We start from the raw sequence: 53,875 nt of genomic DNA, 5'->3' as shown, positions 1-53,875 counted from the left end.
CTGTGGTCGTGCCCGCTGGCGGATTGAAAACGAGACCTTCAATACTCTGAAAAATCAAGGTTATAACCTTGGGCACAACTATGGCCTGGGCAAAAAGCACTTGAGCGCAGTTTTCATGCACCTGATGTTGCTTGCTTTTCTTGTTGATCAAGTGCAGCAATTCTGCTGCCCGCTGTTTCAAGCAGCCCGGGCAAAACTGAAAAGTAACAGGTCAATGTGGGAACGAATGCGCAACTACTTTCACACTTTTATAGCTCCTTCCATGGAGACAATTTTACGAATGATTGCCTATGGATTTGAGCATCCGCCTTGCCCGACATTTGATTAACGGATAACAGGTAACATACATTTTTTTGAAAGATCAGGAGCCTTCCGAAAAACGAATTCGGTAGGCCGGGTGGATAACTCTGCCCTGAAAACAAGCTTTTTCAGAAAGTTTGGTACAAAACAACAGCAGTGCTTCGGGATTTTTCCTCAGAATGGTGAAATTACCCCAGCAAGTACCGCCTCATGGCAAATTTATAAACGCAACCGGTTCAAAGCGGGCGTGGCTGAGACTCCGCGAGATTGGCAGAAAAAGCAATTATTCAAGATTCCCTAAAGCATTGTAGTGAAAGAAGGATATTTATGCCCTTATTACAACTCCCCAAGCTTACCCTTGCAGATTTGGCCAGGTCTGGTCACGTGACGCGCTGGCATAGTGTGCGCACCTCAAGAAATCAGACGTTGGCCGAACACCACTATATGGTGACCAGGATTTCAAATAAATTGGCAAAAGAGATCCTTGGCCCCGATTTGAAGGATTCCCATCTCCTTCAGATCATGGAATATGCCTCTCTGCACGATACTCCCGAACTGTTGATGGGGGACCTCCCAAGCCCTTTAAAACAGCATATAGAGCACATAACCGAGGGAGAGAACCCTATTGACGCCATTGAAGCGGAAATCGCCCCTTGGCTCGTTAGGATGAAACGAGAGATGCGCAAGGAGCACCTTTACATTGTCAAGCTTGCTGATATTATCGATGCTCTTGTTTTTATAACTATTGAGGGGCTAGGTGAACATGCCAAGCAGGTGATTCACATCCTGGAAGGTATGCTTGCAGAAAAACTGAGCCAGGCTCGTGCGCAGTTTCCCCGGTATCAATGGGGCTATACAACACACCTGCTCAACGAACTCCTCAACAATAAAGATGAAGCAAAAATCGCCTTTGAGTTCAATAGAGATGAAAAATAGATCTGAATCTTTCCCTTCTTGAAGATCTTTCCATCACTTCCCTGATATACCCTCTCTCTCCTTTTTGGGGAAGTTCCCGAATGAGGAGCCCACGGTTGGCAACATTTCTCAAAAGATCTGCGCTTCTGCCTGAGCAGATTTGTCCGAATTTATCTAGTTGAAATCTTTATAAAATATCAAAGGTCAGACCAAAAGAAGGCCAGGGGTGTCCTGGGGGGAATCTTTTGGATTTTTCGCTTATGTTTTTAAGTTGCTGATATTCTGTTTTTTAACGCAAAAAAACGCTGTGGCATGCATGTTGCTGTATATGACGAAAACGTAAGATGATTGTTTTTGCATCTTACGGTGTTGTTGTGTGGAACGTTAATGTCTGACCATTGTGACTCTGTCTGTGTTGCAGTGGAAGTGGTCTGAAAAAAAGGCACGGGTGTGCTGTAAATGAAATGCGATAAGAAACAAGAGTAAAAGGAGATTGCCCCCAATGAACAAAGTAATTGCCCTGTGGACTCACCCGAGATCTGTGTCTACTGCCTTTGAGCGGGTTATGATTGAGCGCAAGGATATGGAGATCCTCCATGAACCCTTTTCGTATCTCTATTATGTAAAGGGGGACGATGCCACCATCGAGCAGCAATTCATTGATCCGAACCACCCCACCGATTACCCCGGAATTTGTAACCATATAATTGGGGCGGCTGAAAACCGTTCGGTATTCTATAAGGATATGTGTGCGCACTGCTACGAGCATCTTGTTGCTGATGAGTCCTTTTTAAATCGCGTTACCCATACTTTTTTAATTCGTGACCCGGCTAAGGCTATAGCTTCTTATTATGCAATGAATCAGGATGTCACGCTTGAGGAGATAGGGCTTGCGCAGTTGTTTAAGGTGTATGAGGCTGTGAAGAAAATGGGACTGCCTACGGTAGTTGTCGATGCGGATGACCTTGAAGATGCGCCCGAGGATACTATCAAGGCTTACTGTGAGGCTTTGGGTATTGAATTTATCCCTGAGTCACTGATGTGGGAGGCTGGGCATCAGGATAAATGGGATATCTGGAAAGACTGGCATAAGGACGCGGCTGTCAGTACCGGCATTGTCAAGAATATGGAGCAGTTTGAAGTGACTATTGAAAATAGTGATCATCTGCGGAGTTACTATGACGACCAGCTTCCCTATTACCAAGCGATGTATGCTTCGCGGGTGTCCGGCAAGAAGTGTTCTTGTGGAAGCTGCGCGCAAAAAGCAGCTTGATTCGGCTTTTGCTCCTGGCTGAGAGTTTCTTGGGGCAGATGGTTACAGGGGCTTTGTGGGAAGATACCTGAATCCGTGACGGCGGGTGGTTACTGAACAACGCATCTTTTTAATAAGATGACGTGTTATTACAAATTCATGTATTGTTCAGTTGCACCCGCCGCCCTTTGGGGCATCCATTAGCACGCCACCTTCATTGCAACATACCGATAAAGTTTACTTTAATCGGCATGTCTCAAACAACGAAGCTGGCGTACTGATGAATGCTCACGGATTCAGAAGATATTTTGCCTGCGGTGCGACCTCTGCTCGATTGAACCTGGCGGTGTAGCAGTTCTTTCATGTTGATGGTGTTTGTTCTGCTGTAAGCTTCGGGTTTGCTTCTGTGCTCCCTTGCCTTGCATGGGGGGCGTTTGGATTTTATCCATTCTTGTGGTTCGTTGTCAGCGAAAGTAGGTCGGTTGTCGAGATGGGCTCCTTGTGGTCTCGATAACCGGCCTTTTTTTTGTGCTGATGGTTTGTGTGTGGGCGCTTTTGTCTACGTTTAATAATTTGAAATTATAGATAAAAATAATTTTTTTGTCTCAAGTGCGGACATGAGTGACTGGTTTGGTTCGCTCGGGTTGTGGCGGTGAAGAAGGGGTAACTCCCTTTTGTTTTGAGGTTTTGATTAAGCTTTCTAAGTAGGCATGCTTGTTGCAAAAATGATAACGAAAACGTAAGGTAAATTTTTTCAAGCGTAACGAAGTTGTGAGTAAATAACAGTTGTTGCATCGGTCGAGATGGTACAATTTTTTTAAACAAACCACAAACAACGAAACTGACGCACTGATGAATGCTCACGGATTCAAGTGCAAGTGCAAGTGTGTACGGCTGAGTTTAAAAAAATTGTGTCATCCTTTCCTGCTCCTTCCCTTCCTGCGCATCGGTAGAGCAAGCCGATGAATGGGTGGTTTCTCATCCTTCTACCTAATTTTTGTGCGAATATCGCTGGGCCACCGCGGTATTTCCACTGAAATCCTCGCTGAATAGGCTTTTTGAGCCACTCTTATTGTTTTCATACGCATTGCCAATGTGGAAAAGGGGGCGATTCTTTCGTGAAGTATACAGTGGCAAGACCACCTCTGATGGAAATCTTGAAAAATCTCATTATTCAAAATTCCCTGAAGAGCGTTGTGGGGCCATTTTCATGTCGCTGTTCCTGCAGGCGGATAAGTGCTGGAGGGGCGTGGAAAAGATTGGATGAATAGGTTGCCTGATCATTACTTGGTGAGATTGAAACGAGTAAGGGCTTGGCAGACGAGAACAAGGGTAGGCCGTTGTTGTCGACAGGGCACCGACCAGATAGAGGCAAAATATGTTGCAGGTTGAAGGTTTAACAAAAAGGTTTGGAGCGCTCATCGCGGTCAATGATTTGAGCTTCCATGTGGAAGCGGGGCAGGTTTTTGGTATCGCCGGTCCGAACGGGGCTGGAAAATCAACCCTCTATAATCTGATTACTGGCAATTACAGCTATGAAGGCAAAGTTGTGTTGGACGGGAGGGATATCAGTGGAATGCCTCCCCATAGAATAGCGCGTCGTGGAATATCTCGTACCTTTCAGATTCCGGAGATATTCCCAAGCCTGACAGTTGAAGAGACTGTGCATGTGGGGAGTCGATTTGGCTCTCGAGGCGGGGTTGATGTGCAACATGCATCCGAGATCATCGATGTTGTCGGTCTCGGGGAAGAGCTGTACCAGAAAACTGGCGCCCTCAACCTTCTGGGGAAAAAGAAGCTGATGATTGGTGCGGCATTGGCAACGAAGCCGAAAATTCTCATGCTTGATGAACCTATGGCCGGGTCAAACACCACGGAGATTTTAAGCCTCATGGAGCTGATAAAGAAGATTAACCAGGACCTTGGGGTCACAATCATCATAATCGAGCATTTCATGAAGGTGCTCACAGATTTAGCTCAGGTCCTCATGATCATCGAATCCGGAACCTTGGTTTGCAGTGGCAAGCCTGCTGAAGTGATTCAGGATGAGCGGGTGGTTAAATCATATCTGGGTGATTCATATGCTTGATATAACAGATTTAAATGCCTATTACGGTGAATCGCACGCTTTGAAGAATGTAAGAATGCGTGTTCCGAAAGGGGAGGTTGTGATCATCGTTGGCCCAAATGGTCACGGGAAGAGCACCCTGTTGAAATCAATCTGCGGTCTCGTTGATAAGGTGCAAGGGCAGGTGGCCTGGAATGGTGAGGATATAACCCATCTCGGAACGGCAAAAATCGTGAACATGGGCATCACCTATATAGCAGAGAACCGAGAGCTCTTTCCCTATATGAGCGTGCGGGACAATCTCAAGCTCGGAGCCTACTCCAGGCGTGCCAAAGCCAATGAAAAAAAGAATGAGGAGTGGGTGGCGGAACTGTTTCCCAAACTGGTTGAACGGCGCAATCAGCTTTCGTCTACCATGAGTGGTGGTGAGGCGAAGATGCTCGCGATTGCCAGAGGGCTGATGTCCGATGCGGATCTGCTCTGTATCGATGAACCGGCCCTTGGGCTGCAGCCTAGTTATCGAACGGATATCTTCCGAATCATCCAGGAGATCAGCAAACAGGGAAAAACCGTTTTGCTGGTCGAACAGAACATTCCTCAGCTTTTTGAAATGGCTGACCGTCTCTACATCATGGACGAGGGGTGTCTCTCTTTCAAAGGAGGCAAGGAAGATGCACTCAGTGATGATCAGCTCAAGGAGATCCTCTTTGGGATGTGAATTGTCAATGAGGATCACTGTGTGGAGGAATAATGTTTTTTGAAATAATCGATGTATTTATCAGCGGCTTGATCAATGGATCGGTCTATTCGCTCATGGCTGTTGGCCTGACGCTTGTCTACGGAGTAACGAAGGCCTTTAACTTTGCCTATGGCTCCTTTTACGTGCTTGGCGGCTACTTCGCTTGGTTGCTCCTGGTTCGCTATGGCGTCCCCGGCGGCTATTTAACCGTCATCGTGACTGCAGTTCCCTTTTTCTTTGTTATTGGATTTTTATCAGAGAAGATTCTCATCGCCCCGCTGAGACGATACGGTGACTGGGAAATGAAGGTCATGATGTTGACCCTGGGGTTGTCTCTTTTCATGGACTACTCTTTCCAGTCTGTATTTGGACCGCGCGTCAAATCTATCCCCAGTTTTACCGAAGATATTTTTGAATTCGGTGACTTTGTCATTCTCCATCAGGATATCGCCATCTTTACCGTCTCAATCTGCTGTATGCTTGGTCTGCGTTGGGTGCTGAATAACACCCGGATCGGTATGGCCGTCATGGCGACCGCCCAAAACCCGGTAGGCGCTCAGATTGTTGGAATACCGAAAGATTTCATTTATGCTGCAACCTTTGCCATCTCTACAATTCTTGCTGGAATGGGCGGCATTCTGCTTTGCCAAAAGAACCTTATCAATCCTATGGGTGGCTCAGACATCATGATTAAGGCCTGGGTCATCACAGCTTTCGGCGGCATGGGGTCTATTCGTGGCAGTCTCTATGCCGCTTTTATCTTGGGTATGCTTGAGGCCTTTGTCGGCTGGTATTTCGGCATGATGTATGTGCAGATCGCAACCCTCACTTTGCTGCTGGTTACTCTGGCGGTCAGGCCGAAAGGATTATTGGGGAGAGAGTAAGTTATGAGTTTGAAACGAATGATAGCCATTCTGGGGGCGTTTTATCTCGTCATGGGGGTTCTGCCTATATTTACAGGCAGTGCCGATCACTTAAACATACTCACCATGATATTGATATGGGCGGTTGTCGCTTCCTGTTGGGATGTCATCATGGGGTTTGCCGGGATTCTTTCCTTTGGCCAGGTCGCTTTTTATGTCATCGGGGCTTATGCTTCGGCGATACTTTCCGTTTCCCATGGAATATCACCACTTGTATCTATTCCGCTTGCAGGGTGCATAACCGGAGTCTTTGGCATCATTGTCGGGTTACCCTGTCTGAAACTTGCCGGACATTACGTTGCCCTGGTGACCTTTGCCCTGCATATGGTGCTGGTTCCCTTTCTTCGTGGCCCGCTGGGTCGTGCCATCGGCTCCGGAGGAGCGCAGGGTATTCTCACGGTCCCGCCGATTGAGTTATTTGGGTACGCGTTTAATGCGGATACGTTGGTGCCCTTTTTCTATCTCACCCTGGTGCTGACTATTATTTTCACCTTGGTTCTGGTTGCGGTCATTAAATCGCACTGGGGACAAGCATTTCTGGTCATTAAGGACTCCGAGCAGTTTGCCAGCAGTCTTGGCGTCTGCTCCTACAAGTACAAACTGATGGTTTTCGCGCTGACGTCATTTATTACCGGATTTTTTGGAGCTCTTTACGCCCATTACGTTGGCATGCTCTCCACCAAAATGCTGAGTATGGATGTTTTTACCCTCTTGATGATCATGATGGTTGTCGGCGGTATCGGAAAGTATCCAGGGGTTGTTATTGCTGCAGCGATAACCGTGACGATCAATCAGCTCCTGGCGCCTCTTGGAATGTATCGACCCCAGATCATGGGGGCGATTGTTATACTCCTGGTGCTGACTCTTCGCGGTGGCATCGTGGGCATTTTTGAAAAATTCCTTTCTTCCAGACCTGAAGGTGGCATCTCGTTGGGCAGGTAGAGCCTCTCCTCTATTGCTCGCCAGAAATACGATATGCTGTTTTGGGGGCACAGGTTGTGGAGCAGCCTTCTACACGGAAGCAAGATACAACATACAGACAGCGCATTGTGCTGTGAACACAGAGGGAAGTCGCCCCGATATCGGTCGGGTTGCAGGTTACAAATCATTTGAGAAAAGGAAGGGTGCAGTGAAAAAAGATCGAATGAGTATTTTACTTTCAGTGGTAACAACGGTGCTGGTGTTCATGCATTCAGCAGTCTTTGCAGCCGATGCCACCATTAAAATTGGTGTTCCGCTTGCCATGACCGGTGCGTATGCAGGGTCGGGAGATAACTACTGGAAAGGCATCACCATGGCTGTGGATGAGATCAATGAAAACGGTGGGTTGCTTGGCAAGCAGATAGAGATCGTCCGCTTTGATTCCCAGGAGTTTGCCCCGGAAACGGTTATGCAGGGTGCCAACTACCTCTGTGGTGAGAAAAAGGTCAGTGCCGTCCATGCGGGCTGGGCTGGCTGGGGGCAGGATGTGCGTGCCTACGGGAAATTCGACGTGCCGTTTTTCTGTGATGATGGCGCAGAGCCAGCGGTCAACGTCTACAAGAGCAATCCTGAGAAATATTCCAATATCTATTTCTTGACCGATACCGGCAAAAATCAGGGGAAAAGCATGTTTAATATGCTGAAGTCTCTGCCCTATGATTTCCCCAATAAAAAAATTGTCATCATTAATACCGATGATACCTGGGGCATGGAAGTCGGCGAAACTCTGGAAGATAATTTCAAAGAGATGGGCTGGCGCGTGGCCATGCACGAGACCGTGCCTTACGGCATTAACGAGTGGGGACCGATTCTCACCAAGATTCGGCGCATTCGTCCGGCAATCATCCATGTGGAGATTCCCAGCGCCCAGGAAGTGGTTACTTTTTTTAATCAATTCAGCAAACACCCGACCAAGTCCATCTTAAGCTATGGCTGGGGGATTACGCCTCTTGAGGTCCTCTCTAGCCTAGGGAAAGATGCAGACGGAATCATTGGTGAAATGCCTGCCGGTATGCCTGCATCTCCGGCTCCCAATGCAGCTTGCAAGGGGTGGTTGGATAAATACCATGCCCTGTATAAACATGATTTGCCCGCAGGCTCCTGGATTGCGTACACCGGTGTTATGCTCTGGGCTGATGCTGTCGCCAAAGTTGGTGATGAAAATAATTTTGCGGCCATCAACAAGCACATTCGCGAGGCAGGGTATGAAGGGCTGCAGGGAAAAGTCATGTTTGGCGAAAATAACACTCTCCACGGACAAAAAGGGGCGCCTATTGTCCACTATCAGGTACAGGATGGTCGTTTAAAAGCACTGGCAACTGATCCTCCCTTTGCTCCCTACGGGGGCAACACCTTTCAGGTTCCCCGCTGGATCAAGAAATAAGGATCTGCTCCGAGGGTATTTGCCATAATCAATTGCGGCAAGCGTTTACCTATCGATTGTTAAGGGGTTACTTCTCTCTGATGAGGGGTAACCCCTTTTTTGCGCTTGCTTTCCGGCTTATCATTAGCCAAAATCCGCGTTTCTGTAGCGGCCCTCACCGTTGTGTGTCGATGCAGGAAAGCTGTATCGTATGTTTCGTGAATTCCTGGTCCTTGCAATCCTTGTTTAAGGGAGAGGTGACGAGACCAGTGGTTATGGAGATCTTTCAGCTTATGGAAAATACAGTTATTAGTCTACTTGCAGGAATTGGCGGTATGGTCGGCTGGGGTATCTACGATTTTTTTGCAGGGGTCTATTCCAAAAAGATAGGGCCTTCGCAGACATTTTTCTGGTCCCAGCTATCCGGGCTGTTTTGTACCCTTGCTTTTTTCCTGTTGTTGAGCGGGACTGTGCATCTCACCGGCTTGGTCTGCCTGTATCTTGTTGTGGCGGCCCTTCTCTATATCGGTGGTTACCTCTTTTTCATGCGTGGCTTTGAACTTGGAAATATTTCAATCATTGCCGCAATTATGAATGTCTGGGCAGTGTTCACCATGCTTTTTGCCTATCTTTTTATGGGACAGCGGCTCTCAAGCATTCAGTTTATAGGGGTCTGTATGATTATTTCCGGAGCTATGCTTGCTTCGTTAAACTGGAAGGAAGTCCTCGATGGTGGAAAGTTCCAGCTGTCCAAAGGGGTGAAGGAGGCCGTTGTTGGTGCTTTCTTGTTTGGGCTTTTTTGGAATGTCAGCGAGGTGGTTACAGAGCGTATTGGTTGGCTGGCTACAACCATGTATGTTAAAGTGCTGATTATTTGTCTTTTTGTGTTACTTTCCTTGCTGACAAAACAGAAAATTGGAAGGCTGCACGCCTCGGGGCGGACGAAGGGGATGATCGTCTTCATCGGCATTGTTGAAGCGGGTGCCGTGGGGATTGTCAACTATGGCTTAACTGTTGGCGATGCCATTCTGATAACCCCCATAGCCTCAGCCCTGTCCATTGTGACCATTGTTATGGCGATAGTTCTTTTAAAAGAACGGGTTTCATGGCCGCAGGCGGCTGGAATGTTGATTGCCGTAAGCGGTATCATTATCACCGGATTGTGAATACTTTTTTGTTTTGTCCGATTTCTGCCCCTGTTCAGAATCGGTGTCGATGAATAACAGAGGCCAGGATGCATTCAACGGAGCTTGTCTGTTTATGAAAGAAATTACCTCGTATAGAATCGCTCTCGCGGCTGGCTACCTTGTTGCGTGCCTAGGGGCACCGGCCCTGGCCGATGTTCCCTTACGGGTTGATACCGTTGAGGTTTATAAATCTGCACGGAAAATGTCCCTCCTTGTCCAGGGGAAAGCGTTGCATACCTACCATATCGCCTTGGGGGCACAGCCCAAGGGGCACAAACAACAGGAAGGCGATGAAAGAACGCCAGAGGGGAAATATGTGCTGGACTACAAGCAGATGAAGAGTTCATTCTACAAATCGATCCATATCTCCTACCCAAACGCAAAAGATCGCGCCCGAGCTCAAGCTGCCGGTGTCCATCCTGGTGGCTCTATCATGATTCATGGGCAAGCCAATGGTTTCGGCTGGTTGGGGGGAGTTACTCAGCACTTCAACTGGACTGATGGCTGTATTGCCGTGACCAACGATGAGATGGAAGAAATTTGGAAATTGGTCCCATTGGGGACTTCTATAGAGATTTTTCCCTGATCAGCGTCAGGGGCCCGGGATAAGCGATTTGGCAAACGAAATACAAATGGAATTAAACTCTCTGTTTTTCCGTGAATAATTGCCGAGGCAATTGAGGTGGTGAAACCAGAGGCCAGGCTACCGGGAACCAGAAGCAGCTGAGAGGACTTTGCAGGCGATGTTATGGGGAAGAAGGCCACTGCAGAGGATTTTTTTTCACCTTAGAAGCAGACAAAGCTGTCTCCTTTTTAACAGATTGTTTTTATTTTAAAATTTTAGTTTTGTCCGGTTTTGGGACATGCTCTCCCCGGAGGGGGGTGACAGGGTGAAGGTGATTATCTTTCTTGTGTAATATTATTAGGTAGTTATGTGAATAAAATCAGGCTGGCAGAATACTTGCTACTAGTGAGTGTTTGTTTGCGGCAATTATAGATAACAGGAGAGATGACATGCCCTTAATGAATTCCCTGGAAGTGATATCCAGTGATCGATTTGAAGAGATACACCAGGCTTCGCTGAAAGTACTGAGCGAGACCGGTATTGAGTTCCATTGTGAAGAGGCGTTGGATATGTTTCGTCAGAATGGGGCTCAGGTTGAAGGAAAGAAGGTCTTTATAACAGAGAAGATGGTCTCTGACGCCCTGGCCACCTGTCCGGAAACCTTTACCTGGACTGCGCGCAACCCAGCTCATACTGTCACTGTGGGCGAAGGTTTTTTAGTGCAGCCAAATGTCGGGCCTGTCTTTATCCAGGATATGGAGAATGGGCGGAGAAAGGCAACCGTTGATGATTATGCCAATGTAATCCGGGTTTGTCAGGCGGCTGAGCATGTGCATATCAACGGCTCCATCCCCGTGGATCCCAGCGATGTTGATCAGGATAAAAAGCACTTGCACATGATGCGTGCAATTTTGAAAAACACGGATAAGCCCATTATCGGCTTCTGCTTTGATAAAAAAGCAGTCGAAGAAGACCTTACCATGGTTGAAATGGCTTTTGGCGGGGCAGACTTTCTGGAGCAGCATCATTGCATCGGCGTATTGGTCAATCCGCTCACTCCACTGGGCTTTGCCACCGAGACAGTCGAGACGATCATGGCCTATGCAAAGCGTAATCAGATCACCTTGCTTGCGCCCTGCATTATGGCGGGTATCTCCGGCCCGATTAATCTTTTTGGCACTTCCCTGTTGCAAAATATCGAACTGCTGGCAGGTATCGTTCTCGTGCAGATGACCCGTCCCGGTGCGCCGGTGGTCTATGCGACCGCCTCGACCACCGGCGATATGCAAAGCGGTGCGTTCTCTGCCGGTACTCCGGAGGCGATGTTGATCAACGCACCGGATATTCAACTTGCTAACCAGTACTACAAACTGCCCACACGAACCATGTGTGGTATCACCCATTCCAAAGAAATCGACTGTCAGGCTGGGTATGAAACCATGATGAGTCTGATGATGGGCGTGCTGAGCGGGGCCAATATTGGTGTGCAATGTGTGGGGACACTGGATGCATTGATGACGCTCTCCTTTGAGAAGATGATCATTGACCAGGAGATTCTCTCGCGCGTATTCCGCATTCAGAAAGGGGTGGAGCTCGAGTCCGATGACATCGATGCGCAAGTAGCGGTCATCCAGGAGATCGGCAGCCGCGGAACCTATCTGTCTCATCCTTCAACCTTTAAGGGCTGTCGGGATCTTTGGAGTCCATCAATCTCGGATTGGCAGTCATATGAGACCTGGGCGGCAGGTGACCAGGAGAGTATTGTGGTCCGGGCGAATAAAAAGTTTAAAGCGATTCTTGAAAACGCTCCTGCAAGTTTTCTTGATGCGGAGGTTGAGGCAGCTCTTGATACCTTTGTGGAGGAGCGCTGCTGACGATTTGAATTGCTTTCTTTTGTTGAGTACGCGCCAGTTCACTTAAAGGACTGGATAAGGCTTTTGCGGAATCACTCACTGGGCTGAGTTCAGGTTTTGGCTTCTTATAAAATTTCCGGGCATCTTGAATAATTGCTTTTTCTGCCAATCCCGGCGTCATGCTTAAAATTTTATCCTCGGAATATCAATTATATGCCTGCGGTAAAATTTTGCGCAATCCTTGGCCTTGATTGAAAAATCTAATTATTCAAGACACCCTTCCGTTTTTATTTAATTCTCCAAGGTGTTTGTACACTCCCTTTCTCTAGCCGTTATCAAATCACTCACCTGATAGGGGGGGAGTGGCAGCAAATGACCCGGTTTCATGGTTTGGCCATGGAATCGGGTTTTTTTTATGGGGAAAAATGAGGAAGAGGGGCGTCACGTTTGTCCGTTTTTTTTCTCTTGGCTCCCGAGTCATTTCACCCAAGCTCAGATGTTTTATTTTTTCGTAATGGCCAAGATTTTTAAAATTTCATTTGTGTAATATAATTTCAACTTCCTGTTTTTTCTTGTCTTGTGTTGACCGGCTAGTGTCGAGTTTGACCTAGGACAAGATTGTCTTTATCCTATCTATTCAAAATAATAGAATAAAAAAAGAAATGTCTCTAACTGGGACAAGGGTGGCTACGGGGGTGCCCGCGCTTTAAAGTGAGATGTATTTTTATCGATGTAATATCAATGACATGAATGTTTATTTATCGATTGGCAAAGCATTTGCTTATAACAGGCCATAGTGAGTTTGAATGGGCAGGAAAAATAGGGTAACCGCCTGCTCATGCCTGAAAAAAAGTACAGGGAACTCCTTGGTCGCAGACATACTTGGTCAATATTGACGCAAGACTCGGCTCAAGTGGTTTTCTCAAGCATGAAAAATGCTGGATTAAAATTGGTTAGGGGTTAGGAGGACAAGATTTTGCGTAGAAATATTCTGGCAGGCAGGAAATCCAACAGTGGTTTCAGCCTCAATAGCCTGACCGACGACGAGTGCTACGAGATCCATCTCGCCACTCTCGAGGTTCTGGGAAAAACCGGCATGTTCGTCGAAGATGAGCAAGCCCTGGAAGTCCTGGGAGACAACGGTGCTGATATCGATCGAGAGAAGAAGATCGCTAAATTCGCTCCCTACATGGTTGAGGAAGCGATTGCGAGCGCACCCTCCAAGGTTTACCTGGCGGGAAGAAACCCGAAGAATGACTTCGTTATGGAGAACTCTCGGGTTGGTTTTACCAACTTTGGTGAAGGTGTACAGATCATCGATCCTGAGACCGGTGAGTTGAGAAAAACCAATAAGCAGGACGTGGCCAACACCGCAAAGGTCGTTGATGCCCTCGATGAGATCGATGTGTATCTCCGCGCGGTTGGAGCCCACGAGGTGCCTCAGGATGTCGCCCCGTTGCATAATGCCGAGGCCTTCTTTCCGAATACCTCCAAGCACTGCTTCATTGGCCCGATAAACGGTTTTAACGTCAAAAAGCTGGTCGAAATGGCCAAAGTGGTAGCCGGTGGGGCGAAAAATCTAAAGGAGCGCCCACTGCTTTCCTTCAATACCTGCCCGGTCAGTCCTCTGAAACTCGTCCGCGACTGCTGCGAGATCATCATGGAAGGCGCCAAAAATAACATGGTGGTCAACGTGCTCTCCATGGCCATGGCCGGTGGCTCCACTCCGGTGAACATGGCAGGGACCCTGGTCAGCCATAACGCCGAGGTTTTAAGCGGCATCGTCCTTGGTCAGCTAACCCGCAAGGGAACCCCTATGGTTTACGGCAGCTCCACCACCGCCCTTGATCTTCGATTTGGAACCGCCTCTGTTGGCTCTGCCGAGTGTGGCATGATCAACGCTGTCGTTGCCCGTCTCGGCAACTACTACGGACTGCCGACCTGGGCGGCAGGTGGATAGGGCGACTCAAAAGTATGTGATGCTCAAAGCGGTCACGAAAAGACTCTGACCGGCCTTCTTGCAGCGTTAGCAGGGACTAACCTGATTTATGGGCCGGGCATGATCGAAAGTGGCATGACCTTTGACTATGGCCAGATGGTGATGGATGCTGAGTTTGTTCGCATGATCAAATTCGCTGTAGGCGGCGTACCCGTGAACGACGATACCCTTTCTGTGGATATCATCAAGGAGGTGGGACCCTTCAAGGATTTCCTCGCTCACGAAAACACCTACAAGCACATGCGTATGTATCCACAACCCAAAATGATGGATCGCAGAATGCGTGAAGACTGGGAAGCGGATGGCAGCCTGGATATGCATACCAAGGCGACCGCCTATGCCCGCCACATTTTAGAAAATCATCAACCTGATCCTCTTTCCGAGCATGTACAGAGTGAGCTGAGGACCATTGTTGAGGAAGCAGAAAAAGAGCTTGGACTCGACGGAAAGTAAGGAGAACAGAAATGGCAGATATCCACGATAAAATTCAGCAATTCGTCATCAGTGGTGATTCGAGCATGCTGAATACTGTTATGCAGATGGCTCTCGATGCCGGTGGCCAGGCTTCAGACCTGTTGAACAACGGCCTTTTGCCCGCCATGGACCTGGTCGGCCAGAAGATGAAAACAGGTGATATGTTTATCCCCGAGGTGCTTATGGCTGCAAGGACCATGCAGTCTGGCCTGGAACTGCTCACCCCACATATGGAGGGGGGAGATTCCATGAGTGCTGGTACCTGTGTTGTTGGAACAGTTGAAGGCGACTTGCATGACATTGGTAAAAACCTTGTCAGTATGATGCTCTCCGGTGCTGGTTTTAAAGTGATTGACCTGGGTGTTGATGTTAAAGCCCCGGACTTTGTTAAAGCGGTTCAGGAGAACGACGCGCAGATTATAGGAATGTCCTCCCTGTTGACCACCACCATGGTCAAAATGGAAGAGACCATCAAATGCGTTGCTGAGGCAGGCATGCGTGAGCGTGTCAAGGTGATCATCGGCGGTGCTCCGGTAACTCAGCAGTATGCCGATACAATCGGCGCAGATGGGTATGCTTTTAATGCTCCGGATGCGGTCCAGAAGGCAAAAGAACTTGTCGCAGCAGTTGCCGCCTAAGAACCAGGGCGACTAAGAAACAAATGGGGGGTCGATCGGATGTGATCATGCGGACTCTAAATCCGCACAGCCGGGTGCAACTCCCGGGCTCCTCGCCATTTTACAAGGTGCCTTGAATACATAACACTATCATGGCTGTTTGGCAGGCGATACCCGCATTTGCAGGTACACAGAGTATTCAAGGTGCCCTTTAAGGTTAGTTCCAGGACACAGGAGACAGAACAATGATTGAACAGGTAGTTATCGACTCGGCAAGCGAGTGCCTGATCAAAGGAAGCAAGGTTGATGCGTTGGCTCTGGCCAAAGAAGTCATTGACGGTGGCAACGACCCGGTAGATCTGATGACCTACGCCTTTATTCCCGCAATCAACAATATCGGTGACCTGTTTGCACGGGGTCAGATGTTTTTACCCGAGTTGATTGTCGCGGCAGACGCCATGGGCGCAGTGACCGACCTGGTGAATGAAGTCATCAGTGCGAACAAGACAACCAAAAAGTCAAAAGGCACCATTATCATGGCCACCGTTAAAGGTGATGTCCATGACATCGGGAAGTGTATCGTGACCTCGTTGTTGCAGGCAAATAACTTCACTGTCCATGATATTGGCCGTGACGTTGATACCTCTAAAATTGTTGAGGCAGCAGTTGAGTTTAACGCCGATCTCATCGGAACCAGCGCGCTTTTAACCACCACCATGCCCTGTCAGAAAGACCTTGAAGACATGCTCAAGGCTCAGGGGCTTCGTGATCGCTTCAAGACCATCGTCGGCGGCGCGCCGGTTACACCGCGCTGGGCAACGCGCATCGGTGCCGATGCCTACGCCGAGGATGCCCTTGAAGGCGTGAAAAAAGCAGAAGAACTTTTGGGAATCTGCGCTGCTGCTTAAAGCGCTACGATCCCTCTGTATGGGAATGTGACGATGTTTTTGTATTCAGAAACCCAACAACGAAGGCTCAAGGAACTTGGCGTAAGATCGGAAGAGTGCGCGTTGAGCTTCTCCACCCGGGAAGAGCGCGAGAAGCAATTTCAGATCACGGAGCGCTCACTCGTTAAAGCCGAGCGGAAACGACTGCAACACTTCTGCCAGGATGTTCGACGAAGCCGGGTCTCTAAGCTTGAGCGTGACCTTTCAGATGTTTTAGTCAATGAGGGGTTTGTCGAGGTGCGCAGTCCTCTGCTTATAAGCGGCTCTTCGTTGGCCAAGATGGGTATTGATCAAGAACACCCTCTCCATTCCCAGGTGTTCTGGGTGGATGGCAAAAAGTGTCTTCGCCCCATGTTGGCTCCGAATCTGTACTCGGTCGCCAGGGATCTTTTGCGCATAACGGATGGCGTGGTGCGCATCTTTGAGATCGGCTCCTGCTTCCGTAAGGAATCCCAGGGGGCTCGGCATGCAAATGAGTTCACCATGTGCAACATCGCTGAATTTGGTCTCCCTGAAGCTCAGCGGCATGCACGCCTGGAAGAGCTGGCCAAGCTGGTGCTTACTGCTGCCAAAACCACCGACTATACATTTGAGGTGGAAACCTCCGAGGTCTATGGCGATACCATTGACGTGGTTCACAAACCAACGGACCTTGAGCTAGCCTCCGGCGCCATGGGACCGCATCCGTTGGACTCCAAATGGCGGGTCAACTCGACCTGGGTCGGTGTTGGCTTTGGCCTGGAGCGGTTGGTCATGATTGGTGACAAAGAGTGTTCCATGGGCAGTTTGGGAAGAAGTTTGGGTTATATGGATGGGATTCGTCTCACCATTTAAAATAATGGGAATCTTGAATAATTGCTTTTTCTGCCAATCTCTCGGAGTCTGACGCTTACCTCGTCATGCTCAAAATTTTATCCTCGGAATATCAGCTATATGCCTGCGGTAAAATTTTTCACAATCCTTGACCTTGATTGAAAAATCTAATTATTCAAGACACCCCTAATTTTATAACGAATGAACGCATTGATGAAATAAGCGAAACGTGAAGTAGTGGAGAGGACGATGCAGCAAGCCGAGAAACCAAACAACCTGATGACGATTCTGGATAAGGCCATCCTGGGAAGGGCCCTGTCTTGCGAAGAGATCGGCTTTTTACTCTCCCTGGATGCCGAAGAGGATCTTGAGCGCTTATTTGCTGCCGCCGGCACTGTGCGCAGCCGCTGGTTTGGCAAAACCGTCTTTCTCTACGGGTTTCTTTACTTCAATACCGCGTGCAGCAATAACTGTCTTTTCTGCCAGTACCGAAAATCTAATTCCAAGGCGACCCGATACTCCAAGTCGACAGAGATGATCGACACCATTGTCAGGAAAATGGAAGCAAGTGGGGTGCATCTCATTGACCTGACCATGGGCGAATTTGCCGATGGCACAAAAGAAGCCGAATCCGAGTACGGCCGTCTGAGTTCTTTTATTCAAAAGATCAGAAAAGAAAGTGATATCCCCATCATGGTTTCGCCGGGTGTGGTTAACCGCAGTGTGCTCGCAGATCTGGCCGAGGCGGGAGCCGACTGGTACGCCTGCTACCAGGAAACCTACGCTCGACCTCTCTTTGCCAAGGTACGTCCGGGGCAGAACTTTGATACTCGCTACGGCGCCAAATTGACTGCCCGTGAAAAGGGAATGCATCTCGAAGAGGGCATGCTCATTGGCCTGGGTGAGTCCCTGGAAGACCGGGCCAACACCATCATCGGCATGCGCGAGCTTGATGCAGATCAGGTTCGCGTGATGAGCTTGGTTGCCCATCCGGACACTCCCATGGCGGATATGGCACCAACTCCGGAAATAGAGGAGTTAAAGGTGATCGCGGTTATGCGGCTGGTCATGCCCGATCGGTTGATCCCCGCCTCCCTGGATGTCGGAGGGCTCGCCGGACTCAAACGACGGCTTGAAGCCGGCGCCAATGTCGTCACCTCCATGATTATTCCGGGCATGGGCTTATCTGGAGTCGCCAACCAGGAACTTGATATTGAAGATGCCAGAAGAACGCCGGAGGCCATCGCACCCATTCTTCGCGAGTGCGGGCTCACTCCTGCCTCTGCGGATGAATTTCGCCCCTGGCTTGCGGCACGAAATCATACTCGCACAGGTGGAAGGAGCGGACTTTGATGGACAACAAGACCGAAAAAAAGCCGGCAATCCGCTATTACCGAACCAGAGCCGCTCTTTTTGATCTCATCTCGAAAATGAAATTTTGGCCCTCGCGGACAGGCATCTTGCATGGCATCCGTTCCATTGAAATTTTTGGTGATCAGGCTCGTATCACCACCCACTGTAACCGGGAATTTATCGTCAACAATTCACGCAAAAGTCGCGCTGCTCGGGCTCTGCGCAACAAGTGCACCAGTTCCTCGTGTCGTGAATGCCGTATCCCGGAGTGGAAACTCGCTAAATTTTCTTCAACCCGGTTCAGCCGCCATTTTGGTTCAACCCTGAGTGAAGAAGCAGGAAAGTAAAGAAGGTAAGAACAATGCGACTTGCAATCATCGGCGGCAAACTGCAGGGAGTCGAAGCCGCCTATCTCGCCCGGAAAGCGGGCTGGCAAACCCTGCTCATTGATAAGCGCGCCAATACACCTGCATCCGGTCTCTGTGATGAAACCATCCTGGCCGACGTCTGTCAGCCCGCAGTGATTCAGTCTGTGCTCACCAAGGTTGATTTGATTCTGCCGGCTCTGGAAAATCGGGAAGCCCTGGCAGCACTGAAAAAGGTCCAAAGAGAGCTCAATTGCCCTATTGCCTTTGACTTCGTTGCCAACGCACTTTCCTGCTCAAAAAGCCTGTCCTATGCGCTGTTCGGGAAACTGGGGTTGGATATGCCCAAACCCTTTCCTGAGTGTGGATTTCCGCTTCTGGTGAAACCCGATAGCTCAAGTGGCAGCCGTGGCGTGACCATTTTGGAAAACGAGGCAGACTACCGGCGATTTTTTGGGCAAACCGAGCAGACCGCGGAGAGTTGGGTAGGGCAGCAGTTTATCGCCGGTCCTTCTTACTCCCTTGAGGTGATTGGCCGGGATGGACACTACGATACGCCGCAAATCACCGAGATTCATATGGATCAGGGCAATGACTGCAAGGCGGTCACTGCACCGACCGCTATCAGCCAGGAGTTGGCTGAAAAACTGCGATGTATTTCCCTTCAGCTTGCGCATGCACTGAACCTTTGCGGCATCATGGACGTCGAGGTGATCGCCCAGGACGACAGACTCTATCTGCTGGAGATCGATGCCCGCCTACCCAGCCAGACTCCTATTGCCGTCTACTGGTCCCAAAAGACCAACATGCTCGAGCTGTTAGCCGATGTCTACCTGCCCGGGACCAATAACGTTGTCCTGAAGCAGGCAGCCCCCCAACATGTGCGTTTAGAGCACATTCAGGTCACAGATGGTGTGATGACCTTGGCAGGAGAACACCTCATGGGGACTGCGGGGCCCTTGGCAACGCAGGAAGGCTTTTTCGGGATCCAGGAAGCCATTACTGATTATGTACCAGGCAAAAAACACTGGTGTGCCACACTGATTCATACCGGAGTCACCGCCGAGGAGCTTGAAAATAGGCGCATGATTGGACTTGCCCAGATTAAGGCAAGCTGCGGTATTATCCAGGTTATCGATTCAAAACCCACTACCAGGGTGCACCAGGGGGAGGCCTGCCATGACACGGTTGAAATCTGCTGATGTAGAACACCTCGGGGGAGAGCTGTGTTGTTATCATAAACAGCTGCAACAGAACCTGGGAATGACTCTGGCCGAGCTGGCCTGCAGAGCTGCTGGCGTTGCCCCGGAGCTTGTTCCGCAAACCGCAAACTTTCGGGTGGCCGCAGTGCCGATTACCAGCGGGGAAGGGGTGATCACCCATTTCTCCGAGTCGCTTGCTGCCATCAGCACGTCTCTGGGATTTAGTGCCGAGGTGACCAAACAGACAGATATCGCAGGGTTGGCTGAGGCCTATCAGGGCAACTTTGATATTGTCCTCACCTCGGATGACGACCTCTTCTGTGCCATCAACCTGAAACAGGGCAGGGTGATTGACAACTCGATTGCCACTGCACGTGGTTTTGTCCATGGACTGGCGGCCCTTGCCGGAGGACTGAGAGAAAAACCTGTACTGGTCCTCGGGTGCGGGCCCGTTGGCCTGGCTGGCATTGAGGCGATTATCGAGTTGGGCGGCAAGGTCAGTGTGTTCGATCCCCGGCCAGAGCGATGTCAGGAGGCGGTGGCCAGATTTGCTGGTGCACATATCCAGGTGGCTGCAACTCGTGAAGAAGCACTTGGTTCACATTCCCTCATCTTTGAGGCGACCCCGGTGGCAAATACAGTGGACGTGGCCTCTATAACCAGCCAAACCTGTATGGCCGCCCCCGGCGTTCCCTGTGGAACGACCGAGGAGGCTGCTGCTGCCCTCGGCTCCCGGTTGCTCTGGGATCCATTACAGATTGGAGTTGCAACTATGCTTATGGCGGCGGCTTTTGCGCCGGAATCTGAGCATTGCGCATTGAAATAAGGTGCCTCGACCAAACTGCTGGTGTGTGAACATCGGTGGGGCGGTAAGGCTGAAAATACCAGGAAAAGGAGTAGTAGAAGGAGAAGTCTATGGGAAAAATTCTTACCCGATACGGTGACGGCTTCAAAGTCGAGCTATCCGAAGACGAGGTGAGAGAAGACATCATTGAAGGAACCAATGATGCAGCCTCTCGCGCCGGTGTCGATCCCCTGAAAGAGGACGAGATCGAACACCTCTTGGATATCTTCAAGAATCCGGACAAGGTTGTCAGTGTTGAGGACGGCAAGGAAGTCGTCATGACCTATGACGGTATGTCGTCCAAGATCAGACGTGCCCACATCACCATCGACCGTGTTCAGTCGCTCCAGGTTTTCGAACGCGCCATGGGCGCTGACACCCTGGAGCTGCAGCACATTGACTACAGCTACAAACCGTGTAAGCCCATTGTTGGTTTTGAGTTGCCTGATCTTGATCTGCTGCTCAACTCCACTGTGGCTCCGGTTTTCTACGGCGCAATGCCCAACCTTGGCTTGTACAGTCAGCCGGACGGTCCCTGTCCCAACCCCGCCGACCTCCTGCCCTTGGGCAAGATCGACGAGGCGCAGAAGGCCTACGAAGAGGCCGTTGAGCATGCAGTCAGCGATATCGTCTTTGTTGCCTCGGCCATGTATGAAGGTGGCGTAGACGGCATCAACATCGATACTGTCGGTGCCGCTGGCGATGCCGACTTCCTTGCAGCCCTGCGCGCAACTGAGATCCTGCGGGAGAAATACCCGGATCTGGGGATCGAGATGGGCATGGCCGGTGAGTTTGTGCTCGGTATGCACGGCGGTCTTGAGTGGCATGGGCAGCGGCTGGCGGGACTCTATCCCCAGGATCAGGTTCGTCTCGCTAAAGAGGCTGGCGCAACCATCTTTGGTCCGGCGATCAATATCGTCACCACTAACTCACTGCCCTGGAATATTGCCCGTTCGGTGACCTTCTGTAAGGCCTGTTCCGACGTGGCGGAGATTCCGGTACATGCCAACCTGGGTATGGGCGTTTGCGGTATCCCACTGACGCTGACCGTCCCGGTCGATGCCCTCTCCAGAGCAACCAAGGCGCATGTGGAAATCTGTCGCCTTGACGGGTTGTAGGTGGGGGTAGGCGATCCTCATGGTATGCATGCAGCGCATCCACTTGTTGCGGGAATGGGCGGAGTACGGACTGCCGGAGATCTGGTAGCCCGTATGCAACTGAACCGTGGCATGAGAAACGATGCAGCGAAACAGCATGTAGCCGAGAAACTTGGTATTCCGGTGTCTGACATCAACGACCCCATCGTTATGGGCGAGTTGCGCGAAGATCTGAAAATTTTTCGAATCTCCGAAGGACAGGGTACTGTGGATGGCATTGCAGCCAAATACAATATCAGCAAGCTGCTTGATCTGAAGATCAACTGTGTTGAGCGTTTCTTGAAGAATACCGGAATGGCGTAAGGGTGACAGGGATCACCTCACAAGCTCTTTCTTGGTAATCAATGAGAAAGTAAAACAGCTCTCTTGCTGTCTGTTCAGAAATGACGGGGCATGTGTGAGTAATCCGTACGTCTTGGTTCCGCGGTCTGTTTAGGGATGTATTGCGGGTCTATGAGGAATAGGCCAAGGATACCCCGATGGCATGACCAGGAAACGCAGGGCTGCCGAAGGTCACGTCACCCGATCTTTTTTGAAGAGGAATAACGTACAATTCATCACCCTCCGAGACTCTGTCCTCTCCTTGTCTGACTTGGTTGAGGAGGGTGAATTGTTTTTGCCCGAAAAGGAATATTGAGTATGAATTCGTATAAGCCAATTGTAACCGATTGGGACTATGAGGCGACCCTGGCACGGCGTCGTCGCTACATGTCTCCGTCGCTGGGTACCTTTGTCGCCTTCAATGAGCCGGTTATCCTTAAAAAAGGCGAGATGCAGTATGTCTTTGATGAGAAAGGGAAAAAGTATCTCGATTGCCTGGCGCAAAACCTCTGCGTGAGCGTTGGTCACAGCCATCCCTTTGTCAATGCGGAAGTCAAAAAGCAGATGGATCAGTTGTGTCATTCCACAACCACCTTTTTTAACGCTATTCCCGCCCATTTTGCCGAGGAGTTGACTGCGACTTTTCCGAAAGGTGAGGAGTGGGTCGCCCACTTTGTCAACAGTGGATCCGAGGCAAACGACCTGGCGCTGTTGATGGCCCGGCTCTACACCGGCAATAATGACATGCTGGCGCTACGCGACAGCTATCATGGCCTCCATTTTGGTGCCATGGGCCTGACCGGTACCCAAAGCTGCCGCCAGAAAGTGCCGCTTGGAGGCGGCGTTGTCCATGTGAGCAACCCCAACATCTACCGGGGGCTGCACGGCGATGCAACCGACAAGTATCTTGCCGAGATCGATGAGGCTATCGCCAGCTCTACCCCTGGTGAGATCGCGGGTATGATTATTGAGTCCATCCAAGGCTTTGGTGGTGTCTTCACCATGCCTGATGGCTACCTGGCCGGTGCGTTTGAACGTGTTCGTGCAGCCGGTGGTGTCTGCATCATCGATGAGGTTCAGACCGGTTTTGGCCGTACCGGTGCCAACATGTGGGAGTTCATGGCCCACGGCGTCACTCCGGATATCATTGTTATGGGTAAGGGCATTGGGAACGGCTTCCCGCTCTCAGCCGTTGTGGCCAGACGTGAAGTTGCCGAGGCCATGGCCGAGCGTAAGTTCTTCAACACCTACGGTTCCAACCCCATGTCCTGCAGCGCGGGGCGTGCAGTACTGCGCGTGATTGAAGATGACAATATTATGGCCAATGTCACCGAGGCCGGAGATCATCTTGCAACTGAGATGGTCGGCTTGATGGACAAATACGAGGTGATCGGTGATTTTCGCGGTAAAGGACTGATGCGTGCCATTGAGTTTGTCAAAGATCGCACCAGTAAAGAAGCGGCCACCGAACTGGCTTCCAAGGTACAGGAATCCTGCCGCGAGAGTGGCGTCATTGTTGGCCGCGGCGGCCGTGGTGGCAATATTCTGCGTATTAATCCGCCGCTCTGCGCCACCAAAGATGACATGCAGCTCTTGGCCGATTCGCTTGATAAGGCCTGCAGCCAGCTGTAAGTGCGGGGCATCCCTGGTCCTCTCGGAGAATTTTTTGAGGGCTGCTACAACACAGATGCAACCCAGGAGTAGTGGGCAGGAATCAGGTTTCCTGCCCCGTCTCTCCCTGAGATCTCCTGCCAGATTATTTCTCTCAACTGTTGATTGAGCATGACTGCCATCCCCGCACAAAATTCTGCCTTTCGAGCCTATTGCGGCTTACGCTGCGACCGATGCGAGGTGTATCTGGCCGGGCAGCATGGTGGAGAACAGGCGCGTACCACCGTCGCACGCAACTGGTCAGCGCGATACGGTTGGAATTTAACCGGAGCTGATATTCATTGCTCCGGCTGCCGGAATACCGGTGGGGAGCAATTTTTATTTTGTGGGAACTGCACAGTGCGCCAATGCGCCATTAAGCGTTCACCATCGGGGTGCGCAGCATGTTCCCAGGCTATCTGTGCATTGCTGACAGAGCTTATTGCTCTGGAGCCTGCTGTACAAAAAGAGCATGATCAGCTGCAAGCTGAGCTGAAAAACGGGGCGGTCCTCTCCGCTGTCGGAAAAAGTGAGGAAGAATGATGAGTAATTCATGTCGTCTGACAGTGCATCCTAGCAAAACAAGCGTGGTTGTCGAAGCCGGAACAACTGTTCTGCAGGCGGTGCAGCAAATCGGAGCCCTGGTGCGCAGCGACTGCGGTGGTGCCGGGGTCTGCGGTAAGTGCCTTGTTCGCGCAGAAGAAGGCAATGGCCTGTCGCCCTTAACCGAGGCGGAACGTCAGCTTCTTGGGGACGAACAGGTTACGGAAGGGGGACGCCTGGCCTGCCTGGCTACCCTCAGCGGAGAGGCAGCAGTCCATGTTGAACCGGCAGAAGATGCCGGTACCTCTCCTCGGGGTAAGGATATTCAAGCCCCTGAATGCTCCTGCGACCCCACTGTCCGCCGCGTTTTTATCAGCCCCGTCCAGTTGCCGGATGCTGTCTCTTCTGTTGAGCCGATTGTTGGCTTTCTGGCTGAGCAACTTGGTCATTGGCCCGATTTTTTGGAGTTCGATCTTGGGCAACAGTTGGAGCCGTTGCTGGAGAATAGTTCTTTTACAGAGGGAATAACCCTCATCTGTCATCGCCATCATGGGGTGAGTGCGGTTCTCCCCGGAAAACAGCTGGCAAGCCTCGGGCTTGCCGTTGATCTCGGCACCACTACCATTGCCGCCTATCTCTGCGATCTGCAGTCGGGAACCTTGTTGGCTTCGGCCGCTATGTTCAATCCGCAGCGAACCTTTGGCGACGATGTTATCAGCCGGATCAGCAGTGCGGTGGAGAGTGAGGCAAAACTTGCCCAAATGCAAGGCACTGTTGCCGCCGGATTGGAACAACTGGCCCGGAAGTGTCTCGCTGACAGTGGACGATCAGCTGGCGAGCTTGATGAGCTGGTTGTGGCTGGCAATACCACCATGCAGACCATCTTTGCTGGCGACTCGCCCGAATCGCTTGGCAGGGCACCCTATCAGCCCAACACCCATGAGGCTCGTAATATCTGGGCAGATGAGCTTAACATCTCCCTTGGTGTCAAGGCCAATGTCTACATTTATCCTGTTATCTCAGGATTTTTAGGAGGGGACAGCGTAGCCGCGGCGCTTGGCGGGCGGCTGCATCAGGTCGCCACTCCAACTTTGATTATCGATATCGGGACCAACGGCGAGTTGTTGCTGGGCTGTGGTGATCGCATTGTGGCAACCAGCTGTGCCACCGGACCCGCCCTTGAAGGGGCTGTCATCTCCTGCGGCATGCGGGCGGTTGCTGGCGCTATTGATGCAGTCTCTGTCGATACCCAAGCCAACTGCCTTCGTTATCACCATCTCGGTGTGGAAGAGGGCGCTCGCCCGCAGGGGCTCTGCGGTTCGGGGCTTATCGATGTTATCGCCTGCATGCGACAGCTCGGCATTATCGAAGAGTCCGGGCGGTTGAATGCGGATGCGCCGGGTGTTGTCTGCGACGATCAGGGCTTTGGCCATGCCTATACCATGATTCCGGCTGCAGACAGTGGAACCGGGAAGGATATCAGGCTGACGCTCATGGATATTCGAGCCTTCCAGCTGGCCAAATCCGCCCTTGTGGTGGGGATTGAAAAGCTGGTGGAACAGTATGGTCTGGACGAGGTTCCCCGGACCTGTATCACCGGTGCCTTTGGCGCTCACTTTAACTGGCATAACGGGCTGTTGGTCGATCTCCTCTCTCCCAAGGTGACCGCCGGGGAGATTTCAAGTGGGGCCAACCTTGCCGGTGCCGGTGCCATGCTTGTCCTCCTGAACCAGGAGAAGCGAAAAGAGGCCGAGCAACTGGCCGCTGCATGTACCGCTGTGGAGTTAGCCTCAGATCCGGAGTTTAATTTGCGTTTTGTCGAGCGGACCAGGTTTCCGGCTCTTCAAAACTAGGATCGATGCACAGCCTGCCGCAGATAGTCCCCAACCTGGAGATCAAGCTTGACCATCTGGCCATCACTCAGGCGATGTTTCCAGGGCGGGCCATGGATCCGGATTGGAGCGAAAGGGTTTTGGCCATTGTTGATGCGATCCAGCCAACGCTTACACCTGAGGCCGTCTGTCAATGGTTTGAACCCGCTGAGCTCGGAGAAAACGAGCTGGTTCTCCGCAGTCCCCAATCCCTCAGGACATCCACCCTGCGGATGGGCGAACACGCAAGGGAACTGGCAGCTGCGAGTATGGTCCTCTGCTGCGTCGCCACACTGGGAGAAGGATTTGATCGCTCCCTGCGGCAGTTGCAGGGATCCGGGGATATGCTTGCAGGCTATCTGGCCGACTGTGCAGGAATATATGGGCTGTTGCAGGTGAGTCGGGCGGTTTACCATGAGGTTGAGGCGGTAGCGGCTGAAAATAGTTGGGGGGTCGGGCGAGTCTTATGCCCCGGCGCCATTGAAGGGTGGTCGCTTGAGGAGCAGCACCAGCTTTGTTCTCTGCTGCCCATTGAGCAGTGTGGGGTCAGCCTCAACGAGTATGGTGTGCTTTCTCCCGGTAAATCGGTTTCTTTTGTACTGGGTATCGGTCCCGGGTACGAGGCCGAGCAGGTCGAGTCCCCGTGCGATATATGCACCAATACCGGCGAGTGCTGGTGTCACTGTTAGAGCAAGTCGGAAATTTTTCAGCAGGAAAAATGTTGCTGCACTTGAACCAATAGAGGGGTATAAACCGCTGTCTTGACCTGACTCAGGTTGATATTTCCCCTGCAAGAGAAAGAGCTACAAAATCTCTTTGCATTGTTCTAGCGTGCTGGCACATAATAGAGGAAATACAGTTTGTTGGAGATAAAAATTTTTCCTCAAAGACGTGCGCCTTTTCGCCGGAAGTCAAATGTGCATTCTCTCTTCCGTTTTGCTACAGGGCATGCTTGGACCACGTCTGAGAGAGCAGGGTTGTACTTGTGACGGAAAAGAAAATGTATGCTGCAGAGTTGAATAAAGATAGCGAGAGCGGTGAGACCATGCGGTTGCATCGCGAAAATGTCGAGTTGCGCCAGCGCCTGAACCTGGTTACCTCCCTGCTCGATAACCTCCCCGGCATGGCCTACCGCTGCCTGAACGACGAGAACTATACGTTTGAATATGCCAGCAAGGGAGCCAGGGATCTTTTTGGTTTTTCCGCCGAGCAGATCGTGAACGCCTACGCCTTCCGCCAGCTGGTCCCCGAAGAAGACCAACTCAAGAACTATGAAGTACTCCAGCAGTTGACGCCTGAAAACGATCGGTTCGTTCTCGTCTACCGAATGCGATCGGCCCAGGGGGAGTACCGCTGGATCCATGAGCGTGGCAAGGGTTTGTTTTCCCCCGAAGGGGTGCTGGTCGCCATGGATGGGCTGTTGACCGATATTACAGATCAAAAAAACGAAGAGATTGCCCTGCGCCAGGAAAACACCCGGCTTCGTTTTTCCGTGGATGAGCGGTACAAACTCGGCAAAATTATCGGCAAGAGCCAACCTATTTTAAAAGTCTATAAACGGATCGTCCAGGCCACCGGGACCAAAGCACCGGTCATCATTCACGGTGAGTCCGGGACTGGCAAGGAACTGGCCGCCCGCACCATCCACGATCTCAGCGACCGTAAAGACAAGCCCTATATCACGGTCAACTGCGGGGCTATTCCCGAAAGCCTCATGGAGAGCGAGTTCTTCGGTCATGTGCGCGGGGCCTTTACCGGCGCAAACACCGACCGGGAAGGCCATCTCATGGCCGCGAATAAAGGGACGCTTTTTCTTGATGAAATAGGGGAGATGCCGCTGACCCTTCAGGTGAAGTTGCTGCGTGTTCTTGACGGCGGCGGGTTCAGCCCGGTGGGATCAAGCAAGGTGCTCCATTCGGACTTCCGCCTGGTTTCCGCAACGAATCGGGATTTGAATCAGATGGTGTGCAACGGGGCCATGCGCGAAGATTTTTATTACCGTATCAACACCGTCCCCATTCTTATGCCACCGCTGCGTGATCGTCTTGATGACCTGCCGATTCTGGTCGATCATTTCATGCAGCTCTATGCAGAAGAAACCGGCGAGAAAACACAAATTCCGCCCCATGTCATTCAAAAATTCGAATCCCATGACTGGCCAGGCAACGTTCGAGAACTGATCAATGTCATTCGTCGTTACCTCACATTAAAAGAGGTGAGTTTCACTCCCTTCAATACCCCTGCACCTGCACAGGAGTATCCCGGAGCCAAGGCGGACATCTCCATTGTTCATTCAGATCTTGCCATGCCCGTGGTCGATGATCTGGCTCAGTTTGAAAAGAACATGATTTTAAAGGCGCTTAACCTGCACCAGTGGCACATGGGTAACACTGCCAAGGCACTGGGGATAAGCCGGAGAACCCTTCAGCGGCGGGTTAATAAGTACAAGATCAAATAACTCTCGGCCGAACTCACGCCAATGTAGCACCGGTCGTCACAAACCTCGCATCAGTTTGCCTTGCAAATTTTTGTATAAGCGGAGGCGTATGGGAAACGAGTACCGACTCGTTTCCCATACGCCCGCTCGTTTTTCCTTCCCAGCCCCCACCTCTCTCAAGGTTCCCTCCCAGGACTATCTCTCTTTTACTCCAAGGTTTTCGTCTCTTGTCTTGATTTGGGACAGATTTGTCTAGCCTGCGTGGGGCTACGTTTTGTTCACCTTCTCTATTGCACTGATTTTGCGCTATAAAAAATAGTTCTCTTCCTGGTATGGATGTTGTTTCCACAGATAGCGGGACAGGACTAGCGGGGCTATGGATATGGTTCGCCCCGAATGGCCTGCAAGAAAAAGGTCTGAGCTTGCCGCTGTTGTTGATGTGCGGCAAGAAGAGGAGCAAGGAAATGGCTTCTGTAAAGGTTGAGGCAAGGTTTTCAGATGCTGTAGGTGTCGAGACGATTCCCCGGCGACTGCAAAAGCACCTTGGAGACATCGACCCGATCACTACCTGGTGGACAGCTCTGATCACACTGGGTGTTATCGTTTTGGGGCTGGTGGCCCCATTACGGCTCGATCATCTGCTTTCTGTCGTGCAAACTGTGATCACCACCAATTTTAACTGGTACTTCTTACTTTCCGTTGCCATCTATTTGTCGGTCTGTCTGTTCATTGCGTTGAGTAAGTATGGTGATCTCAAGTTGGGAAAATCCGAGGATACACCGGAATACAGCTATTTTTCCTGGTTCACCATGCTTTTCAGTTGTGGGATAGGCGTGGGGTGTGCCTTTTGGGCCGTGGCAGAGCCCGTATTACATTATATGGATACACCCTACCTGGCTCAGTCGCAGACCCCCGAAGCCATGCCGATTGCCATTGGGATATCGGTCATGCACTGGGGATTGCATGCCTGGGCCATTTTTGCCCTGGTTGGGCTGGCCATCGCCTTTCCCGCTTATCGTCAGGGCAAGCCAATGGTCGTCTCCATCTCCTTATATGGACTCTTCGGTGAGCGGATTATTGGCAGTGGCCTGGGGCGTTTTGTCGAATTTTTAGCGGCGATTGCAACCATTGTCGGCGTTAGTACGGCCTTTGGACTGGGATTCATCAGCATCAACGCTGGCATCAAACATCTCTTCGGCTCCGGACTCAATACCCTCGGTGTGCTTCTCTTTCTGCTACTACTCGTGGGCTGTTATGTTCTCTCTGTTCTGGCTGGTATTGAAAGAGGCATGAAGACGTTGAGCATGATCAATGTTTATCTCGCGGGAATATTAGGAGGATTTATCCTCATCACCGGACCGACCAGTGATTTGCTCAATCTTATGGTTCAAACGACGGGGAGTTATATAACCCATTTCATCTACGCCACATTCTGGACCGATTTCCATGATAAATCGTCCTGGCTGAGCTGGTGGACTGTCTTTTACTGGATTTGGTGGATTTCCTGGGGGCCGTACTGCGGCGGGTTTGTGGCCCGTATTTCAAGAGGACGTACACTGCGTGAGTTTATCCTGGGGGTTGCTCTTGTGCCGACCCTGGTCGCCCTGATTTGGTTCAGCATTGTCGGCGGCTCTGCCCAGCTTGCTCAGATCAACGGCACCGCGCCAATGGCTGCAGCACTCAAGGCGGATATGGGGAGTGGTATTTTTGTCCTACTCTCCAGTTTGCCGCATGGGGGGCTCATGTGCTATTTGGTTTTTGTCTATTTACTTATATTTCTGATTACCTCCACGGATTCAGCTTCATTTTTCGTGGCCATGCAAACCGCTCGGGGCTCCATGCACCCGAGTAATTTTATGAAATTTGTCTGGGGGGCCAGTATTGGATCACTTGCCCTGGTGCTTCTTTCCAGCGGTGGGCTTCAGGCCCTGCAGAAGGCCTCAATTATTGCCGGCGCACCTTTCTCGGTTATTCTCTTTCTTATGATTTTCTCCCTTCTTCGTCTACTCAAGCAGGCCTACAGAGAAGAATTCGGAAGCTTAGATTCCTGACGCCTGTAACATCTTTTATGGCAGACGACCTCGTTTCCTTCCGGAAACGAGGTTTTTTTCGGTCTGCAGAAACCCTGGGTGCGGTTACTGCTCTTGACTTCATCAAAGGACAATGCGTCCGCTTGGTTTATTTTTGCGGGCGAGTCTCTGCCGTCCGGTTCTACTTTTGAGTTCTCACAGTCCTCTTCTCTCCATATCACTGCCGCTGCCTCATTTTATACATTATTGTTCGCTTTGATACCTGGTGAACGGTTTTTATTCTTTTGTACAAAATTGTACAGTTATCTACAATGGCCCCTTTTTTTAGGCAGTTATGTGCAGGGATGCAATATTGTCATAATTGTGACGATTATGGGTGAACGGTTAAATGGGGTGAGTATCATGAAAAAACAGGAAGTTAAACGGGGAGGAGATCTTCAGCGTCTGCATGTCCAATCAAGTGGCCAGTGTGACATTGGCGTGTGTCTGGATAACGGGAATGTAAGAGGCGATTATGATTTGAAAAGGAGGGTGCAGAGTATTTTTCTCTAAATTACATGCCCGGGGAATGTTGTCGGGGCGTTTTTGTCGCCCTATATCTTGATGAATTTTCACTTCTTTCTTTGCGTTGGTCCCGAATGGGGCCAGCTTTGACCGGTTCTCTTCTCCTTGATTTTTCGAGAATTCTCTTAACTTGCTATCCTTTCGTGGTTGTTGCTGTTTTTTGCAAAATGGCACGAGTGTTGCTTTTCTTGATTAACGAAAATGTAAATGAAATTTTATTTATAATGACGAATTGGTTAACGTGAAACGTATTTGTTGTTCGTGTTAGCCGGTGGAAAACATTCGAAAAACAAGTGGTCTCGCAGGCAGGGCAAACCTGTGGTGTTTGACACTTGATAAGAAAAAAGCACAGGCGCCTCGCAATCTTTTGGCGCCAGACAGGATTCATGCAGTGCCGCCAGATTGCGGTAAAAAAAGGGGTTAAGAGAATGGCATATTCAGAACATGTGGAAAAAATACCAAAATCCGCTGCGCTTCCGGCGACAGCAGGTTTTTGGAAAAAATATATCGGGGAAATGGATCCGGTCATTTTCTGGTCGACCGGGGCTGTCACCTTGGCTGCCGTCTTGTTTGGTCTGTTCAGTCCGGCCAAGTTCGATGGCTTTTTAACGCATCTCCAGAAGGCGATCACAACCAACCTGAATTGGTACTTTCTGCTTTCGGTGGCGATCTACCTCTTCATCTGTATGTATATTGCGTTCAGTAAGTACGGTGATCTCAAATTGGGAAAAGCGGAAGATAAACCGGAGTTCAGCTATTTTGCCTGGATTGCCATGCTCTTTAGCTGCGGTGTCGGGGTCGGCTACGCATTCTGGGCGGTCGGTGAACCGGTTATGCACTACATGAACACACCCTACCTGGCGCAGTCGCAGACGCCTGATGCAATGCCCGTGGCAATTGAAATTGGTGTCATGCACTGGGGGCTGCATGCCTGGGCTGTCTTTGCCCTGGTCGGCCTTGCCATTGCCTTTCCCGCTTATCGCCAGGGAAAACCGATGAACTTTTCCATCTCACTGTACGGTCTGTTTGGCGATAAAATTATTGGCAGTCCTTTTGGGCGCTTTGTTGAGTTCCTCGCAGCCTTTGCCACTATTGCAGGGGTTTCCACTGCATTGGGCCTGGGAATCATCAGCATCAACGCCGGTATTAAACATATTTTTGGTACAGGGCTTGATACCACCGGAATGACCGTCTTTATGGTTTTCCTTATAATCTGCTACATCATCTCTGCTGTTTCCGGCATCGAAAAAGGTATCAAAAACCTCAGTACCATCAATGTGTATGTAGCCTTTATCTGGGGTGGTTTTATCCTCGTCATGGGGCCAACCAGCGATCTGCTCAACCTCATGGTGCAGACCACCGGCACCTATGTCAATAACTTCCTTTACCAGACCTTTTGGACGGATTTTAGCGCTAAAACCCCCTGGCTCGGCTGGTGGACAGTGTTCTACTGGATCTGGTGGATCTCCTGGGGACCATTCTGTGGAGGCTTTGTAGCCCGTATCTCCAAAGGCCGCACCCTGCGTGAATTCATCCTTGGTGTTGCCTTGGTACCTACATTGGTGGCGCTGGTCTGGTTCAGTATTGTCGGCGGGGCAGCTCAGTTTGCCCAGATCAACGGAACGGCGCCAATGGCCGAAGCGCTGAAGGCGGATATGGGCAGCGGTATCTATGTCCTTCTGTCAAGCTTCCAGTTCGGTGACCTCATGGGTTATGTTGTCTTCATCAACTTGCTCATCTTTCTCATCACCTCTGCCGATTCAGCCTCCTTCTTCGTTGCCATGCAGATGGCTCGCGGCAGCATGAACCCCAGCACCATGATGAAGCTCATTTGGGGTGCTTTTATCGGCTCTTTGGCACTGGTCCTGCTCATCAGTGGTGGCCTGCAGGCATTACAAAAAGCAGCTATCATTGCGGGTGCCCCTTTTTCGGTGATCATTTTCATGATGATCTTCTCGCTCTTTAAGATGCTTAAGAAAGCCTACAAAGAGGAGTATACTCCCAAAAGCGTGTAAGACTGTAGGGTGGCAGGCCAGCCCTGAAACGGCTCGCCAGCCCGTAGCAGACTCGGTGGATGCAGCCAAGGTGAAAGCCTTTTTTCACGCAACCGGAAAAAGGGCTCGTCCCCCACATCGTTTGTTGTAGCCACCGTGCCCAGACCGAATCATATTCGGTCTGGGCTTTTCTTTTTTGTGGGGATGGGAGCTTTCTTCTCCCGCTCTCGACTTCTGACAAACGGGGAGGGTGCCATCTTTTTTTGAAATATCTGTCCTTATTCTTGCCTACTTTCGTGCAACTCGACCAGTACGGATGGCTCAACCACCTGCTGCCATTCCGGTACCTGCTCGATGATACCTTGCCTATGTAAAAAGTCTGCTGTCTCGTGCAAGCTGTGCACGATTGCCCCATCCAGTCGGAGCTGGAACTGATGGCGGGCCAGAGCTGCACAGGTGGCCTTCGGAGATAAAGAGGTCTGCCGGGCCATCAGGGTGACAACCTCCTGGGGATGGGTTTGCGCATACTGCTCCGCTCGGTGCAGAGCCATGACAAAACCTTTGAACTCCTCTGCATGCGTGCGCATAAAATCTTGCCGGGCCAGCATGAAGATGGGGTAGAGATTGCCCAGTCCTCCGAAGGTGCATAATCCTCTGGCTCCTCGCTCTTCGGCCAGTGACGGCGTGGGTTCGCTTGCGGCAAAGGCATCCACAGCCCCTGCCTCCAGGGCGGTGAGCATGGTTGCCGGAGCAATGTCAATAAGGTGTATGGCAGCAGGATTGACCTGTGCCTCTTTGAGGGCGGCCAGTAGTCCGCCATAGGTTGAGGTACCTTTCTTGACTGCCACCCGTTTGCCTTGGAGATCGGCAAGGCTGGCCTGTGCTGCTTCCGGCCGCACCATGAGCCGGTGGCGATGTTCTCCACTGGCATGACTGGCAAAGATGCGAAAACGGGGATTACGGGTAACGGTGATAATTGCGGTTGTATCCCCCATGGTGCTGATGTCGGCCGCCCCTGTGTAAAGCGCCTCGGCACAGGCCGGGCCGTTACTGAAATGAAGCGGCTTCACGCTAAGGCCCGCATCGCGAAAATAGCCCTTATGCACCGCAACAAGAGGGAGCAGGCTGCCGATGCGATCCTGAAAGGCAAATCTGATAGTATTGGTTGACCCGGCCCAGAGCAGGGCAGGGGAGAGCACGCCTAAAAGCGCGAAGAGAGCATAGCATTGCACGTGTCGGAGAGATGTCATTTTTATATCTTGGGAGTAAGAGGAATGTTGTTGTCAGGCATTAAAACCCTGCGCAATTGGTGCTGAAGCCGCAGGCATGATGCCCCGAGTCGATCTTTTGGCAGGGAGGCATCAACCCTGATGTCATGGCCAATGCTTCTGTGCTGCAGAATGATGATCCGATCTGCCAGATAAGCCGCTTCGGCAATTGAGTGGGTGACATAGAGAATTGTCTGCCCGTTTATTTTATGCAGTTGAAGGAGTTCGTCCTGGAGTCGCTCGCGCGTGAGGGGATCAAGGGCGCTGAAAGGTTCGTCCATGAGCATGAGCGGGGATTCCATGGCCAACACCCTGGCGATGCCCACCCGTTGTCGCATACCACCGGAGAGCGAGTTGGGATAGCAATCGCCACATTCGCTCAAACCCATCAGTTCAAGGTGACGGGTAACTATCTGCGCACGTTGCCTGCCACGTATTCCCTGTTGTTTCAGGGCAAAGCCGATGTTGCCTGAAACGGTGAGCCAGGGAAACAGCGTCGCGTCCTGAAAGACCATGCCACGTCTCGGGTCGGGCGCGAGGATTTCTTTATCGGCGAAAAGGATGCGTCCCCGGCTGGGGCGTAGAAAGCCAGCGGCCAGGTTGAGGAGGGTCGTCTTGCCACAGCCTGAGGCGCCAAGGATGCAGACAAATTCACCACGGCTAACTTGGAGATTAATCGACTCAAGGATTACATCCGTTGCTTCTCCATGCCCTCGACTATAGCTCAGCCCCACCTCCGCAAAGCGAATCATGACCGCTCCTTGGCAATATTCCAGCGGTGAATGGTTTTCGCTTCGACTATCCGCAGGAGAATTGCCTCGAGTGTGAGGCCGATCAGGCAGAGAAGAGCGATGCAGACAAAGGCCGCTGTATAGTCAAGCGTCCAGCGGGATTGCATAATGGCGTAGCCCAGACCGTGCCCCGTGCCGACCACCATCTCTGCAGCCACAAGTACACGCCAGGCCGTGCCCAGGCTCAGGCGAATTCCGGTCAGGAACGCTGGCAGTGCTGCCGGAAGCAGGACCTGAAAGAAAAGTGACCACCGGCCAGTGCCCATCATGCGCGCGGCACGGACAAGATACGGATCCACTCCCCGAAGTCCGTCCCTGACATTGATTGCCATGGGGGCAAAGGCGGCAACGGAGATCATGAAGAGAGTGGCCTTCTCGCCAATGCCAAAGAGGAGCAGGGCAACAGGAATCCAGGCCAAACCCGGAATCATGAGAAGAACCTGGGGGATAGCTCGTGTCGCCCTGGAGAACCAGGGAAAGGACCCCGCAAGCAATCCAAAGCTTATCCCCAGGAAGGCGGCGACGGAAAATCCACTGATCCAGCGGAGCATGCTGGCCTGCAGGTGGAGCAGCAGGGGGCTGCCAGCAACGGTGCTACCACCAAGTAGGGAATACAGACGCTTAGCCGTTTGCCATGGTGTGGGCATGTCGACACCGCGCAGGAAATGGACACTGAGGGACACGGCTGTCCAGATCAGGAGGATGACGGCACAGGGGAGAAGCCGTTCACCTGCTAGCCACAGGTGGTGCGGCAATCTCCATCTTTGGTGAGCGGTTTTTGCTGTTCGTCCCTCAGGTGAAGTGGGCAGTGTTTCAGGATGGGGTGACGACATGATCGTAGCGATAGGTTGGTTGGGGGCGTCCCGGACGTAAACTCTGCCATTCGATGACGGTTTGATTCAGTGCGGAACCACACAGTGTTTGCAGAGTCTGGCGGACAAGAGCTTCTAAGTCTGCGGGCGGCAATTCCGCACGTGCATTGAGCGTCAGGTAGGCTGCGGTAGAGACTCTTTGCGGCCCACGTACGTCAAGCGTCTCTTGGGGGCCGGTGAGGTTGGCGACGATGGCCGGTTCCGTCTCGGTTGCCAGAAAGAGCTTGATATGGCCGACATTCACTCCTGCGGCATCGAGTTGGTTTCCAAGCGATGACAGCGCAACTTTGGCAAAGTGGTTCCAGTCGGTGGCCGTTCCTTCAAGGGCCAGGGTGGCATTGAGCCAGCCTAACACCGCCTCGCCTTTGGCATACTTGTCGTAATCCACTTCCACAATATGGCCGCCGCAATCGTTAGAGGCACAGGCCGCGTCAAGCCAGTCTTGCACCCCTTCACCGGTCTTGGCGCTAAGGAAAAAACAGGTAGACCGGGGATGGGTGTCCTTGAGGTATTCCTGGAGAGTGGCACGTTGTTGAACATCGATGAGATCGATTTTGTTGACAACGATCATGTCTGCCTCTTCCAGCTGTTTACCAAGAATATAGGCAGCATCCGGATGCAGGTCCGTTGCGCGGTTATGGAAAAGATCGAGAAGCCTGCGTGTATCGATCACAACCGAAAGCGGACTGAGGGTAAACGATCGGTCCAATTGCTGCTTCAGGGGCTGAAAAATGGTCGCTGAGAGATCTGTGCAACTGCCGACCGGTTCAGCCAGAACAATGGTTGGTTTTATGGTGTGGTGAAGATGGTCGATCGCACTGATCAATCCGCTGAAATTGCAGCAAAAGCAACTGCCACTAACCTCGGCGACTTCTTGGTCGTTTTGGGCAAGAAAAAGGGTGTCGACTAAAGCAGGGGCCTGGTCATTGGTAATGAGACCAACCGTATGCCCCTGATTGCGCAACCGTTGCGAAATATTTTCCAGAAGCGTTGTCTTGCCTGCTCCGAGAAAGCCGCCAATAAAGAGAAGACGTGTGGTGTGCATTTTGATTCGATCCTTTGAGTTACATTCGCTTTGGACAACCACAGGGCGTGGATTGTTTGTTCATCAGTTTTTCAAGAAGCAGGATAAAGAGACCAGAGGCAGCTATGCCGCCCAGTACCGGGCCCAGGATATAGACATAAAAAAATCCGCCCTGTTGATCGGGGAAGGCTGCGCTGCCCCAGCCCATCATCCAGGCAACCAGCCGGGGGCTGAAATCCCGCGCCGGGTTTAATCCGGCCTGGGTCAGTGGCGCGATAAGACAGATGATGGAAGATACGCTCAGGCCGATAAACACAGGGGCCAGGGCCTCGTGTGGACGCCCGACATTACATCCTTCGGTCAGGGCAAAGATCATCAGCACCAGTAAAAAGGTGCCAAAGGCTTCGGCGGCAATGGCCAGGGGCAGGGAAACGACAGCCGAAGTTTCGGGGTGGATGTAATATTCACCAAACATGGCTGCGGTTTTCATCGAACCCGTTGTTCCCCTGATGATCCCGTGGCTGGCTTCGTAGGCCGCGATGGAAGGGGAAAAGAGGAGATAGAGCATCATGCCCGCGAGAAAGGCACCGCCAAACTGTGCCACCAGGTAGGTGGGCAGTTTGCGTGGCTGCATACGTCCGCCGATAACCATGGCGATGGAAACCGCCGGGTTGAGATGGGCACAACAGAGGTGGCGGGTGAGGTAAATAGCCAGAGTTACGGCGATGCCCCAGATCAGCGCAATCTGGAACAGACCTTGATGCGCCCCAAAGAGGATGGTCGAAGCCACTGAGCCACAGCCGAAAATGGTGAGGACAAAGGTACCCAAGGATTCGCCGCACAGTTCTCGAAAATACAACATATTCTTCTCTGCAATTGTTGATGGATAATTCAGCGACAGGAGCATTGCTCAGGAAAGCCCGGGCGTCCCGTCTGTATCTGCTCGGGAAAGAGGCGATCCGCCTGGTGAAGAAAGGCTTCGATTAAGGTCGCCTGCGTGCTCAGGGTTTCCATCCAGTTGTGCAGACAATCCTTGCCATCTTCTGTGAGGGTATAGGTTCGTCGGGCCGGACCTGTTCCTTCCGTGTCCCATTGCGAGACCAATACTCCTCGCTGCTCCAATGCTTTTAGGTGCCGGTAGAGTCCGGCCATGTTGACATGCATCCCCATGGCCTCGATTTGCTCACTGATAATGCGAGTCAGCTCATACCCGTGGAGCGAGGGGTGTTTGTAGAGTGTGAGCAAAAGCCAGGGGGCGGCCAGGTTGCTCACGCTTTTGCCGCTGCAGGGGCAGTTCGCAAGAAGATCGTTCATGGTAAACCTTTGACAAAGTGCAATATTCGACATTGTCGAATTGTTGGGCCCATGTTTATGAGGGTTGATTAGAGCTGAGGCCCTCAAGTGGTCGTTGAGCTTATAATCTGAGCAATACTTTCCTTAGAATCGTGAGGACGAAACGGGATTTCAGAAAACAGGAAGGCCGATGGGCTGTAACGGCTGCGAGGGAGGCTGCAAGCCAAAGGCGCTTTTCAGCTCGGCCTCGAGCCCGTGGTCATGGGTGATGACAACTAACCCATACTCATCGCAGGAGGAGTCCAGCACATCCAGATAGTCCAGTACCCCATCAAAATATCGTGGTCCCGAATCGGAGGTCGCAAGCGTCCCCTTGAGCCGATACCAGCGATTTTGAAACGGGCGCAGAATGCTTTCAATCTCACTTGAAGAGAGCATTTCAGGTGTAAGGGTAAAGGTCACTGGTCGACCAAGTTCACCCCATCCAGCGTGTTTGGAGGCGTCAACCTGAGCAAAGGCCTTGCGTTTTCCCTTGAGCAGCGCTACCAGGTCGAGTTCGACCGTATCTTTGGGAATCGAGAGTATGATTTTCTCTGGATACTGCTCTTCCAGATGATCTTGAAGCTGCTGCCCTTTTTGTGGCTCCATCTGGTCTGTTTTGCTGATCAGGAGAAGGTCACTGGCCTCGATCTGTTCGGTCACAACCATAAGGCTCTGCTCAAGAACTTCGTGGCGTGTGCCATCAATCAGAGAGACCATACCGGCATATGCAAAGCAATCCGGAGCCTTCTTGTTGATCACCGCAACAATGTCGGAGAGGGTGGCCGGTTTGGCAAGGCCGGAGCATTCAACCAGCAGCAGGTCGGGTTGAATGGATTCGTAGGCGAGCACTGAATCGACAAACTGACCGGACAGGCAGGAACAAAAAATCTGGCCTGCGCGCAGCTCCAGGATTTCACCGGTGACGCCTTTCTTGTCGATGAGCATGTTGTCAACGGCGAGTTCGCCAAAATCATTGACGATTACACCAATTTTCAGGTGAGCGTACCGTTTGAGCAGGTTGTTGAGCAGCGTTGTCTTTCCTGCACCCAGGAAACCGCTGATAAAAAGGTAAGGGATCATGGTAGTCTCATAATGTATCAATAGGCCTGACGTTCACGGGGGCAGCCCCTGGGAACGTCAGGCATGGATATCTGGAAAAAACTGAGATCTCTCTCAATTCTCAGCTATCTTCCACGAGCATTTCTTACAGTACCGCGTTGATCTCTGCGTTAAGCTCGTCGCGTGAGGGAATAATGGAAGAGTGTTTCAGCTCACCGTTGATGTAGATAGAGGGCAACTGCTGCACACCCATTTCCCGGCAACGCGCAATATTCTGCGGATCGTTGTACATGTATTCGACAACCTCGATTTTCTCGCCAAACTCTTTCTTGGCATCCATGGCGCTGGCCAGCATATAGGTGCAGGCGGCGCAGGCTGTGGAGTCAAGCGTAAAGACCTCGATCAGCGGTTTCTCCAGATTGTTGTAATCCGGTAACTCACCTTCGAAAACGATCTCGGTGGATTCGTAATTGCGGACCATCTCGGCAACAGATTCCTTGTTGTGAACAGCCTGCTCGGCACCTATGACATTTTCAGGAGGCGTGCCGAACGGCAGGTCGCAACCGGGGGCCAGGATGTAGTTGTGGGTGCTGGGCAGGGAGTCGATCAAGTCGAGCACGCATTTCATGTTATCCTGCTGAGAGCCAAAGAGCATAACCGTGGTCAGGGGGATGTTGCCGCCCAGGACGACGTTATGCTCGTCACAAATGGATTTGGCCTCGGCCAGGTTGACATTCTCATCGATGGAGATGGAGTCGCAGCCGGTCTCGCACATCTGAGCGAGTTTTTTGGTGGCGTCGCCGCAGACAAAAAAGGATGATTTGCACCCCTGCTCACGAATAGAGGTAAACAGTTCGGTAAAGGGAACCGCCATGAATTCGTCGAAATGCGCAGGAGAAATTTGGGAGATCAGCGGATCAACAACAGCGACGACATCCACGCCTTCCTCAATCAGGAATTTTGCCATGGACTTGGAGACGGTGTTGCAGTAAGCCAGCAGTTCTTTGACATAGTCGGCTTTCATGACCATATCCATGAACATGCCGGTGCCGCGCAGGTGCAGGGCCAGGGTAAAAGGGCCGGTGATCAGACCGTAAAGAGCGGTGGTCTCGCCAAAGGCTTTTTTGCAACGACGAATAACCTCAAGTTCGATGGGCAGTCGGCCTTCGTCTTTTTGGACAACTTTGTCCGGAATCTCGTCAGTGTCGGCCAGGGGATGGCTGGATACGGTGGGTGGGGCGTCTTTGGCCCAGAGCAGGTCGCAGCCGAGGATCTCGGCTTCGATCTGGAGGTCAAACATCATCGGCTGACCGTCCGGCTTATAAAGTTCGTTGACTTTCTGGAGGGATTCAAAGCATTTGTCTGCGTTGCTGTAGAGAAGATCAGCCTCGCAGTCAATCAGCTTTCCAGCATGAACTCCAGCAAAGGGTACCCAGGGGATACAATCGGTTTCTTCTTTGTTGAGGATAGCTAAAATACGTTCTTTTCCAGTCATGGTAATGCTCTTTATGGTAATGATTTGAATGATAGGGTGCCTTGAGCGTGAGTCCTGCTCGAGAGCCCCAATAAATAATTGCCTTCGAGTATGCCCCTGGTTGAGGGTTATGTGGTGACTGCAGTATGCATGTCCAGGAAGCGACCGGGTCGGACAACATCGTCCTGCTTGGGCCCCTCTGGCATGCGTCACGGAGATGGAGTTTCAAGATGCGTGCCTGATGCAAACGAAGAAGACAATTATGTACAGGGGTTGGATCTCTAATAAATAAAAATGACGTAAATGTGATGGCTGGAGCCACAATGTGGGAATGCTGCAGGCGGTCTATTTGGGGGGGATCGCTGAGGGGAAGAAGGAAATGACTAGGGATTGCCAATCTTGTGCGGCGGCTACTCAGAGTGGAAAAAAACGCTACCGGTAAAGCCAAAAAACGGCGGAGGAAAATGGTCTCCGGTCATTCTTTGCTGGCGTATAGTTTGGTAAGGTTTATCCTTATTGAATTGGCCTGGTAGGCAGGTAAAAAAATGTTCGATCGTTAAAAGAAAAAAGGAAAAGAAGATGAAAATACTTGCATTTAATGGAAGTCCCCGGCGAAATGGTAACACGGCAACCCTGCTTGATCAGGCCATCGCTGGTGCACAGGAGAGGGGAGCAGAGGTGGAGCGTTTTGATCTTTACACTCTGCAGTTTTCGGGCTGCGTCAGTTGCTTTAGCTGCAAGCGTCTTGACAGGGAACGGCCCATCGTCTGTGTGGTGAAAGATGATCTGCAACCCGTACTGGAAAAGGTGCGTTCAGCCGATGCAATCTGCATTGCGACTCCGGTTTATTACGGAAGTGAAACCGCCTCGACCAGAGCCCTGATTGAGCGACTCTGTTTTCCCTATCTCAACTATGCCGATTACACGAAGAGTCACTTTCCACGGCGCATTCCGGTAGGGTTGATTTACACCATGAATATACCGCAAGAGAGGGTTGAGGCTATGGGATATGATGTCACATTTGGCCGAACTCGGTCAACTTTGGCGCGCGAATTTGGCGCATGTGAAATAGTCATGGCCTGTAACACCACCCAATACGACGATTATTCCAAGTATGAGGCCAACGCCACCCCTGAATCAAAGAAGGCGTACAGGGACGCGCATTTTGCCGAGGATTGCGAGAAGGCTAGGATGCTCGGTACGCAGTTGGCCAATGGCAAACTTGCAGGATAAGCTGGATTGGTGTGCTCACGGATTCAGGGTAAAAAAAGGGGCGTGCTCTGTTGTTTAACGAGAGGCGCCCATTTTTTTGGATTCGTGAGCAATCACTTCCTGTCACGTAACTGGGGTTAGGGTGTTCAGGTTGAAGAGGCTAAGAATTTAAAAAAAGCCCCCCTTACTTGCTGAGGGTTGCAGCCATGGCTTTCCCGGCAATCTGGTGCACACGGCGGGTGGGGTGCCATTCGTCCCAGTAGTAGTGCGTATCGGGTGACTGGCAGACTGGTTTGACTGCAGGGTACACCGGCTGGCAGGGGGTGCTCAGGTTCCTGAGGCCGTATTTTTGGGGATTGCTCCAAATCTTGTTGCTCAAAGCAATGTGATCAAAGAGGGTTATTTTGATATCCAAATGTTTTTGCAGGCTCTCGGCTGCGGGAAGCAGTTCAGAATTGAAGTGAGTTTGAAATTCTTGAGCAAGAGCTTTTTGTTCAGGCTCTGTAACGACTGGTAGTTTGGAAAGGTCTGTGGAATTGACGATCATAAAATGTTGGGCGCCAAGGCGAGCGAGTTGAGCAACCGCCGTACATATGTTTGCCACAGCTGTGTCTGCCAAGTCTGAAGCGGTTCCAGGAAGATTATAGTCAATATGTTCAAAATAGTCATTTGCTGAAATAAATATAAAGAAAAGAGCACCTGGATTTGCACCTCTACCTTGTAATTCTACATGAAACTTTTCAATCTGACCCAAAACGCCGGTATCCTCATACGGATCCATCCAGTGATAGTAGTTGCCATTTCCGCTCTTTGCACCGCCCACGGCATAGTTGGTGAGTGGAACCCGGAGGTGCTTGGCTAAAACTTCGACCGCTGTGGGACCATTGGTCCACCGGTTTTTCCAATAAAGATCTCCTGGCAGAATGGTGGCATCCTCCAGTTTTTTATTGACCATTTTTTGGGTCAGTCGAAAAGAGGCTCCGCTGTCTGAGTAACTGTCGCCAAACGCAAAAATCTGCGTGACGGGACCGATTTTTTTCAGTCCTGCCTTGTTTGCAGTGACTTCTACACAGCCTGTGAGAACCAGGCTGAGGAAAATGGGTATGAGGATACAATACAATCCTTTCTTCATTACTATTCCCTCTGATTGAGCAATTTAGGTAGCCTTTGCTAAAAGGTAATGAAAATATTACATAAAAGAGCAATTGCTGCCAATGAAATTTTGGTGGCACCGGCCATAGTCACCATCTCAAAATTCAGCCAATGTGCCACGAGGGGGCGAAGATTGGAACGTCATTTCGAATCGTTTTACGAGAACGATAAGTATTCCTGAATCAGTGACAGCGGGTGAAACTGAACAATAAATGAATTCGCTTAAAAATCTTCGTCTCATCAATAGGATACCTTGTTCAGTGACCACCAGCGGTCACGGATTCAGGTATTTTTTCATTTGCTCGATAGCGCAGGTAAAAACAACGAATCGGGAGTCTCATCATGGACAATATTTTTTTGGGGATCATCGCCCTTGCTGTCATAGCAGGGATTGCGGGAGTTGTACGCACAATTTTGCCAGGCAGAAAAACCCGGGAAGAAGCACTACGTAGAGATCTGGAGCGGATGCTCTTTGGAGATATCCAGGCTGCAGAGCGTTTGATCGCGCTTGAACGAAAGAGGGCGCCTCATAAATCCAAGCTGGAACTGATTAAGGCTGCTATTACTCGGCTTCAAAATGATCTACGGTAAAGGCAATGACCACCCAGAAAACAGGTACTCCTGAATCCGTGACGGCGTGTGCTTACTGAAAAGCGTAGCAACAAACAACGATACTGTGACGCATGAAGGAACGCTCACGGACTTAGGATAATCTCTCCCTTTTCCGGATGCAGGGCTTTCTGGACCGCCTTTGCAAGCTGGGCAGTGGTAAACGGTTTTTGGATAAACGGTGTATCCTTTTCCAGGATTCCGTGTTGGGCAATGACGTTGCCGGTGTAGCCGGAGGTGAAGAGCCAATTGAGCTGGGGCTGGGATTTTTTGAGAATGTTGAGCAGGTCCAGCCCATTCATCTCGGGCATAATGACATCGGTCAGGAGAAGGTCAATCTTTGTAGCCTGCTGCTGAATGAGTTCAATGGCCGCAGTTGGCCCGTTGGCTGGAATAACGGTGTATCCCAGGTGCTGCAGCATGCTTGTGGTCATATCCAGGACAGCGCTGTCGTCTTCCACCACAAGAATGGTTTCCAACCCGCCAGCCAGTTGCTCCCTCAATTCATCGCCGCCTCTGGCCTGTAGAGATTGCTGAACACGTGGCAGATAGATTGTGACGGTGGTGCCGCGCCCCGGTTCACTGACAACATCAATAAAGCCTTTGTGTTGTTTAATTGATCCGTAGACCGTTGCCATACCAAGTCCGGTTCCTTCACCAACGCCTTTGGTAGTGAAAAAAGGCTCGAAAATGTGGCCAAGCGTTTCCTTATTCATGCCGCAGCCAGTATCGCTGATGGTAAGGCTGGCATACTCACCAGGCACAGCACCTGGGTGATGAGAGCAGTACTCTTCTTCAAGAATCCTGTTGTTGGTTTCGACAGTGATGCGGCCAACGCCGGATTGCATGGCATCTCGGGAATTGACGCAGAGATTCACCAGAATTTGGTCGATTTGGGCGGGGTCTGCCTGTATGGGCCAGAGATCATCTCCCGGAATCCAGCGTAGCTCGACCCCTTCACCAATAAGGCGTTGCACCATTTTCAACATGCCTTCAATCAGCTCATTGAGGTGCAGCACCTTGGTGCTGAGCGTTTGTTTGCGGGCAAAGGCGAGTAACTGGCTTGTTATTTGTGCTGATCTTTCGGCAGCCTTTCTAATTTCCACCAAATTACGATAAAATGGGGTGTCAGGTTTGGTGCGCATCATGGCAAGCTCGCTTTGACCAAGAATCACGCCAAGCATATTATTGAAATCATGGGCCACACCCCCGGCGAGTTGGCCAATCGCTTCCATTTTTTGCACCTGGAGTAACTGAGACTGCAGTCGACGATTCTCCGCGTCTGTTTCTAACTTTTCGGTACAATCAAGAACCAGTGAGGCAGCACCAAAAACGTTACCTTGCGAGTCGGTTAACGGTGTGTTGTACCACTCGCAGATCTTGGTCGCGCCACTTTTGGTGAGGTTGCTGTTGATCGATCTGGTGCCGCCGGTGTTGTTGAGAAGTTGTTGCCAAATGTGTTCAACGGCGGGAATATCTGCGTCAGATAAAAGCAGATCAACTGCAGCCTTCCCTAAAGCCTCCTCCCGGGAAAAACCAAAAATTTCCTGTGCTGCCAGGTTCCACTCCACTATCTTGAAGTCCAGGTCCCACTCGATTACTCCCAGAGGCGTATGCTGTGCATGAATGGCCAGTCTTTTTGCCTGGCGCCTGGCTGTCTCTTCAGCCTGAACCCGTGTTGCCACTTCATTTTCCAGCTCAAGCGTCCGTTTGTACACCTTGTGTTCCAGGGTTCTTTTGGCATCAAGGAGTTTGAGAAAAAGCCAGAAAACTAGAAAGAATAAGAGCAGTGACCAGAAAATATAGAGGTAAAAATAGACGGCCTGATTGGGCCAGAGGGCAACAATGGAACCGATGAGCTGCCCTTCAAAGGTGATGGGGTGCTCAATGCGCTCGATTGGAATGAGGTGCACCTTATGCAGGAGACGTCCTGTGAAGGAGAGCGAGGGGCCTTGGATGCGTAAAAATTCATGCTCAGGGGCGTCAAGAAGCACCACCGAAAGGTAGCCATTGGATTGTGCGGCTAAACGCAGATAGGCGCTGGGACTCTTCTTTTCATAGGTCCACAACGAATTGGCCACCACAGCCGCATGGTTGTGTAGTCTATCCACCGCTTGCTGGTAGAGATACTCTTGATGGAGATAAATAAATCCGGCAAAGCCCAGTAGACAGCTCAGGATAAGAGCCAGCATAAACCGCCTGGTTTTGAGAGGGCCTAGAAGACGATCAGTGTTTTTTGTGGCCCACGGGCGAGTCATAACGTTGCAGAATTGTGATCAGCGTGCCATCCGCTTTCATGGTTTGCAGGGTCTTTTCAAAGTCACCGAGCAGGCGGACAAAGGGAGAATTTTTTTGAATCAGGAGGTGAAAGGGCATTTGCGCAACCTCGACGCCTGAATCAATAACTTTAGTCTCCAAATCCAGGCGCTGCAAGTCTATCTTGGCAGCTCTGGGCCATTCAATGACCAGATCACCCCGGTGCCTGGCAAGCATTATCCAGACAGAATCCAGGTAGGCTGATTCCAGGGTTTTGATTCCCAGAGCAGCAACATGGTCTTGATTCCCAGAGCAGCAACATGGTCTTGATTCCATCCGTTTTTGGCATAGGTAATAACGGAAAGGTGCAACGCCTGTATTTCGGGGAGCGTTTGTATCTGTCTGATCTTTTTGAGGAGCGGATGGTCTCTGTAGGTGAAAAGGTGCAGTGGTTTGTTGAAAAAAGGGTGGGGGTGCGTCTTGGTGTAGCGAAGGCGTGCCTTCGTGGGAACGGTGAGGATGGCATCGTCGCGTCCTGCTTTGAGTTGCTCCTGGCAGCGTGCCCAGGGGTAGTGCGTCCACTGCAGAGGCTGATGCATCCTTTTTTCAAAGGCCTCGCTAAGTATTTCATAAAACATCCCATGCAGTTTCCCTTGCTGGTCTTGCCAGTGAAAGGGTGGAAATTGTGGGTAGGCTATCCGCATGGCCTTGGGAAGCTGGGCTGGAAATACAATAGTGGGTACACAGAAAACCAAGAAAAAGAGAACCGTAACTGGTGAAGCAAAGCGTTCCATCGTTTTTTGGATACAATGATTGAGGGAGCGATACGTGAAACTGAAAATGCACCTCCTGGTGATCGACTGAAGCCATTTGGTGGGAAAGGCTGTGCCTGCATGTGGACGCCACAACCAAAGATTGCTGAGGATATAAGGGTATTTTAAACCTAGGAAATGGTTGGAGACAAATTATTTCTGCTGGTTCGTGTCCAGCCGGAAATAAGGATTTGTTGGGGGGCTCTTGAAAGAATCGCTATTTCAAAATGTTGCGTCTGAAGTTGAGAGGTGGTAGATACCTGAAGATAGAAGGCAATCAGGGGGCGTCATGGATTCAGGAAGGAGTCCGCTACGGATGAAACATCCAAAAAACAAGGGACGAAAGTGCGCTTTTTCTCCAGCTATACGGCTCTTCAAGTCGTCTTCTAGCCTATGGTAACCCTTGGTCTGGCACTGTTGTTGGCGGTTGGGCTTGTTGCGGCAAAGCTCGCTCAATGGCTCCGTCTACCCTCTGCCACCGGTTATATAATGGCCGGGCTGCTGCTAGGCCCTTCCGGGATTGGTGTTATCACCGAAGAATCAGTTGGTCACAGTCTTGACCATTTTACCCAAATAGCGCTGATGCTGATAGCCTTTGGCATTGGCGAGCATATCGAAATTAAAAAAATCAAGGCATATGCCGGAAGTGTTTTCTGGACCGGTCTCTGTGAGGCGCTCGGTGCCTTTTGCCTTGTTAGTCTGGCCATCTTTGCCGTGCTGTCGGGGAGCGAAGACTTATCACAAAGGTGGCAGTTGAGCGATCAGCTGGTGCTTTCCTGCCTCTTAGGTGCTGTCAGTGTGGCCACTGCGCCTGCGGCGACCCTTTTGGTTATTCGAGAAATCAAGGCTAAAGGGCCGCTGACCTCAAGCCTGCTTGCTGTGATTGCACTGGACAATGGTCTGGCGATCATGATCTTTGGCCTGGCTGTTTCCTTAAGCCATCAGATTATAGGCCAAGGGGATCTGCCCCTGATCATTGCTCTGGGGAATGGTTTTTTTGAGATATTGTTGTCGCTTGTTCTCGGTGTTATAACCGGGGTTTGTCTGGATTTTGCGCTGCGCAAGATGAGCAGCGAAGACGAGATGATGACCGCCGGGTTGGCGCTGCTTCTTTTATGCAGTGAGTTAGCAGTCTTTTCTGATCTTTCGCCATTACTCGCAGGAATGATGACCGGCTTTACCCTGGTGAACCGGGCTGAACGTGATGTTCGTGTCTTTCGAGCACTCAACAGTTTTGAGCCACCCATTTATGTGCTTTTCTTCACCCTGGCGGGCTCCCATCTTGATATCACCAACATCGGCAGCGCCGGGCTGGTAGGGATTGTCTATTTTTTTGCGCGTATTCTGGGAAAGATAGTGGGGGCAAATATCGGGGCTCGTCTTGGCAAAACCGCACGCATTGTGCGTCGGTATATCGGTTTAACCCTGCTGCCCCAGGCAGGTGTAGCCATTGGTCTTATCTTCTTGCTCAGTGCGGACAGCTCCCTTTCGGTGTATGCACAAATTATTACCCCGGTTGTTCTTACCGGGGTTTTTCTTTCGGAGCTCCTTGGCCCTCTGGCATCCAAATATGCTCTGGTCAATGCCAAAGAGGCTGTGCTTGCAGAAAAGGGGGCAGGGGGAGGCGCCAAATGCGCGCAAATGACCGAGAAGGCCTGCGACGATTTTATGCGTTCCGAGGAAGGGGTAACTATTTTGCCCTGGACCTGGGAAAAACTCACCCCAAGCCCTAATCCTCAGGATGTGGTTGTTTTTGGGGCAACACGCCGCCATACCGTCAACGGAATCGCCCGCATTGCCACTATTTTTGCCCACCATTATCAGGCCTCGCCCATGGCGGTCTTTGTCCAGCCACCGGGAACAGATCCACCGCCACATAATTTTGAGCTGGAACGCTCCGAGGTGGAGTCCATGGGCTATGATCTGAAAACGGAAATTGTTCCAGACCCTCATGTCCCATCCGGCCTGGTTGTAGCTGTCGAATACTACAACGCCAAGGCCGTTGTCTTGAGTTACCCGCTCCATGACAAGAGTTCGGCCTTCTCCGAGATTCTGGAAACCGTGGCGACCCATGTGGGCTGCCCGGTGGTGGTCGTACAATTCTACGGGGTGCTACATACGGAACGCATTCTCGTTCCGGTGACGGATATGCATGATCTGGCAGAAGTGTTTCCGGTTGTTGTCGCCTTGGGCAAGGTGGGAGAGCATCATATCACCCTGCTGTATATGATGAGCTCCGATGCCAGCCCAGAGACCATAGAGACCAAAACAGAGCAGATTTACGACTGGCTTGATCGTCGACCCCAGCAGGTGACGATTACCGTCAAATCAGTGCCCACCGATGCTCGTGTGATGACCATTCAACAGGAGGCGGAAGAGCATGATATAGTCGTCATGGGCGCCATTCGTCCCAGTGGGGTGCGTAAGTTTTTCTTTGGATCTTTGGCTGACTCGCTTTCGCGGGAACTTCGTAAGCCGTTGATCGTTGTCTATGATGCCAAAAAAAATCGTTCATAAGAGCCTTTAATTATCATCTTTCGATATGAATCGTTCCTCAAAAGCGCTTGAATTTTTTCTTGAGAGTTACGCCTGTTCTCAGGCAGTCCTGGCCGTGTATGCCGAGGATTATAAGCTTGATTTGCAGAAGGGGTTAGGGCTCTCAGCCGGATTTGCCGGAGGAATGGCATGTGGAAAATCATGCGGCGCAGTCACAGGCGCAATTATGGTGCTTGGGTTGCATTATGGAAATGGGGCACCGGAAACTCCTGCGGGAAGAAGAAACGTGAAGTGGAAGGTGCGCGAGTTTTTACAAAAATTTGGAGCGCTGCATCAAACGACCGAGTGCAGCCAACTGCTTCAGGTCAATATCAGCACTCCGGAAGGCATGAAGGTGGCCCAGGAGAAAAATCTGTTTCGCACACAATGCCCGCAGTATATTGTCGATGCCGTGGATATACTGGAAGAGTTGCTTTATACGTGAATCCGTGCCAGCGTATTATGGCCCTTGAATGGATTGCAAACAACTTTCAAGCTGACTCTGCCTAAACTGATGAGAACTATCCTGGATAGATGCCATCGTTCTGCGTTGCGGGGACAGAATGCGGCATGACCTGTAGACGTTTTAGTCCAGCCGCATCCTTCTTTATTTTCCAGTTCTGCTTACTTTTTTCTGCGCAGAGATCATAGTACCGATCGCGCCAGCAATGGCCTTGGCGGTATCGGTTTGCGCAACAGGGGAATTGGCCAGCCGTTGCATGGTGGTCGTTGGAACGCCAGCTTTTGTCATCTTGCCTGGGCGTTGAGCAGCGGCGGAATGCATGGCCCGAGTAAATGCCTTTCCGTATGCCGCTTTCATGAGCATGGTTTGCACATCGCTTTCATGGGTACCGGACAATATCATGCCAAGGACTGATGTAACGATATTCCAACCCCGGTGGGATATATTGACGGGGTACTGCGTGCTATCACTACCTGTTCTCTGACTTTTGACCTTTGTTGACCAGGCCGCACCATCCTGACCACACGGCCGGAAGATGCCCCGGAGTTGCCCTCGGTAGCTATGTAATGGCGGTCTACAACTCCAAGGACATACCGGAAAAGAGAAGTGGTATTTTTAGCCTATTCTTTGGTTAATGAGGTGCGAATGAGGTGCGCCAGTTGATTGAGTTTGTAAAAGAGTGGTGACACCTGATTGTGGGCGTCCTGTTCGGCTCATTCTGGATGGGGCGCTTAACCTGGCAGCAGGGGCAGAACCGGCGGGACATTGAGGCAATGAAAAGCAACCCACCTTGCGTCACAGTTGCTCAATGCCTGCAGGAAAGGGAAGAACGAGACAGCCACCAGAAAGAACGCTTTGACCGTGGCAGCAAAGAGTTTAAAGAAATAAAGGAAATGATTGCGGCCAACGAAAAGGCAAGCCAGGACAGACATGATATGATCGTGCGCCACTTGCTGGGCGAACGGTCACCGCCGGGGCAGGGCGGCTAAAAATGGGACAAAAAGGGCACTCTGGTCCAGGGTGCCCTTTTTTTGCGTATCATTGTGAAAAAACTAATAACTCTAGAAAAATCATGCATTCCAATATAACCGTAAGGGGTGGCTCAGTTTCGGTGTACTGGAAATACCTTTACGGTTGTAAAATTTTTGGAGCAAGATCAGACTCCTTTAATCTGCTGGGCTATTCGATCACCGGTTTCCTGGTCAATGCTGCGCCAATATTGAAACACTCGTTCCAGCACAGGCTCAGAAACACCAGCAAGGCTCCCGACGACATTATTGACCAATCGGTCACGCTCCGCGTCATTCATGACATCGCGAACGAGAGAACCGGGCTGGCTAAAATCATCATCATCTTTTCTTAATGTATACGCTGATCTCATGAAATCACCGTTTGCACTCCAGACAGCGTCTTCTGGATACCGTTTAGGGTCTGGTTTAGGGCCTCCCTTGGAGTTGGGCGCATAGACAGGATCATTCATCTTGTCAATACGCATGGTGCCCCCTTTATTGTAGCTGTTGACAGGGGATATGGGGCGGTTCACTGGAATCTGCCTGTAATTCACCCCAAGTCTTGCCCGATGCGCATCAGCATAAGAAATTAGACGAGCCAGCAGCATTTTGTCGGGGCTGGCGCCGATTCCTGGAACCAGGTTGTTCGGTTCAAAAGCCGCCTGTTCGATTTCTGAATGGAAATCGGTGGGGTTACGATTCAGAGTCAGTTTTCCCACCTCATGCAACGGGTAGTCCTTATGCGGCCAGACCTTGGTCAAGTCAAAAGGATTGAAGCGATAGTTTTTTGCTTCTTCAAATGGCATGATCTGAACTTTGAGCGTCCAACTCGGGTGATTGCCATTTTTAATGGCATCAAACAGGTCCCGACGATGATAATCCGCATCAGATCCGGCAATACGATCCGCGTCTTCCTGGGGCAGGTTTTCAATCCCCTGATCTGTTTTAAAATGATATTTGACCCAGAATTTTTCCCCATTCGCATTGATCCACATATAGGTGTGGCTGGTATAGCCGTTCATGTTGCGATAACTTTTTGGTACACCACGATCGCTCATCAGGATGGTAACTTGGTGGGCAGATTCCGGGGAAAGCGTCCAGAAATCCCATTGCATGTCAGCGTCACGAAGTCCACTGTCAGCACGACGTTTTTGGGAATGGATAAAGTGGTGAAATTTCATCGGATCACGAAGGAAAAAGACCGGCGTATTGTTGCCGACCATATCGTAGTTCCCTTCGGTAGTATAAAATTTAAGGGCAAAACCGCGCACATCCCTCCAGGTGTCGGGGCTTCCCGCTTCACCGGCAACTGTAGAGAATCTGGCCAGGACATCTGTCTTAACTCCAGGCTGAAAGAGGGCCGCTTTGGTATAGGCACTGATATCCTGCGTGGTCTCAAAGCAGCCAAAAGCACCTGATCCTTTGGCATGTGGCTGCCGATCAGGGATCATTTCTCTATTAAAGGCTGCCATCTGCTCCATGAGGTAATGATCATGCAACAGAATCGGACCGTCTGGCCCAACAGTCAAAGAAAATTCATCACTTGATACAGGAATCCCGGCGTCGTTTGTTGTTCCTCTATACTCGTTCTTACCCATGGTGATTGACCTCCTGTTTGCTTTTTTTTGGATTTCCCCGCTCTGTAGTCGTTATCAAAAACGGGTGATCTTTATCGTGACGCAAAAAAAATGAACTTTTGATCAAAGATTTTTTTGGAGGAGAAGACTAAGAGGGCGGTCAAAGTCACAATTGAAAATTGTACCCACCTGATAAGCCCAGGATAGGCTGTTCGACGATAACAAAAAGATTTTTTCTAGTTACGATGAATACGCGTATCCATCTAGAACAGGTGTGAATAGGGTATAAGTTTATCTGGATAATAAAACTTACGTATTAAGAAAAGTTCTTAATTCAATATTTCTCATATTGCAACTAAATTGTTGCAATATGAGAAATATTTATTTTGTCAAATTGGATATCAAGTGATGTCGGTATGTTCGATCAAATCGACATTGCCGATTGGTGTTAAAAGCAACGCTGATCTGGTTTAGCGGCTGAAACAAATAAGAGTAGGTAATTCATTATTCGGAAGCAGTCCCGCCCATCGCCCGCCGAGCCTTACTGCGTTCTATGGATTGAAGGGCCAGGTACTCCTTGCCGAAACGTTTAAGGTTTGCGATCTCGTTATCGTATTGATCATAATGGCGTTCTTCGTCGATAACCAGTTGCTCGAATAATTTTTTTGATACAGAATCGGCATTAGCACTACACTCATTTGCCCAACGGTTATAGTCCATGGCACTTTGTTCTTCCATGCCGTGTGCCATATCAAGCATCTTTTCAACATCCTGGACTATATTGACATCACCCGAAGATTTCATCTGAACATCGCCACCAAGAAAAAGAATGCGCTCAGCGAGCGCTTCTACATGCATCATTTCCTCAATTGCTGTCTTTTTGAAGAGATCAGCTAACAGGTCAAACCCTTGGTCGTCACAATGAAAATGGAAGTACATATACTGGTGCAACGCGGCAATCTCATCAGCTACTGTAGATTCGCATTCCCGCCGCCCCGAAAATCCGCTTAAATTCTCATGAAGCATTACCAGTAACGAGAAAGTCTCTACCAGTCAAAGTAAGAAAAATGATCACCACGTGGTGTGGTCGTGGATTGCA

General features: G+C 50.8%; 44 protein-coding genes and 3 pseudogenes. 32 read left to right on the top strand and 15 right to left on the bottom strand.

The features are described from left to right. From JWJ90_RS23295 to JWJ90_RS16590, 27 genes and pseudogenes are all read left to right on the top strand, one after another. Nucleotides 1-328: pseudogene (locus JWJ90_RS23295) on the top strand (transposase); the annotation flags it as partial. A 239-nt stretch (nt 329-567) separates the two neighbouring features. Further along, the gene (locus tag JWJ90_RS16725) at nt 568-1,236 is read left to right on the top strand and encodes a YfbR-like 5'-deoxynucleotidase (RefSeq protein WP_205228358.1); all 669 of its coding nucleotides are present in this window, start codon (nt 568-570) and stop codon (nt 1,234-1,236) included. 481 nt (nt 1,237-1,717) lie between these two features. Then, nucleotides 1,718-2,488: a sulfotransferase-like domain-containing protein gene (locus tag JWJ90_RS16720; RefSeq protein ID WP_205228357.1), complete on the top strand. Its 771-nt coding sequence runs from the start codon at nt 1,718-1,720 to the stop codon at nt 2,486-2,488. A gap of 1,357 nt (nt 2,489-3,845) precedes the next feature. Further along, on the top strand, nt 3,846-4,556 hold the full coding sequence (locus tag JWJ90_RS16715; RefSeq protein ID WP_205228356.1) for an ABC transporter ATP-binding protein: 711 nt from the start codon (nt 3,846-3,848) through the stop codon (nt 4,554-4,556). Then, nucleotides 4,513-5,253 (top strand): ABC transporter ATP-binding protein, encoded by a 741-nt coding sequence (locus JWJ90_RS16710; RefSeq protein ID WP_338032341.1) that lies wholly within the window; start codon nt 4,513-4,515, stop codon nt 5,251-5,253. Before JWJ90_RS16715 ends, JWJ90_RS16710 begins: the two co-directional genes overlap by 44 nt. Nucleotides 5,254-5,285: 32 nt before the next feature. Beyond that, the gene (locus JWJ90_RS16705; RefSeq protein ID WP_205228354.1) at nt 5,286-6,158 is read left to right on the top strand and encodes a branched-chain amino acid ABC transporter permease; all 873 of its coding nucleotides are present in this window, start codon (nt 5,286-5,288) and stop codon (nt 6,156-6,158) included. 3 nt (nt 6,159-6,161) lie between these two features. Next, nucleotides 6,162-7,139, top strand: a complete 978-nt coding sequence (locus tag JWJ90_RS16700; RefSeq protein ID WP_205228353.1) for a branched-chain amino acid ABC transporter permease — start codon at nt 6,162-6,164, stop codon at nt 7,137-7,139. A 187-nt stretch (nt 7,140-7,326) separates the two neighbouring features. Then, complete coding sequence (locus tag JWJ90_RS16695; RefSeq protein WP_205228352.1) at nt 7,327-8,562, top strand: ABC transporter substrate-binding protein; 1,236 nt, start codon at nt 7,327-7,329, stop codon at nt 8,560-8,562. A gap of 254 nt (nt 8,563-8,816) precedes the next feature. Continuing rightward, entirely contained in the window at nt 8,817-9,707 is an 891-nt protein-coding gene (locus tag JWJ90_RS16690; RefSeq protein WP_205228351.1) for a DMT family transporter, read from the top strand. Nucleotides 9,708-9,801: 94 nt separating this feature from the next. Further along, on the top strand, nt 9,802-10,314 hold the full coding sequence (locus tag JWJ90_RS16685; protein WP_205228350.1) for a L,D-transpeptidase family protein: 513 nt from the start codon (nt 9,802-9,804) through the stop codon (nt 10,312-10,314). Between the two features lie 428 nt (nt 10,315-10,742). Next, nucleotides 10,743-12,167, top strand: coding sequence for a trimethylamine methyltransferase family protein (locus JWJ90_RS16680; protein ID WP_205228349.1), 1,425 nt, complete (start codon nt 10,743-10,745; stop codon nt 12,165-12,167). Between the two features lie 955 nt (nt 12,168-13,122). Beyond that, nucleotides 13,123-14,598 (top strand): annotated as a pseudogene (mttB, locus tag JWJ90_RS16675) ([trimethylamine--corrinoid protein] Co-methyltransferase). A gap of 11 nt (nt 14,599-14,609) precedes the next feature. Further along, complete coding sequence (locus JWJ90_RS16665; RefSeq protein ID WP_205228347.1) at nt 14,610-15,257, top strand: corrinoid protein; 648 nt, start codon at nt 14,610-14,612, stop codon at nt 15,255-15,257. A 224-nt stretch (nt 15,258-15,481) separates the two neighbouring features. Beyond that, on the top strand, nt 15,482-16,144 hold the full coding sequence (locus tag JWJ90_RS16660; RefSeq protein WP_205228346.1) for a cobalamin B12-binding domain-containing protein: 663 nt from the start codon (nt 15,482-15,484) through the stop codon (nt 16,142-16,144). Nucleotides 16,145-16,177: 33 nt separating this feature from the next. Then, entirely contained in the window at nt 16,178-17,017 is an 840-nt protein-coding gene (gene pylSc, locus JWJ90_RS16655) for a pyrrolysine--tRNA(Pyl) ligase large subunit (RefSeq protein ID WP_205228345.1), read from the top strand. A 228-nt stretch (nt 17,018-17,245) separates the two neighbouring features. Beyond that, on the top strand, nt 17,246-18,349 hold the full coding sequence (gene pylB, locus JWJ90_RS16650; RefSeq protein WP_205228344.1) for a methylornithine synthase PylB: 1,104 nt from the start codon (nt 17,246-17,248) through the stop codon (nt 18,347-18,349). Further along, the gene (gene pylSn, locus JWJ90_RS16645) at nt 18,349-18,696 is read left to right on the top strand and encodes a pyrrolysine--tRNA(Pyl) ligase small subunit (protein ID WP_205228343.1); all 348 of its coding nucleotides are present in this window, start codon (nt 18,349-18,351) and stop codon (nt 18,694-18,696) included. The genes pylB and pylSn overlap by 1 nt, the downstream gene beginning before the upstream one ends. 14 nt (nt 18,697-18,710) lie before the next feature. Beyond that, nucleotides 18,711-19,916, top strand: a complete 1,206-nt coding sequence (gene pylC / locus JWJ90_RS16640) for a 3-methylornithine--L-lysine ligase PylC (RefSeq protein ID WP_205228342.1) — start codon at nt 18,711-18,713, stop codon at nt 19,914-19,916. Further along, on the top strand, nt 19,894-20,742 hold the full coding sequence (gene pylD / locus JWJ90_RS16635) for a 3-methylornithyl-N6-L-lysine dehydrogenase PylD (RefSeq protein ID WP_205228341.1): 849 nt from the start codon (nt 19,894-19,896) through the stop codon (nt 20,740-20,742). Before pylC ends, pylD begins: the two co-directional genes overlap by 23 nt. A gap of 89 nt (nt 20,743-20,831) precedes the next feature. Next, a pseudogene (gene mtbB / locus JWJ90_RS16630) lies at nt 20,832-22,220 on the top strand ([dimethylamine--corrinoid protein] Co-methyltransferase). A 336-nt stretch (nt 22,221-22,556) separates the two neighbouring features. Further along, a complete protein-coding gene (locus tag JWJ90_RS16620; RefSeq protein WP_205228338.1) occupies nt 22,557-23,870 on the top strand; it encodes an aspartate aminotransferase family protein in 1,314 nt (437 codons plus the stop codon). 150 nt (nt 23,871-24,020) lie between these two features. Next, nucleotides 24,021-24,431 carry a DUF3795 domain-containing protein gene (locus JWJ90_RS16615; protein ID WP_205228337.1) on the top strand — a complete coding sequence of 137 codons (411 nt, stop codon included), beginning with the start codon at nt 24,021-24,023 and terminating at the stop codon, nt 24,429-24,431. Further along, entirely contained in the window at nt 24,431-26,284 is a 1,854-nt protein-coding gene (locus JWJ90_RS16610; RefSeq protein WP_205228336.1) for an ASKHA domain-containing protein, read from the top strand. Before JWJ90_RS16615 ends, JWJ90_RS16610 begins: the two co-directional genes overlap by 1 nt. Before the next feature lie 5 nt (nt 26,285-26,289). Then, complete coding sequence (locus JWJ90_RS16605) at nt 26,290-26,991, top strand: hypothetical protein (RefSeq protein ID WP_205228335.1); 702 nt, start codon at nt 26,290-26,292, stop codon at nt 26,989-26,991. A gap of 296 nt (nt 26,992-27,287) precedes the next feature. After that, entirely contained in the window at nt 27,288-28,760 is a 1,473-nt protein-coding gene (locus JWJ90_RS16600) for a sigma 54-interacting transcriptional regulator (RefSeq protein WP_205228334.1), read from the top strand. 443 nt (nt 28,761-29,203) lie between these two features. Next, entirely contained in the window at nt 29,204-30,790 is a 1,587-nt protein-coding gene (locus tag JWJ90_RS16595) for a BCCT family transporter (protein WP_205228333.1), read from the top strand. A 971-nt stretch (nt 30,791-31,761) separates the two neighbouring features. Continuing rightward, nucleotides 31,762-33,348 carry a BCCT family transporter gene (locus tag JWJ90_RS16590; RefSeq protein ID WP_205228332.1) on the top strand — a complete coding sequence of 529 codons (1,587 nt, stop codon included), beginning with the start codon at nt 31,762-31,764 and terminating at the stop codon, nt 33,346-33,348. Nucleotides 33,349-33,605: 257 nt separating this feature from the next. Here JWJ90_RS16590 and JWJ90_RS16585 read toward each other — a convergent pair whose 3' ends face one another. From JWJ90_RS16585 to JWJ90_RS16550, 8 genes are all read right to left on the bottom strand, one after another. Further along, nucleotides 33,606-34,577, bottom strand: coding sequence for an ABC transporter substrate-binding protein (locus tag JWJ90_RS16585; protein ID WP_205228331.1), 972 nt, complete (start codon nt 34,575-34,577; stop codon nt 33,606-33,608). 2 nt (nt 34,578-34,579) lie between these two features. After that, entirely contained in the window at nt 34,580-35,347 is a 768-nt protein-coding gene (locus JWJ90_RS16580) for an ABC transporter ATP-binding protein (protein ID WP_205228330.1), read from the bottom strand. Further along, nucleotides 35,344-36,141, bottom strand: a complete 798-nt coding sequence (locus JWJ90_RS16575) for an ABC transporter permease (RefSeq protein WP_205228329.1) — start codon at nt 36,139-36,141, stop codon at nt 35,344-35,346. Before JWJ90_RS16575 ends, JWJ90_RS16580 begins: the two co-directional genes overlap by 4 nt. Nucleotides 36,142-36,199: 58 nt before the next feature. Further along, nucleotides 36,200-37,303 carry a GTP-binding protein gene (locus tag JWJ90_RS16570; RefSeq protein ID WP_205228328.1) on the bottom strand — a complete coding sequence of 368 codons (1,104 nt, stop codon included), beginning with the start codon at nt 37,301-37,303 and terminating at the stop codon, nt 36,200-36,202. 19 nt (nt 37,304-37,322) lie between these two features. Next, nucleotides 37,323-38,144, bottom strand: a complete 822-nt coding sequence (locus tag JWJ90_RS16565) for an MIP/aquaporin family protein (RefSeq protein WP_205228327.1) — start codon at nt 38,142-38,144, stop codon at nt 37,323-37,325. A 29-nt stretch (nt 38,145-38,173) separates the two neighbouring features. Beyond that, complete coding sequence (locus JWJ90_RS16560) at nt 38,174-38,596, bottom strand: helix-turn-helix transcriptional regulator (RefSeq protein ID WP_205228326.1); 423 nt, start codon at nt 38,594-38,596, stop codon at nt 38,174-38,176. 150 nt (nt 38,597-38,746) lie between these two features. Next, nucleotides 38,747-39,697, bottom strand: a complete 951-nt coding sequence (locus JWJ90_RS16555; RefSeq protein ID WP_205228325.1) for a CobW family GTP-binding protein — start codon at nt 39,695-39,697, stop codon at nt 38,747-38,749. Nucleotides 39,698-39,821: 124 nt separating this feature from the next. Then, nucleotides 39,822-41,171 carry a uroporphyrinogen decarboxylase family protein gene (locus tag JWJ90_RS16550; RefSeq protein WP_205228324.1) on the bottom strand — a complete coding sequence of 450 codons (1,350 nt, stop codon included), beginning with the start codon at nt 41,169-41,171 and terminating at the stop codon, nt 39,822-39,824. 558 nt (nt 41,172-41,729) lie between these two features. On the opposite strand from JWJ90_RS16550, the gene JWJ90_RS16545 reads away from it, so the two are divergent. Next, nucleotides 41,730-42,383, top strand: a complete 654-nt coding sequence (locus JWJ90_RS16545) for a flavodoxin family protein (RefSeq protein WP_205228323.1) — start codon at nt 41,730-41,732, stop codon at nt 42,381-42,383. A 163-nt stretch (nt 42,384-42,546) separates the two neighbouring features. On the opposite strand, the gene JWJ90_RS16540 is transcribed toward JWJ90_RS16545, so the two are convergent. After that, on the bottom strand, nt 42,547-43,494 hold the full coding sequence (locus tag JWJ90_RS16540) for an SGNH/GDSL hydrolase family protein (protein ID WP_205228322.1): 948 nt from the start codon (nt 43,492-43,494) through the stop codon (nt 42,547-42,549). 362 nt (nt 43,495-43,856) lie between these two features. Here JWJ90_RS16540 and JWJ90_RS16535 point away from each other — a divergent pair, with 362 nt between their 5' ends. Continuing rightward, nucleotides 43,857-44,105, top strand: a complete 249-nt coding sequence (locus JWJ90_RS16535) for a hypothetical protein (protein WP_205228321.1) — start codon at nt 43,857-43,859, stop codon at nt 44,103-44,105. Between the two features lie 104 nt (nt 44,106-44,209). On the opposite strand, the gene JWJ90_RS16530 is transcribed toward JWJ90_RS16535, so the two are convergent. The 3 genes from JWJ90_RS16530 to JWJ90_RS16520 are packed head-to-tail and all read right to left on the bottom strand — an operon-like array spanning nt 44,210 to nt 47,083. Continuing rightward, nucleotides 44,210-46,315, bottom strand: coding sequence for an ATP-binding protein (locus JWJ90_RS16530; RefSeq protein ID WP_205228320.1), 2,106 nt, complete (start codon nt 46,313-46,315; stop codon nt 44,210-44,212). 34 nt (nt 46,316-46,349) lie between these two features. Next, nucleotides 46,350-46,616: a hypothetical protein gene (locus JWJ90_RS16525; RefSeq protein WP_205228319.1), complete on the bottom strand. Its 267-nt coding sequence runs from the start codon at nt 46,614-46,616 to the stop codon at nt 46,350-46,352. Beyond that, the gene (locus JWJ90_RS16520; RefSeq protein WP_240194998.1) at nt 46,616-47,083 is read right to left on the bottom strand and encodes a substrate-binding periplasmic protein; all 468 of its coding nucleotides are present in this window, start codon (nt 47,081-47,083) and stop codon (nt 46,616-46,618) included. Before JWJ90_RS16520 ends, JWJ90_RS16525 begins: the two co-directional genes overlap by 1 nt. Nucleotides 47,084-47,584: 501 nt before the next feature. Here JWJ90_RS16520 and JWJ90_RS16515 point away from each other — a divergent pair. Both JWJ90_RS16515 and JWJ90_RS16510 read left to right on the top strand, forming a co-directional pair. Next, on the top strand, nt 47,585-49,708 hold the full coding sequence (locus JWJ90_RS16515; protein WP_205228317.1) for a cation:proton antiporter domain-containing protein: 2,124 nt from the start codon (nt 47,585-47,587) through the stop codon (nt 49,706-49,708). 25 nt (nt 49,709-49,733) lie between these two features. Then, nucleotides 49,734-50,171 (top strand): C-GCAxxG-C-C family protein, encoded by a 438-nt coding sequence (locus tag JWJ90_RS16510; protein ID WP_205228316.1) that lies wholly within the window; start codon nt 49,734-49,736, stop codon nt 50,169-50,171. Between the two features lie 162 nt (nt 50,172-50,333). On the opposite strand, the gene JWJ90_RS16505 is transcribed toward JWJ90_RS16510, so the two are convergent. Further along, a complete protein-coding gene (locus tag JWJ90_RS16505) occupies nt 50,334-50,591 on the bottom strand; it encodes a hypothetical protein (RefSeq protein ID WP_205228315.1) in 258 nt (85 codons plus the stop codon). Nucleotides 50,592-50,884: 293 nt separating this feature from the next. On the opposite strand from JWJ90_RS16505, the gene JWJ90_RS16500 reads away from it, so the two are divergent. After that, complete coding sequence (locus tag JWJ90_RS16500; RefSeq protein WP_205228314.1) at nt 50,885-51,178, top strand: hypothetical protein; 294 nt, start codon at nt 50,885-50,887, stop codon at nt 51,176-51,178. A gap of 167 nt (nt 51,179-51,345) precedes the next feature. Here JWJ90_RS16500 and JWJ90_RS16495 read toward each other — a convergent pair whose 3' ends face one another. Together JWJ90_RS16495 and JWJ90_RS16490 are read right to left on the bottom strand one after the other, a co-directional pair. Beyond that, nucleotides 51,346-52,797 carry a catalase gene (locus JWJ90_RS16495; protein WP_205228313.1) on the bottom strand — a complete coding sequence of 484 codons (1,452 nt, stop codon included), beginning with the start codon at nt 52,795-52,797 and terminating at the stop codon, nt 51,346-51,348. Between the two features lie 483 nt (nt 52,798-53,280). Further along, nucleotides 53,281-53,802, bottom strand: a complete 522-nt coding sequence (locus tag JWJ90_RS16490; protein ID WP_205228312.1) for a ferritin-like domain-containing protein — start codon at nt 53,800-53,802, stop codon at nt 53,281-53,283. Nucleotides 53,803-53,875: the final 73 nt, after the last annotated feature.

It is taken from the genome of Desulfobulbus rhabdoformis (assembly GCF_016919065.1).
GTDB classification, from domain to species: domain Bacteria; phylum Desulfobacterota; class Desulfobulbia; order Desulfobulbales; family Desulfobulbaceae; genus Desulfobulbus; species Desulfobulbus rhabdoformis.
This window is presented reverse-complemented; position numbering and strand designations above follow the sequence as displayed.

What these genes read in the sequence shown, in the direction of transcription:
- JWJ90_RS16720 (WP_205228357.1), top strand. Translation starts at nt 1,718, where the DNA reads ATGAACAAAGTAATTGCCCTGTGGACTCACCCGAGATCTGTGTCTACT.
- JWJ90_RS16715 (WP_205228356.1), top strand. Translation starts at nt 3,846, where the DNA reads ATGTTGCAGGTTGAAGGTTTAACAAAAAGGTTTGGAGCGCTCATCGCG.
- JWJ90_RS16710 (WP_338032341.1), top strand. Translation starts at nt 4,513, where the DNA reads ATGAGCGGGTGGTTAAATCATATCTGGGTGATTCATATGCTTGATATA.
- JWJ90_RS16705 (WP_205228354.1), top strand. Translation starts at nt 5,286, where the DNA reads ATGTTTTTTGAAATAATCGATGTATTTATCAGCGGCTTGATCAATGGA.
- JWJ90_RS16700 (WP_205228353.1), top strand. Translation starts at nt 6,162, where the DNA reads ATGAGTTTGAAACGAATGATAGCCATTCTGGGGGCGTTTTATCTCGTC.
- JWJ90_RS16690 (WP_205228351.1), top strand. Translation starts at nt 8,817, where the DNA reads ATGGAGATCTTTCAGCTTATGGAAAATACAGTTATTAGTCTACTTGCA.
- JWJ90_RS16685 (WP_205228350.1), top strand. Translation starts at nt 9,802, where the DNA reads ATGAAAGAAATTACCTCGTATAGAATCGCTCTCGCGGCTGGCTACCTT.
- JWJ90_RS16680 (WP_205228349.1), top strand. Translation starts at nt 10,743, where the DNA reads ATGCCCTTAATGAATTCCCTGGAAGTGATATCCAGTGATCGATTTGAA.
- JWJ90_RS16665 (WP_205228347.1), top strand. Translation starts at nt 14,610, where the DNA reads ATGGCAGATATCCACGATAAAATTCAGCAATTCGTCATCAGTGGTGAT.
- JWJ90_RS16660 (WP_205228346.1), top strand. Translation starts at nt 15,482, where the DNA reads ATGATTGAACAGGTAGTTATCGACTCGGCAAGCGAGTGCCTGATCAAA.
- pylSc (WP_205228345.1), top strand. Translation starts at nt 16,178, where the DNA reads ATGTTTTTGTATTCAGAAACCCAACAACGAAGGCTCAAGGAACTTGGC.
- pylB (WP_205228344.1), top strand. Translation starts at nt 17,246, where the DNA reads ATGCAGCAAGCCGAGAAACCAAACAACCTGATGACGATTCTGGATAAG.
- pylSn (WP_205228343.1), top strand. Translation starts at nt 18,349, where the DNA reads ATGGACAACAAGACCGAAAAAAAGCCGGCAATCCGCTATTACCGAACC.
- pylC (WP_205228342.1), top strand. Translation starts at nt 18,711, where the DNA reads ATGCGACTTGCAATCATCGGCGGCAAACTGCAGGGAGTCGAAGCCGCC.
- pylD (WP_205228341.1), top strand. Translation starts at nt 19,894, where the DNA reads ATGACACGGTTGAAATCTGCTGATGTAGAACACCTCGGGGGAGAGCTG.
- JWJ90_RS16620 (WP_205228338.1), top strand. Translation starts at nt 22,557, where the DNA reads ATGAATTCGTATAAGCCAATTGTAACCGATTGGGACTATGAGGCGACC.
- JWJ90_RS16615 (WP_205228337.1), top strand. Translation starts at nt 24,021, where the DNA reads ATGACTGCCATCCCCGCACAAAATTCTGCCTTTCGAGCCTATTGCGGC.
- JWJ90_RS16610 (WP_205228336.1), top strand. Translation starts at nt 24,431, where the DNA reads ATGAGTAATTCATGTCGTCTGACAGTGCATCCTAGCAAAACAAGCGTG.
- JWJ90_RS16605 (WP_205228335.1), top strand. Translation starts at nt 26,290, where the DNA reads ATGCACAGCCTGCCGCAGATAGTCCCCAACCTGGAGATCAAGCTTGAC.
- JWJ90_RS16595 (WP_205228333.1), top strand. Translation starts at nt 29,204, where the DNA reads ATGGCTTCTGTAAAGGTTGAGGCAAGGTTTTCAGATGCTGTAGGTGTC.
- JWJ90_RS16590 (WP_205228332.1), top strand. Translation starts at nt 31,762, where the DNA reads ATGGCATATTCAGAACATGTGGAAAAAATACCAAAATCCGCTGCGCTT.
- JWJ90_RS16585 (WP_205228331.1), bottom strand. Translation starts at nt 34,577, where the DNA reads ATGACATCTCTCCGACACGTGCAATGCTATGCTCTCTTCGCGCTTTTA.
- JWJ90_RS16580 (WP_205228330.1), bottom strand. Translation starts at nt 35,347, where the DNA reads ATGATTCGCTTTGCGGAGGTGGGGCTGAGCTATAGTCGAGGGCATGGA.
- JWJ90_RS16570 (WP_205228328.1), bottom strand. Translation starts at nt 37,303, where the DNA reads ATGCACACCACACGTCTTCTCTTTATTGGCGGCTTTCTCGGAGCAGGC.
- JWJ90_RS16565 (WP_205228327.1), bottom strand. Translation starts at nt 38,144, where the DNA reads ATGTTGTATTTTCGAGAACTGTGCGGCGAATCCTTGGGTACCTTTGTC.
- JWJ90_RS16560 (WP_205228326.1), bottom strand. Translation starts at nt 38,596, where the DNA reads ATGAACGATCTTCTTGCGAACTGCCCCTGCAGCGGCAAAAGCGTGAGC.
- JWJ90_RS16555 (WP_205228325.1), bottom strand. Translation starts at nt 39,697, where the DNA reads ATGATCCCTTACCTTTTTATCAGCGGTTTCCTGGGTGCAGGAAAGACA.
- JWJ90_RS16550 (WP_205228324.1), bottom strand. Translation starts at nt 41,171, where the DNA reads ATGACTGGAAAAGAACGTATTTTAGCTATCCTCAACAAAGAAGAAACC.
- JWJ90_RS16545 (WP_205228323.1), top strand. Translation starts at nt 41,730, where the DNA reads ATGAAAATACTTGCATTTAATGGAAGTCCCCGGCGAAATGGTAACACG.
- JWJ90_RS16540 (WP_205228322.1), bottom strand. Translation starts at nt 43,494, where the DNA reads ATGAAGAAAGGATTGTATTGTATCCTCATACCCATTTTCCTCAGCCTG.
- JWJ90_RS16535 (WP_205228321.1), top strand. Translation starts at nt 43,857, where the DNA reads ATGGACAATATTTTTTTGGGGATCATCGCCCTTGCTGTCATAGCAGGG.
- JWJ90_RS16530 (WP_205228320.1), bottom strand. Translation starts at nt 46,315, where the DNA reads ATGCTGGCTCTTATCCTGAGCTGTCTACTGGGCTTTGCCGGATTTATT.
- JWJ90_RS16525 (WP_205228319.1), bottom strand. Translation starts at nt 46,616, where the DNA reads ATGCTTGCCAGGCACCGGGGTGATCTGGTCATTGAATGGCCCAGAGCT.
- JWJ90_RS16520 (WP_240194998.1), bottom strand. Translation starts at nt 47,083, where the DNA reads ATGCGGATAGCCTACCCACAATTTCCACCCTTTCACTGGCAAGACCAG.
- JWJ90_RS16515 (WP_205228317.1), top strand. Translation starts at nt 47,585, where the DNA reads ATGGTAACCCTTGGTCTGGCACTGTTGTTGGCGGTTGGGCTTGTTGCG.
- JWJ90_RS16510 (WP_205228316.1), top strand. Translation starts at nt 49,734, where the DNA reads ATGAATCGTTCCTCAAAAGCGCTTGAATTTTTTCTTGAGAGTTACGCC.
- JWJ90_RS16505 (WP_205228315.1), bottom strand. Translation starts at nt 50,591, where the DNA reads ATGATATTGTCCGGTACCCATGAAAGCGATGTGCAAACCATGCTCATG.
- JWJ90_RS16495 (WP_205228313.1), bottom strand. Translation starts at nt 52,797, where the DNA reads ATGGGTAAGAACGAGTATAGAGGAACAACAAACGACGCCGGGATTCCT.
- JWJ90_RS16490 (WP_205228312.1), bottom strand. Translation starts at nt 53,802, where the DNA reads ATGCTTCATGAGAATTTAAGCGGATTTTCGGGGCGGCGGGAATGCGAA.